Origin of the sequence: Thiothrix caldifontis, assembly GCF_900107695.1 — a bacterium.
Classification (GTDB): domain Bacteria; phylum Pseudomonadota; class Gammaproteobacteria; order Thiotrichales; family Thiotrichaceae; genus Thiothrix; species Thiothrix caldifontis.
This window is the reverse complement of sequence record NZ_FNQP01000012.1, coordinates 83,831-137,154: the sequence shown is the minus strand read 5'-3', so window position 1 is coordinate 137,154 and position 53,324 is coordinate 83,831. Positions and strand designations below refer to the sequence as shown.

General features: G+C 49.7%; 50 protein-coding genes, 1 tRNA gene and 1 pseudogene. 21 read left to right on the top strand and 31 right to left on the bottom strand.

Annotated elements, in window-relative coordinates; all coding sequences use genetic code 11:
• Positions 1-53: 53 nt before the first annotated feature.
• Together BLV87_RS19390 and BLV87_RS11670 are read right to left on the bottom strand one after the other, a co-directional pair.
• Positions 54-212 carry a hypothetical protein gene (locus BLV87_RS19390; RefSeq protein WP_175517813.1) on the bottom strand — a complete coding sequence of 53 codons (159 nt, stop codon included), beginning with the start codon at positions 210-212 and terminating at the stop codon, positions 54-56.
• 101 nt (positions 213-313) lie between these two features.
• Positions 314-643 (bottom strand): glycerophosphodiester phosphodiesterase family protein, encoded by a 330-nt coding sequence (locus tag BLV87_RS11670; protein ID WP_139282176.1) that lies wholly within the window; start codon positions 641-643, stop codon positions 314-316.
• A 161-nt stretch (positions 644-804) separates the two neighbouring features.
• On the opposite strand from BLV87_RS11670, the gene BLV87_RS11665 reads away from it, so the two are divergent.
• From BLV87_RS11665 to BLV87_RS11635, 7 genes are all read left to right on the top strand, one after another.
• Positions 805-1,617 (top strand): TIM barrel protein, encoded by an 813-nt coding sequence (locus BLV87_RS11665; RefSeq protein ID WP_175517918.1) that lies wholly within the window; start codon positions 805-807, stop codon positions 1,615-1,617.
• Between the two features lie 121 nt (positions 1,618-1,738).
• Positions 1,739-2,044, top strand: coding sequence for an isoamylase early set domain-containing protein (locus BLV87_RS11660; protein ID WP_245707009.1), 306 nt, complete (start codon positions 1,739-1,741; stop codon positions 2,042-2,044).
• 89 nt (positions 2,045-2,133) lie between these two features.
• Positions 2,134-3,987 (top strand): NAD nucleotidase, encoded by a 1,854-nt coding sequence (nadN, locus tag BLV87_RS11655; RefSeq protein WP_093068877.1) that lies wholly within the window; start codon positions 2,134-2,136, stop codon positions 3,985-3,987.
• A 260-nt stretch (positions 3,988-4,247) separates the two neighbouring features.
• Entirely contained in the window at positions 4,248-4,919 is a 672-nt protein-coding gene (gene gph / locus BLV87_RS11650; protein ID WP_093068875.1) for a phosphoglycolate phosphatase, read from the top strand.
• Entirely contained in the window at positions 4,919-6,229 is a 1,311-nt protein-coding gene (locus BLV87_RS11645) for a DNA recombination protein RmuC (RefSeq protein ID WP_093068874.1), read from the top strand. The genes gph and BLV87_RS11645 overlap by 1 nt, the downstream gene beginning before the upstream one ends.
• Positions 6,213-7,142 carry a hypothetical protein gene (locus BLV87_RS11640; protein WP_093068872.1) on the top strand — a complete coding sequence of 310 codons (930 nt, stop codon included), beginning with the start codon at positions 6,213-6,215 and terminating at the stop codon, positions 7,140-7,142. Before BLV87_RS11645 ends, BLV87_RS11640 begins: the two co-directional genes overlap by 17 nt.
• A gap of 3 nt (positions 7,143-7,145) precedes the next feature.
• A complete protein-coding gene (locus BLV87_RS11635; RefSeq protein ID WP_093068871.1) occupies positions 7,146-8,051 on the top strand; it encodes a hypothetical protein in 906 nt (301 codons plus the stop codon).
• Here the strand turns inward: BLV87_RS11635 and rlmB are convergent, their stop codons facing one another.
• A complete protein-coding gene (gene rlmB / locus BLV87_RS11630) occupies positions 8,052-8,795 on the bottom strand; it encodes a 23S rRNA (guanosine(2251)-2'-O)-methyltransferase RlmB (protein ID WP_093068869.1) in 744 nt (247 codons plus the stop codon).
• Positions 8,795-11,134: a ribonuclease R gene (gene rnr / locus BLV87_RS11625; RefSeq protein WP_093068886.1), complete on the bottom strand. Its 2,340-nt coding sequence runs from the start codon at positions 11,132-11,134 to the stop codon at positions 8,795-8,797. Before rnr ends, rlmB begins: the two co-directional genes overlap by 1 nt.
• A gap of 141 nt (positions 11,135-11,275) precedes the next feature.
• On the opposite strand from rnr, the gene BLV87_RS11620 reads away from it, so the two are divergent.
• Positions 11,276-11,362, top strand: a tRNA-Leu gene (locus tag BLV87_RS11620).
• Between the two features lie 50 nt (positions 11,363-11,412).
• Here BLV87_RS11620 and BLV87_RS11615 read toward each other — a convergent pair.
• From BLV87_RS11615 to BLV87_RS11600, 4 genes are read right to left on the bottom strand one after another with little or no spacing between them, the layout of a single operon-like run.
• Positions 11,413-12,102, bottom strand: coding sequence for a Dph6-related ATP pyrophosphatase (locus BLV87_RS11615; RefSeq protein ID WP_093068868.1), 690 nt, complete (start codon positions 12,100-12,102; stop codon positions 11,413-11,415).
• Positions 12,102-13,229, bottom strand: a complete 1,128-nt coding sequence (locus BLV87_RS11610; RefSeq protein WP_093068866.1) for an NAD(P)/FAD-dependent oxidoreductase — start codon at positions 13,227-13,229, stop codon at positions 12,102-12,104. Before BLV87_RS11610 ends, BLV87_RS11615 begins: the two co-directional genes overlap by 1 nt.
• Before the next feature lie 2 nt (positions 13,230-13,231).
• Entirely contained in the window at positions 13,232-14,617 is a 1,386-nt protein-coding gene (gene cysS / locus BLV87_RS11605; protein WP_093068864.1) for a cysteine--tRNA ligase, read from the bottom strand.
• 18 nt (positions 14,618-14,635) lie between these two features.
• Entirely contained in the window at positions 14,636-15,055 is a 420-nt protein-coding gene (locus BLV87_RS11600) for an OsmC family protein (protein WP_093068863.1), read from the bottom strand.
• Between the two features lie 359 nt (positions 15,056-15,414).
• Between BLV87_RS11600 and BLV87_RS20070 the strand changes: the two are divergent.
• Positions 15,415-15,495, top strand: a pseudogene (locus BLV87_RS20070) (hypothetical protein); the annotation flags it as partial.
• Between the two features lie 9 nt (positions 15,496-15,504).
• Here the strand turns inward: BLV87_RS20070 and BLV87_RS11595 are convergent.
• From BLV87_RS11595 to BLV87_RS11555, 9 genes are all read right to left on the bottom strand, one after another.
• The gene (locus tag BLV87_RS11595) at positions 15,505-15,864 is read right to left on the bottom strand and encodes a septal ring lytic transglycosylase RlpA family protein (protein WP_093068861.1); all 360 of its coding nucleotides are present in this window, start codon (positions 15,862-15,864) and stop codon (positions 15,505-15,507) included.
• A gap of 96 nt (positions 15,865-15,960) precedes the next feature.
• Positions 15,961-17,040 carry a 4Fe-4S binding protein gene (locus BLV87_RS11590; RefSeq protein ID WP_093068860.1) on the bottom strand — a complete coding sequence of 360 codons (1,080 nt, stop codon included), beginning with the start codon at positions 17,038-17,040 and terminating at the stop codon, positions 15,961-15,963.
• 3 nt (positions 17,041-17,043) lie between these two features.
• Complete coding sequence (locus BLV87_RS11585) at positions 17,044-17,712, bottom strand: TorD/DmsD family molecular chaperone (protein WP_093068858.1); 669 nt, start codon at positions 17,710-17,712, stop codon at positions 17,044-17,046.
• Positions 17,712-18,425, bottom strand: a complete 714-nt coding sequence (locus tag BLV87_RS11580) for a 4Fe-4S dicluster domain-containing protein (RefSeq protein WP_093068857.1) — start codon at positions 18,423-18,425, stop codon at positions 17,712-17,714. The genes BLV87_RS11585 and BLV87_RS11580 overlap by 1 nt, the downstream gene beginning before the upstream one ends.
• 20 nt (positions 18,426-18,445) lie before the next feature.
• Entirely contained in the window at positions 18,446-20,215 is a 1,770-nt protein-coding gene (locus BLV87_RS19990) for a molybdopterin-containing oxidoreductase family protein (RefSeq protein WP_281241321.1), read from the bottom strand.
• 5 nt (positions 20,216-20,220) lie between these two features.
• Positions 20,221-21,006 carry a molybdopterin-dependent oxidoreductase gene (locus tag BLV87_RS19985; RefSeq protein WP_281241320.1) on the bottom strand — a complete coding sequence of 262 codons (786 nt, stop codon included), beginning with the start codon at positions 21,004-21,006 and terminating at the stop codon, positions 20,221-20,223.
• Positions 21,003-21,941: a hypothetical protein gene (locus BLV87_RS11570; protein ID WP_093068855.1), complete on the bottom strand. Its 939-nt coding sequence runs from the start codon at positions 21,939-21,941 to the stop codon at positions 21,003-21,005. Before BLV87_RS11570 ends, BLV87_RS19985 begins: the two co-directional genes overlap by 4 nt.
• An 81-nt stretch (positions 21,942-22,022) precedes the next feature.
• Positions 22,023-22,898 carry a hypothetical protein gene (locus tag BLV87_RS19385; protein WP_175517917.1) on the bottom strand — a complete coding sequence of 292 codons (876 nt, stop codon included), beginning with the start codon at positions 22,896-22,898 and terminating at the stop codon, positions 22,023-22,025.
• 46 nt (positions 22,899-22,944) lie between these two features.
• On the bottom strand, positions 22,945-23,229 hold the full coding sequence (locus tag BLV87_RS11555) for a hypothetical protein (protein ID WP_093068854.1): 285 nt from the start codon (positions 23,227-23,229) through the stop codon (positions 22,945-22,947).
• A gap of 263 nt (positions 23,230-23,492) precedes the next feature.
• Between BLV87_RS11555 and BLV87_RS11550 the strand changes: the two genes are divergently transcribed.
• The 8 genes from BLV87_RS11550 (at position 23,493) to BLV87_RS11515 (ending at position 31,881) form a co-directional block, all read left to right on the top strand.
• The gene (locus BLV87_RS11550; protein WP_093068852.1) at positions 23,493-25,391 is read left to right on the top strand and encodes an ATP-binding protein; all 1,899 of its coding nucleotides are present in this window, start codon (positions 23,493-23,495) and stop codon (positions 25,389-25,391) included.
• Positions 25,388-26,749, top strand: a complete 1,362-nt coding sequence (locus tag BLV87_RS11545) for a sigma-54-dependent transcriptional regulator (RefSeq protein ID WP_093068851.1) — start codon at positions 25,388-25,390, stop codon at positions 26,747-26,749. The genes BLV87_RS11550 and BLV87_RS11545 overlap by 4 nt, the downstream gene beginning before the upstream one ends.
• 58 nt (positions 26,750-26,807) lie before the next feature.
• Positions 26,808-28,214 carry a cobyrinic acid a,c-diamide synthase CobB gene (locus BLV87_RS11540; RefSeq protein WP_093068849.1) on the top strand — a complete coding sequence of 469 codons (1,407 nt, stop codon included), beginning with the start codon at positions 26,808-26,810 and terminating at the stop codon, positions 28,212-28,214.
• Positions 28,211-28,522 (top strand): HesB/IscA family protein, encoded by a 312-nt coding sequence (locus BLV87_RS11535; protein WP_093068848.1) that lies wholly within the window; start codon positions 28,211-28,213, stop codon positions 28,520-28,522. The genes BLV87_RS11540 and BLV87_RS11535 overlap by 4 nt, the downstream gene beginning before the upstream one ends.
• 4 nt (positions 28,523-28,526) lie before the next feature.
• Positions 28,527-30,206: a GAF domain-containing sensor histidine kinase gene (locus BLV87_RS11530; protein WP_093068846.1), complete on the top strand. Its 1,680-nt coding sequence runs from the start codon at positions 28,527-28,529 to the stop codon at positions 30,204-30,206.
• A 35-nt stretch (positions 30,207-30,241) separates the two neighbouring features.
• Positions 30,242-30,916: a response regulator gene (locus BLV87_RS11525; RefSeq protein ID WP_093068845.1), complete on the top strand. Its 675-nt coding sequence runs from the start codon at positions 30,242-30,244 to the stop codon at positions 30,914-30,916.
• Between the two features lie 17 nt (positions 30,917-30,933).
• Positions 30,934-31,410, top strand: a complete 477-nt coding sequence (locus tag BLV87_RS11520) for a rhodanese-like domain-containing protein (protein ID WP_093068843.1) — start codon at positions 30,934-30,936, stop codon at positions 31,408-31,410.
• A gap of 144 nt (positions 31,411-31,554) precedes the next feature.
• Positions 31,555-31,881 (top strand): hypothetical protein, encoded by a 327-nt coding sequence (locus BLV87_RS11515; RefSeq protein WP_093068842.1) that lies wholly within the window; start codon positions 31,555-31,557, stop codon positions 31,879-31,881.
• A gap of 15 nt (positions 31,882-31,896) precedes the next feature.
• On the opposite strand, the gene BLV87_RS11510 is transcribed toward BLV87_RS11515, so the two are convergent.
• Both BLV87_RS11510 and BLV87_RS11505 read right to left on the bottom strand, forming a co-directional pair.
• Positions 31,897-33,456 (bottom strand): protein adenylyltransferase SelO, encoded by a 1,560-nt coding sequence (locus BLV87_RS11510; RefSeq protein WP_093068840.1) that lies wholly within the window; start codon positions 33,454-33,456, stop codon positions 31,897-31,899.
• A gap of 165 nt (positions 33,457-33,621) precedes the next feature.
• A complete protein-coding gene (locus BLV87_RS11505; RefSeq protein ID WP_093068838.1) occupies positions 33,622-34,707 on the bottom strand; it encodes a substrate-binding domain-containing protein in 1,086 nt (361 codons plus the stop codon).
• 177 nt (positions 34,708-34,884) lie between these two features.
• On the opposite strand from BLV87_RS11505, the gene BLV87_RS11500 reads away from it, so the two are divergent.
• Together BLV87_RS11500 and BLV87_RS11495 are read left to right on the top strand one after the other, a co-directional pair.
• Positions 34,885-35,622 (top strand): lysophospholipid acyltransferase family protein, encoded by a 738-nt coding sequence (locus BLV87_RS11500; RefSeq protein WP_093068836.1) that lies wholly within the window; start codon positions 34,885-34,887, stop codon positions 35,620-35,622.
• 32 nt (positions 35,623-35,654) lie between these two features.
• Entirely contained in the window at positions 35,655-36,422 is a 768-nt protein-coding gene (locus tag BLV87_RS11495; RefSeq protein ID WP_093068835.1) for a fumarylacetoacetate hydrolase family protein, read from the top strand.
• Between the two features lie 11 nt (positions 36,423-36,433).
• Here the strand turns inward: BLV87_RS11495 and BLV87_RS11490 are convergent, their stop codons facing one another.
• The gene (locus BLV87_RS11490) at positions 36,434-36,967 is read right to left on the bottom strand and encodes a TIGR00645 family protein (protein ID WP_093068885.1); all 534 of its coding nucleotides are present in this window, start codon (positions 36,965-36,967) and stop codon (positions 36,434-36,436) included.
• A 98-nt stretch (positions 36,968-37,065) separates the two neighbouring features.
• Between BLV87_RS11490 and prmB the strand changes: the two genes are divergently transcribed.
• Positions 37,066-38,010, top strand: a complete 945-nt coding sequence (gene prmB, locus BLV87_RS11485) for a 50S ribosomal protein L3 N(5)-glutamine methyltransferase (RefSeq protein WP_245707008.1) — start codon at positions 37,066-37,068, stop codon at positions 38,008-38,010.
• On the opposite strand, the gene BLV87_RS11480 is transcribed toward prmB, so the two are convergent.
• From BLV87_RS11480 to BLV87_RS11465, 4 genes are all read right to left on the bottom strand, one after another.
• Complete coding sequence (locus BLV87_RS11480) at positions 38,004-38,489, bottom strand: hypothetical protein (RefSeq protein ID WP_093068831.1); 486 nt, start codon at positions 38,487-38,489, stop codon at positions 38,004-38,006. The genes prmB and BLV87_RS11480 overlap by 7 nt on opposite strands.
• Positions 38,490-38,642: 153 nt before the next feature.
• On the bottom strand, positions 38,643-40,532 hold the full coding sequence (gene htpG, locus BLV87_RS11475) for a molecular chaperone HtpG (RefSeq protein WP_093068830.1): 1,890 nt from the start codon (positions 40,530-40,532) through the stop codon (positions 38,643-38,645).
• A gap of 63 nt (positions 40,533-40,595) precedes the next feature.
• Positions 40,596-41,480 (bottom strand): prolyl hydroxylase family protein, encoded by an 885-nt coding sequence (locus BLV87_RS11470; RefSeq protein WP_139282175.1) that lies wholly within the window; start codon positions 41,478-41,480, stop codon positions 40,596-40,598.
• A gap of 59 nt (positions 41,481-41,539) precedes the next feature.
• The gene (locus BLV87_RS11465; RefSeq protein WP_093068827.1) at positions 41,540-43,027 is read right to left on the bottom strand and encodes a hypothetical protein; all 1,488 of its coding nucleotides are present in this window, start codon (positions 43,025-43,027) and stop codon (positions 41,540-41,542) included.
• A 197-nt stretch (positions 43,028-43,224) separates the two neighbouring features.
• On the opposite strand from BLV87_RS11465, the gene BLV87_RS19090 reads away from it, so the two are divergent.
• Complete coding sequence (locus BLV87_RS19090) at positions 43,225-43,902, top strand: hypothetical protein (RefSeq protein ID WP_139282174.1); 678 nt, start codon at positions 43,225-43,227, stop codon at positions 43,900-43,902.
• 75 nt (positions 43,903-43,977) lie between these two features.
• Here the strand turns inward: BLV87_RS19090 and BLV87_RS11455 are convergent, their stop codons facing one another.
• From BLV87_RS11455 to BLV87_RS11425, 7 genes are all read right to left on the bottom strand, one after another.
• Positions 43,978-45,228, bottom strand: coding sequence for an O-antigen ligase family protein (locus BLV87_RS11455; RefSeq protein WP_245707011.1), 1,251 nt, complete (start codon positions 45,226-45,228; stop codon positions 43,978-43,980).
• Between the two features lie 124 nt (positions 45,229-45,352).
• The gene (locus BLV87_RS11450) at positions 45,353-46,459 is read right to left on the bottom strand and encodes a tetratricopeptide repeat protein (RefSeq protein WP_139282173.1); all 1,107 of its coding nucleotides are present in this window, start codon (positions 46,457-46,459) and stop codon (positions 45,353-45,355) included.
• 164 nt (positions 46,460-46,623) lie between these two features.
• Positions 46,624-48,945, bottom strand: a complete 2,322-nt coding sequence (locus BLV87_RS11445; protein WP_093068820.1) for a GumC family protein — start codon at positions 48,943-48,945, stop codon at positions 46,624-46,626.
• 26 nt (positions 48,946-48,971) lie between these two features.
• Entirely contained in the window at positions 48,972-49,673 is a 702-nt protein-coding gene (locus BLV87_RS11440; RefSeq protein WP_093068819.1) for a polysaccharide biosynthesis/export family protein, read from the bottom strand.
• 93 nt (positions 49,674-49,766) lie between these two features.
• The gene (locus BLV87_RS11435) at positions 49,767-50,582 is read right to left on the bottom strand and encodes a tyrosine-protein phosphatase (protein WP_281241319.1); all 816 of its coding nucleotides are present in this window, start codon (positions 50,580-50,582) and stop codon (positions 49,767-49,769) included.
• A 44-nt stretch (positions 50,583-50,626) separates the two neighbouring features.
• Positions 50,627-52,564, bottom strand: coding sequence for a polysaccharide biosynthesis protein (locus tag BLV87_RS11430; RefSeq protein ID WP_093068816.1), 1,938 nt, complete (start codon positions 52,562-52,564; stop codon positions 50,627-50,629).
• Positions 52,565-52,645: 81 nt separating this feature from the next.
• Positions 52,646-53,324, bottom strand: a 679-nt coding sequence (locus tag BLV87_RS11425) for a DUF1501 domain-containing protein (RefSeq protein WP_175517915.1), incomplete at its 5' end; no start/stop codon positions are given.

Below are 53,324 nucleotides of genomic sequence, written 5' to 3'. Positions count from 1 at the left end.
CGGTTTCCAGAAGTGCCAACGTATGGCGAATTTTGTGTGAAATCTACGTCAAATTACTGATTATCCTCATCCAACACTGGATCATGCTCACCGGATTGTGGGAAATACCCCAGCGCAGCCTCACCAAAGGTGTTCAAGCCATTCAGGAACAGGCTTCCCATCTTGCCGCCTGCATCGCTGAGCGACGCAGCTTGATAAAATGCCTCAAGCAACTGGCAAAACTCTTCGCTTCTTCAACCGCTTGCCGACAAAACAAACGGAGGAAAAAACCTAATAATTGGATGAGATTACAGCAAGTTAGGGAATGGAGGGCTTAAAGTTGATGCGTATAGACGTCGCATTCGATAATGCCAGCACCCATGCGGGCAGCCGCTTCGTAAGATTCTTTGGTGTGTTCAGGAAATTGCAGCGCTGCGCCGCGATGACCGATGGAAAAATCGGTTTTGCGGAAGGGTTGATTGCCGCAATGTTGCAATTCATCTTTCAGTTGACCGGCATCCATGTCCTCAACCAGATAATAAGGGCGCGGGCCGACTTGAATATTGTCAGCAGGGTTGAGGTCAGTGGCGTGAGCGAATGGCGTGGCGGTAATGAGAGCGAGTAGCGTGGTACTCAAATGAAAACGCATCAGTTCAGTGTGCATAGTAAGCCTCCTTGGCAAACGGGTTAGCACGTTCAGCCTAGCAGAGCCTTGTGTACAGAGGATGATTAAGCCTTGACAAAAATGTGACAGTTTGGCGGATTCACACCACTGCAACACAAAACCGGTAACATTCGCGCTGACCTTTAAACAGGAGTATTGCTGTGCAAACCTTTGGCTATAAAGTCGTCGAGAAAAACCGTGAAGAAATCGAGCCGGTTGTCAATGCTGCGCTTACTCAGCGACGCCCACTGGAAGTTGGCTTGTATTTTGGTAATCAAGCGGCGTGGGATTTTATTCGCAGCAGCTTGCAGCAAGCGCCAAAGCGCATCCCGGTCAATACGCATCTGGATCATCAACGCCTCAGCTTATTCACGATTGCGGGTGTGGAAGAGCAATTGCACCAGCAGCTTACCTTGGCGCAGGAAATCGGCTCCAGTTATTCGATTACGCACCTGCACAATACGCCAACCAGCCAGCGTCCGGCACATCGCAAAGCGTTGGCAGAGCATTTAACACGCCAATTACAGGTTTTGGAAGCGGTATGCGCCGAATACCAGCACCCCATTTACATTGAAAACACCTACCATAATCTGGAATTTTACCGCTGGTTTTTTGAATTGGTCGAGCGGCTGGAATTGCTGCATATCCACCACTGCTTCGACATCGGACACGCCAAAATCTGGTCACAGGAAAAACTGCCACAGTGGGTGTTGTGGTTGCGCGAACTCAGCGACAAAGGTTTCCACATTCACTTTCACCTGCACGCGAATAACGGGTTGGCGGATCAGCACCTTTCCTTCATAGAAACTGAGGTGTCAGGCATGAACCGTGCCGACAGTTACACCTTGAAGTGGGATTACTTTGAGGCCATCGCAGAATTGCGTGATTACTTCCCGACTAGCCGCAAAGTGTTTGAAGTCAAGCCGTGGTATGCGTTGGACAATATGGCACTGGTGATGGAGCGGTTGGGGTAGCAATCAGTTGGCATAAAAATTGCTTAACATTTTTGTGAGAGAATGCCCATTGGTAGTTTTGAAAACGAGAGAAAGTCGAGAGGTTTTATGTTCACGCTTTCTTGAGCAAAGAGATTAAATTATGTTGAAAAAGCAATACTTGAAAACCCGTCCTGCCTGCAAAGTCACGTTCCGCATTAGTAAACACGCCGCAAAGTCTGCCCGTGAAATTGCGTTGGTGGGGGATTTTAATGACTGGAATGTACAGGCAACCCCCATGACCGCTCTGAAAAACGGTGAATTCACCACCGTGCTGGAACTGGATACTGGGAAATCGGAATACCAGTTTCGTTATTTGTATGATGGTAGCTATTGGGAAAATGACTGGGAAGCGGATGGCTATGTGACTAACGGTGTAGCGGGTGAAAACGGGATTGTACGTATTTGAGGCATAAGAGTTATTTATAAGCCTGCATCATCAAGTTGTCATCAAAATCCGGTATACGGAGACGACCAAGTAATAATCTGGAGTCTCTGATGAAACTAAAGTATTCTTTTCTCGTAAGCACGTGTATTTCTGTGTTAGGTCTGGTGAGCGGCTGTAATAATAATGAGACAGTTGCTATTAGCACAGATGTTCCAGCAACTAGTCTGCGCATTTTGCACATCAACGACCACCACTCACACTTGCAGCCTAACAGTGCCACCCTGACGCTGGCGGGTAAAGCCACAGCGGTCAAGACCGGTGGTTTCCCACGTGTGGTAAATAAAATCAACGAATTGGCAGCCAGCGGCGGCAATGTATTGAAACTGCACGCGGGTGATGCGATTACTGGCGATTTGTATTACACCCTGTTTAAGGGCAAGGCAGATGCTGAGCAGATGAATCAGGTTTGTTTTGATGCATTCACTTTAGGGAATCACGAATTTGATGCTGGGGATGCTGGATTGAAAAACTTCCTCGATTTCCTCAACAGCAGTGCAGCGTGTAAAACCGAGGTGTTGTCTGCGAATGTGCAGCCTAAAGTTGGTACTTCACCACTGACGTTGAATTCTGCCACCGATTACATCAAGCCTTACACCATCAAAGAAATCAACGGGCAGAAATTTGGCATTATCGGCCTCACCATTGCAGGCAAAACCAAAAACTCTTCCAGCCCGGATGAAACCACCACGTTTGCAAATGAAGCGACTACCGCACAAAAATACATCGACGAATTGGCGGGCAAAGGCGTTAACAAAATTATTTTGCTGACGCATCAAGGTTACGGTAATGACCAAACCATCGCCAAGCAGCTCAAAGGCGTTGACGTGATTGTGGGCGGCGATTCGCATACTTTGCTTGGGGATGGTTTCAAAGCCTTCGGTCTGACACCAGCAGGTGCTTACCCGACCAAAACCACTGATGCGAACGGCAAGCAGGTGTGCATTGCCCAAGCCTCGCAATACAGCGACATCGTGGGCGAGTTGAGCATTGAGTTTAACGCCAGTGGTGAAGTAAGCGCGTGTTCAGGTACACCACACCTGTTGTTAAGTGACACTTTCCAAGTGAATAAAGTGGAACTGACGGGTGCAGAGCGCGAAGCAGCATTAAAAGCGGTAGCTGATGCACCGGAACTGTCTATTGTTACTTCGGATGCAACTGCTCAAGCCAACCTCGATAGTTATTCCAAACAAGTCGATGTGTTAAAGCAAACCAAGATCGGGGTAGCCGCTGAAACGCTGTGTCACGAACGTATTCCTAACCAAGGTTTAAGCAAGACCGCAGGCTGTACCGTTGCTACCCAATCGCATGGCAGTGACATTGCCAATATTGTTTCCAAAGCCTTTTTGGAAATGAGCCTGACATCTGACATTTGTTTGCAGAATGGTGGTGGTGTGCGTATTGATGTCCCCGCAGGCGACATTACCCTTGGCACGGCTTACACCTTGCTGCCGTTTGCGAATACTCTAACCGAGATGGATATGACCGGAAAAGAGATTATTGACTCGTTGGAAGACGGCATTGATTTCGCGCTGAATCCGCAAGGTTCGACAGGTTCATACCCGTATGCAGCCGGTTTACGTTGGGATGCTGACTTGTCTAAAGCTAAGGGCGCGCGGGTCACGAATGTACAAGTGAATCCGCGTGTGACGGGGGCGTGGGTGGCGATTGACCCGGCGAAAACCTACAAGGTCGTGACCAATAGCTTCCTTGCAACGGGTGGTGATGGCTATACCACATTTAAAAACTTGGCAGCCGATAAAAAGCTGAATACGTATCTGGATTACGCGCAATCGTTCGCGGATTACGTGACCCGCGAAACAGCCGCAGGGCGGAATGTGGTGAAGTTGCCCGTAGAAGAATACAGCACCCAGCAGTTCATCGACAAAGACGGTATTCTGCGTTAAATGACAGTATCAGTCAGTTGAGTGGTGAGTGGCTGGAATCCTATGCTATGGAGTCCAGCCACATCCATTCATTAAGACATCCAACCCCTTGGGTCTTGCCGCTTTCCACCTCACTCGCTGAAACAGCCGTGGAAAATAGCGCCCCATGCGCCAATAGTGCGATAATCACTACCCTGTTTCAGGTGTAGCATAAACATCTCTTAAAAATAATGTCTTGCTGATCTTGTTTTACGTAACTGCTGATTGTATGGATGCATCTCATGCCGACAAGTTCTTTTTTTCCCATAAAATGTGTACTGTTTGATCTGGATGGTACGTTGCTGGATACTGCCCCCGATTTGCTGGCTGCTTTGAATGCCGTTTTGGTTGCAGAAGGGCGTGAACCTTTTACCTTAGCGCAAGCGCGTCACACGGTTTCTCACGGCAGTATTGGCATGTTGGAGCTGGCGTTTGGAACGGAACAAAGTACTGACGATTTGCAACGTCGTCGTGCGATTTTTCTCGATTATTATCAAGCGAATATCAGCCGCCATTCACGTTTGTTTGATGCGATACCCACCGTGTTGGAAACCTTGGAAGCAGATGGAACGCCATGGGGAATTGTCACCAATAAGCCTGAATACCTGACATTTCCGTTATTGGTGGCGTTAGATTTGCACACGCGTCCCGCTTGCATCATTGGCGGCGATACCTTGCCGGTGGCTAAGCCGCACCCCGAACCCTTGTTGTTGGCGGCGCAACGTTGCGGTATTCCTCCCGCACAATGCCTGTATGTGGGTGATGCGGAACGGGACATCGTGGCGGGGCGTAATGCCGGTATGCAAACCTTAATTGCAGAGTGGGGATATTTGAATGCGAATAATGAGCATCATGCTTGGCCTGCGGATGGCAGCCTTATGCACCCTTCTGAATTGCTGGCGTGGTTAACTTGATGGAGAGTGCTCCGTTTCAATTGGGCGCATTCATTGATGACAATATTGTGGTGGTCACAGCGCTCATTATGTTTGCGTTAGGGGCATTGCTTGCCCATTTTATTTACAGCGCACCGTTGCGGCAGGCGCAGCGTGAATTGGAACGCCTACAACTTTTGCGGCAAACCGAAGAGCAAATCAATGAGGAACGCTTGCGGATGTTGGATGATGCGCAAGATCGCTTGCATCATACCTTTGCTTCCTTGTCGCAGCGGGCGTTGCGCGACAATAATACCCAGTTTTTGCAATTGGCGCACGAAACGCTGGGACGGTTTCAGGTGGAATCGCGCACCGATTTGGAACAACGCCAGTTGTCGATTCAGCATTTGGTTGACCCGATTCGGGATGCATTGGCAAAAACCGAGGCACAAATTCAGCAGATTGAAAAAGACAGGCACGCGAGTTTCGGGGTTCTCAGTCAACAGATTCGTGGCATGATGCACGATCAAACCGCCTTACGCGATGAAACCGGGCGCTTGGCCTCGGCATTGCGTACCCCCGGTATCCGTGGGCAATGGGGCGAATTGAGTTTGCGTCGGCTTGCAGAACTTTCCGGGATGATTGAACACTGCGATTTCGTCGAGCAAACCCAGCGCAGTAATGCGGAACGCACCATTCGCCCGGATATGGTGATCCGAATGCCCGATGCCCGCGAAATGATTGTGGACGCGAAAGCGCCGATGGATGCCTATCTTGATGCAGTGAATGCGGATAACGAAGATAGCCGTAAACGGCATTTGCAACGCCATGCCCGCCATGTACGTGATCATGTCAAAGTGCTGGCGGGCAAACGTTACTGGGAGCAGTTTGAACAATCGCCGGATTTCGTGGTGTTGTTCATTCCCGGTGAGCAATTTCTCGGTGCGGCTTTGGAGCAGGATAAAACGCTGTTGCACGATTCCCTCAACGACAAAGTGATCCTCGCCACACCCAGTACCTTGGTGGCGTTATTGCGAGCCGTAGCATTTGGGTGGAAACAAACGGTATTGGCCGAAAACGCCAGCAAGGTGCGTGATTTGGGTGAAGAATTACACAAACGTCTTACGGTTTTCCTTGACCATCTGGAGCGTTTGGGGCGTAATCTCGGCAGCAGTGTGGACACTTACAACAAGGCGCTAGGTTCGCTGGAACGCAGTGTGTTGCCGGGGGTGCGCAAACTGTCGGAGTTGGGGATTTCATCGGGGCGGAACATTACCGAACCCGTGCCGGTCGAAGCCATACCACGCCGTCCCTATGTCAAGGATACTGAAACTGATGCTGAAACCGATTAAAACGCGCTATTACCTGACCCTGTTACAGATGCTTGTCGTCTTGTTCCTTCTAGGGGTGGTGGTGTTGCTGAACAAAGCGCAAGTAGCACAATTTTTTTACTCGACGCAAGCCGGACAATTGGGTTTGGTGTTGAATGGCATTATTTTGCTGATTTTTCTCGTCGGTTTGGTACGCATGATTTTTATGTTCCTCAGTTTTACCCGTGAGCAAGATATGCTGCAACGTTTTCTTAAACGGGTGGATGAGAATGTGCCGAATCCTGCTTATGGTTTGCCTGAATCTGCTCTGATTGTGGATCGTTATTATGCGGTGCAAACCATTGCCCGCCAGAACGCGGGTGTGAATCAAGCCGCATTGGCCTCCACGTTAGCAGCAGGAATGTCGACTCAATTCACTTTAGTAAGATTCGTGCATAACATTCTGATTTTAGCCGGTGTGTTTGGTACGGTGGTATCGTTGTCCATTGCTTTGATGGGGGCAGCGGGTTTATTGGATTCTCCTGAAAATATGCAGCAAATGGGCACGATTATTGGAGGTATGTCCAACGCGCTGAGTACCACGATTACAGCGATTGTCTGTTATGTATTCTTTGCGTATTTCCACTTGCGTCTGCAAGATGCGCGTACCCAGTTATTAGCGAATGTTGAAAATGTCACAACGCTCTATATTTTGCCGCGCTTTAAGCATGTGGAAAATAGCTTGATGCATGATGTGGCGGTATTGGCCGCTGAATTGCGTAAGGCAGCTGAGGCGATTCATGTGATTCAAGATCGCTTCTTGCACGCAGGTGAGCGCCTGCAATTGGCAGCGGATGATTTGCAAGTTGCGGTGAGTCAGAGTGGCGACAATATTCGGGTGATTCGCGACTCGATCCGTGAAGGTTTTCGCCTTGACGACAAACCGAAGGGGTAGGGCATGAGTGACGGGCATTTTTCCTTCGCTTCTCTCATTAGTTCGCGGGATGAATACGAGGAAAGTTTTTGGCCATCCTTCACTGACATTATGATGGTCATTACCATGATTTTTCTGATTGTGACGGTAGCGGTGGTGCTGACGAATACGCGCTTATTGGACAATTTGCGTAACAGCGTTTTAGCTGAGCAGGCGGCACAATTTGAAGCCCAGCAATCCGCGCTCGAAGCTCAGCGTGCCGCTCAGGAAGCACAACGTGCGGCGTTTGAGGCTCAGAAAGCTACCCAGCAAGCCGAATTCCAGCTTCAGGCTAATGCCACCTTGGAAGAGCAACTGGAGTATTTGCAACAACGTTCTTCCAGTTTGGAAATGGAATTATTGCGCAGTCGTGCGGAAGCCGAAGCGGCTCGCAGTGCTAGCACCGATAAAGAGGCGGAGCTGACGCGCTTGCAAACCCTCAGCCGTGAACAGGCGGATACCTTAGGTTTACGCGAAAAAGCGATCATTGAATTGCAAACCAATTTAGATGAGAAAAGTTCACAAGTGATTGGTTTACAGACGAAAGTCGATGAAAGTGAGAAGAAGTTGCTGAGCCTGCAAGGTGAATTTACTGAACTCGATCAAAAATACCAGAAACTGCTCAAGCCCGCCCGTTCCGCCAAAGGCAAACAGGTGGTGGAGGTGGTGTACAGCAAAAACGGTTACAGTATCCGCAAACCGGGGGAAACGGCGGCGCGTAGCGTCAACCGTTCCGTCTTGGATGGCGAGTTAAGTGCATTGAAAACGCAGCATGGCACGGACTTGTACGTGAAAGTTATTATTCCCGACAATAGCGGCTTGTCGTACAACGAGGCTTGGCGCTTTACCAGCGAAATGCTGAAAAAATACGACTACTATTCTGAACCATGATCAAGACGTTTGCCGCTGCCGCAAGGCTTCGTACAAGCACACACCCGTCGCGACTGACACGTTCAAGCTGGAGACTTGTCCAGACATCGGGATCGAAATCAGGTAGTCGCACGATTCTTCGGTCAAACGGCGGATACCAGCGCCTTCCGCACCCATAACCAGTGCCATCGGCCCTTTCAAATCGGCTTGATACAAGGTTTGCTTGGCTTTGTCGCTTGTACCCGTCAACCAAATTCCGCGACTTTTCAGTGTTTCCAGCGTGCGGGCAAGGTTGGTTACGGGGATAAACGGGATAATTTCTGCCGCACCAGAGGCAACTTTACGCACGGTCGGCGTAATGCTGGCAGCATTATCCTTCGGTGCAATGACTGCGTGCACGCCAGCTCCTTCGGCGGTACGTAAACACGCGCCCAGATTATGCGGGTCAGTCACACCATCCAATACCAGCAGAAACGGTGGTTCACTCATGCCATCAAGCAGGTCGTAGAAGTCGTTTTCTGTCCACGCTTTGAGTTTGTAATACTCGGCAACAATGCCTTGGTGGCGGTTATTGCCTGCCATCTTGTCGAGTTTATCGGCATCGGTGAGGAGAATGCGCATTCCGCTTTCTTCCGCTATCTTTTCTAATTTTTTCAGGCGGTCGTTGCGGCTGCGTTTGTCCAGCCAGATTTGTCCGAGGTTTTCGGTATCGTTGCGCAAGGCACTTTCAACGGCATGTACGCCGCAAATAATGGATTTTGACATTAGACGTTTGGTTTCTTCTTACGGGGTTTTTTGCTTGCCGGTTTTTTCTTACTGGCAGGTTTTTGGCTGGCTGTGGGATCGGTTTTAGAGGCGTGTTCCACTTTGCCTTTGCTGGTAGCAGGCTTGCGGCTTTTGCCGTTGGGCTTTTTGGTACGGTCGGCTGTAGCTTCGCCATCCACTTTGGCTAGTACGAAATCAATTTTGCGTTCATCTAAGTCTACTCGTGCCACGGTGACATGGATGGTGTCGCCCAAGCGGTAGATGCGCCCAGAGTTTTCACCGGTCAAACGATGATGGGCGGGGTCGAAATGGTAATAATCGCTGGTCAAAGCGGTGATATGAACCAGCCCTTCTACGTAGATGTCGCTGAGTTCCACAAACAGCCCAAACCCGGTAACGCCTGTAATGATACCGCTGAAGCTTTCACCAATGTGTTCCTGCATGTATTCGCATTTAAGCCATGCGGTTACATCACGGGTAGCGTCATCGGCACGTCGTTCCGTCATGGAGCAGTGTTCACCTAGCGCTACCATTTCTTTGTGCGTGTATTGGTAATCTTTCACTTTTCCACCACGCACTAAGTGACGGATGGCGCGGTGTACCAACAAGTCAGGGTAGCGGCGAATGGGGGAAGTGAAATGCGCGTAATGCGTTTGTGCTAAGCCGAAATGCCCATCGGATTCAGGGCTGTAAACCGCTTGCGACATGGATCGCAACAGCACGGTTTGAATCATGTGCTTGTCGGGGCGTCCTTCTAAACTATTGAGCAATTTGGTGTAATCGTTTGGCGTGGGGTTTTCACCGCCATCAAGCGTTAAGGCTAGGCTCGCGAGGAATTGGTGTAAATCGGCCAGTTTTTCTGGCGTAGGGCCTTTATGGGCACGGTGCAATGCGGGGATTTTGTACTTGCTTAAGTACGTAGCGGCGCACACATTGGCGAGAATCATGCATTCTTCAATCAGCTTGTGGGCATCGTTGCGTTCGGTGGGGATAATCGCTTCGATTTTGCGTTCGGCATCGAAGACGATGCGGGTTTCAGCGGTTTCAAAGTCGATTGCACCACGACGGTCACGCGCTTTGCGGAGGACTTTATAGAGCGAATACAAGTCATCAAGGTGTTCGCACAGTTCAGGTGTGTGCTTGCGGCGAGCTTCCATATCGCGGTCAACCACGATTTTTGCCATCTCTGTGTAAGTGAGGCGGGCGGCGGAATGCATGACGCCTTCGACAAATTGGTAACTGATCAGTTTGCCGCGTGCGCCGATTTGAATGTCGCAAATCATGCACAGACGGTCTACGTGTGGGTTGAGAGAACATAGACCGTTGGACAGAATTTCAGGCAACATTGGGATAACTTTGCCGGGAAAATACACGGATGTGCCGCGTTCTGTGGCTTCTTGACCAATCGCTGAATCGGCTTTGACGTAGTGGGAGACATCGGCAATGGCGACCAGTAAGCGCCAGCCGTTGCCATCACGTTCGCAATACACTGCGTCATCGAAATCTTTGGCATCTTCGCCGTCTATGGTAACGAAGGGGGTATCACGTAAGTCTTCACGGTTGAGTTTGTCGGCTTCGGCGACTTCGTAGCCAAATTGATCGGCTTCTTCACGAATTTCGGCTGACCAGTCGTGAGGAAGCTGATGGCTGCGGATCGCAACGTCAATTTCCATGCCGGGAGCCATGTGATCGCCAAGTACTTCGACAATTTTGCCGCTGGGCTGGGCACGTTTGGAGGGTTGTTCGACAATTGCCGCAACCACGATTTGACCGGGTTGGGCGTTACCAGCAGCTTCCGCTGGGATGAGAATGTCTTGGCTAATCCGCGAGTTGTCAGGGGTGACAAAACCGATATTGCCTTCAATAAAATAACGCCCGACGACTTGGGTTGTGCCACGTTCCAGCACTTCGACGACTGCACCTTCGCGGCGGCCTTTGGGATCAAGGCCACGCACACTGCATAGAGCACGGTCACCGTGCATTAAACCATGCATTTGCTTGGCGTGTAGGAAAAGGTCGGGTGTGCCATCATCCGGTTTCAGAAAACCAAAACCATCGGGATGACCAATGACGCGCCCGGCAATCAGGTCGGTGCGTTCGATGGGGACATACTGGCGGCGGCGGTTATAGAGTAATTGCCCGTCACGCTCCATGGCACGTAGGCGTTTTTTCAGCGCGTCAGTGTCACGCTCGTCATATAAATGCAAGGCGTCTGCAAGGGTCACAAAGTCCAGCGGCTGCCCGCGTTCTGTCAACACAGAGAGAATGACTTCACGGCTAGGGATGGGGTTTTCGTATTTCTCGGCTTCGCGCTGGCTATGGGGATCGTTAAACTTCAAAAAATCGTCCTTTTGTGGTTTGTGCTGTTGTCTGCGAGCATTGTACCAAAAAAATGTAATAAAAACGCGGTTTGGTGTTTGACAAGATGCTGTGAGCGCTATATATTTCGCGTCTCGCAAGGCATTACTGCTTTGTGAATTGCCGAGATGGCGGAATTGGTAGACGCGCTAGTTTCAGGTATTAGTGGGGGTAACCCCGTGGAGGTTCGAGTCCTCTTCCCGGCACCAAAATTTAAAGGCTAGTCAGAAATGACTGGCCTTTTGCGTTTTTATACGTATCAGCCCAATGGAATAATATCCGCATAAGCAAACCCATTGCGCTCAATAACCGTACCGACATTTACCGGAATGTGTTTTTTGAACATGGGGCCAGCCACTACCACAGTATGAATTTCACCGTTTTCCCCACACGGATGACAGTCATCAGGGAAGCTGGCAATCACGTCTTTAGACCAACGTTTGCCAGCAATATGTGCCGGAAGCTTATTCAGGTCAACGCTGCTAATGTGCGCGTGTAACCCTGCAGAAAGCATGGCTTCGACCAAATACCGCGTACACATACCCCACAGTGGGAACAGCGGGCTAATGCCGCTGCCTTGCAGTTGCCGTTCGCGGTATTGGCGGATTTCATTCACAAACAGATCACCAAAGGCCATGCATTCCACCTGATGATGAGCCGCAGTAGCGATGTATTCCTGCATGATGGCATCGTATTGATCATTGCTGCATTCATCGGGCAAGAACACTAACTCAATCGGCAACCCCGCTGCTTCTGCTTGACGATGCAACATTTCGATACGGGTATCGTGCATGGAAGCACGGTTGTGTTTCTGCTCAATCAGCGTAAACAAGCCAACCAGTTCAATGCTAGGGTCTTGTTGCAACACATGTAACGCCCACGCACTATCTTTACCGCTGCTCCAACTGAGCAGGGTTTTCTTTTTGCTACGAAGTTGTTGGTTGGGCATTAACGGTACTGCCGCAGATACCACCACTCAAAGCCGCGTTTCATCCAGTGAAATACGCGACAAGACGGTAATACCAGTGAACGTTTTTCAGTTCGTGCGACCAAGGTGCCTTTATTGACTGAATCGACGATACAGACGAGTTCTACCTTGAATGTTGCATTGGTGGAGCCACCATTTAACTCACCTAGCAGGTTTTTAGCCGCAGCTTCTGCCTGCAAATCCGCCATGTGTGCTTGTTTGGGCATCCAGTCGGGGCCTGGGAAACTGCCGGAATCACCCGCTACGTAAACCTTGTCCCAACCGTCTACTTTGCAATGTTGGTTGGCTTGGAGCAAGCCGCCAGCAGAACGGGGCAGGGTGGTGTTGTCGAACCACAGATTGCCCGTCATGCCCGGCATGAACAGGATCAGGTCAGCGTTGAATTCGCCACCTTCGGTCGTCACTTTCTCAGCGGTAAAGCTTTTCATCTTGTGACCAAGGTGCGTTTCGATTTCGCGTTTACCCATTTCAGAGAGTAAGCCGGACATGGCTTTGGGGCCAAGGCGATTGCCGGGCTGCGGGGCAGGGCTGAAGAATACCAAGTGGAATTTGTCGCGGCGGTTTTGCTGGCGCAGCAAGGTATCAATACCAAACAGAAACTCGAACATGGGGCCGCCCCGCATGGCACTTGGTTCATTCGGGTTGCCTGCGAAACCCACGGCGATGGTGCCACCCTGCATTTCTTTCAAGCGGTCGCGGATTTTCTCCGCTGCGCTGATGCCTTCGCAGGGGGTAATGGCATGTTCGATACCGGGCAGTTTTTTGATGAAGCGTCCGCCAGATGCGATGATCAGGCCATCATTAGCGACATCCCCCTGATCGGTTTCAACAATTCGCCCGCCATCGCGTAGCCCTGTAACATTGCCTTGGTGGAATTTGACGTCCATGCGCTTGAAGAAGTTAGCCAGCGGTACGGTCAAATCTTCGCGGGTACGCAAACCATTGGGAATCCAGATAATTCCCGGCAAATAGTGCAATTCCGCACGCGGTGCAATCACGGTGATTGCTACTGACTTATCGTGCTGGCGTAATGCGCGTACCGCACTCAGGGCAGCAAAACCTGCCCCAATAATCGTAATGTTTTTCATGTTTATACTCGTTTCCAGGTTGTGCCGTTCGCACCGTCTTCCAGAATAATGCCTTGTGCTTTGAGTGCGTCACGGATGCGGTCGGATTCTGCCCATTGTTTGGCTTTGCGGGCATCTAGGCGTTGTTGAATCAGGGTTTCAATCGCCACATCATCCAAACCACCCGCATCTGCTGAGCCTTTGAACCAGCTTTCGGGGTCATCTTGCAATAAACCGAGCACATTACCAAGGCGTTGCAACAATGCCCCAAGAGCTGCTGCCGCCGCATCACTTTGAGTTTTACGGATACGGTTAATGTCACTGGCGAGTTCAAATAGTACAGCAATGGCTTCTGGTGTGTTGAAATCGTCATCCATGGCGGCAATGAAACGGTTTTCATAATAGGTGTAAGCCGCAGGCCCTGATTCCGGCAAACCACGGATAGCGGTGTACAGGCGTGACAACGATGCCCGCGCTGCATCCAACTGATCAGTGCCGTAATTTAACTGGCTGCGGTAATGACTGTTTAAGATGAAAAAACGCACTTCAGCGGCTTTGTAGTCTTTCAAGACTTCACGGATCGTGAAGAAATTGTTCAGCGACTTCGACATCTTCTCATCGTTGACGCGAATGAAGCCGTTGTGCATCCAGTAATTGACGTGCTTATGCCCCGTGCAACCTTCGCTTTGGGCGATTTCGTTCTCATGGTGCGGGAACTGCAAATCACTGCCGCCACCGTGGATGTCAAAATGATCCCCCAGCAGCTTTTGCGACATGGCGGAGCATTCGATGTGCCAGCCGGGGCGTCCTTGTCCCCAAGGCGCATCCCATGCCGGTTCGCCCGGTTTTACTGCTTTCCACAAGACAAAATCCAGCGGGTCATCTTTGATTTCATCGACAGCAACCCGTTCGCCAGCCCGTAACTCGTCCAGCTTGCGCCCGGAGAGTTTGCCGTAGCCTGCGAATTTGGAGACATCGTAATACACGTCGCCGTTTTTGCCTTGGTATGCCATGCCTTTGTCGAGCAAGACCTGAATCATGTCCAGCATTTCCTGGACGTTACCGGTAGCGCGGGGTTCGGCATCAGGGCGTAAGACGTTGAGTGCATCTTCGTCTGCGTGCATGGCATCGATGAAACGTTGGGTCAGCACGTCCATCGGCTCGCCGTTTTCAGCCGCACGTTTGATGATCTTATCGTCAATGTCAGTGATATTACGGACGTATTCCACTGCGTACCCACTGGTTTTGAGGTAACGGTATACCGTGTCAAAGACCACCATGACCCGTGCATGACCCAAATGACAGTAATCGTAAACCGTCATCCCGCACACGTACATGCGTACTTGTCTGGGTTCGATGGGTTTGAAGACTTCTTTCTGGCGGGTCAGGCTGTTGTAAATGTGTAACATGAGGCTTCTTCAACAGGGTTAATCAATCAGTTTACTGAGAATAGTAGCACCGTGGCTCAAGGTTTTGTGAACGGGGCAACGGTCGGCAATGTCTAACAAACGTTCGCGCTGGTCAGCGGTAAGTTCACCGAGAATTTGGATGTCGCGCTCAAACGCACTTTGTTTATTGGCATCGCGGCTGTGGCGCAAGGTGACAATGACGTTTTCGACGGGCCATTTCTTGCGCTCAGCATACATGCGGATGGTCATGGCAGTGCATGAGCCTAATGCAGCTTTTAGGTATTGATATGGCGCAGCCCCTAAGTCATCACCACCCAGCGGTACGGGTTCGTCGGCAACCATTTGGTGCTTGCCCGCGTTAATGTCGCAGGTGTAGGTATCCGCTTTATCACGCAAACTGACAATAACGGTATGAGGATCTTTGGGTTGTGCTTCCATGTGTTTCCTTTTTGTGAAGGTCGATGCGCAGCGTTTGGGTGTCAACTGGATAAGGTCCAGACGTTTCTGCAACCGGTAGCAACGGATCGACGTCTGCCTCATCCAGCCGACTTTTGCATCTTCGGATTTTATCCCGTTTATGAAAAATTGCCATGTCTCGAATAGGGCATATTCCAGTGCTGCATTAGTCTGGGCGGAATGTTAGCGGAAAGGTGGGTTGCCTGCCAGCCTATGAGCGGTTGCACAGGTCGTATTTACCTAGTTTATGGGTTTCAGCCTTGCCTAAATCCTGCTATTAATCCAGCAGGGATTTTGAACAGGGGAATTGACGGATTATGTCTCAGCCAATCTAGGTTTTTATCAGTTATAGCCATGATGATGACGCGCATCGTGAGTTTGTGCTGTGTTTGGCAAACCGTTTGCGTACCGAGCAGGGCTTTGATTGTGTGTTAGTCAAGCACCACTTCCAGTCGCACCTCCGCCGTACCCGGCAGAATCAGCCCAAGCTGTTCCGCTGCTGCCAACGACACATCAACAACCCGCCCCGCTTTGTAAGGCCCCCTGTCATTCACCCGCACAATGACAGAACGCCCGTTTTGCAGGTTGGTTACGCGCAGCAACGTGCCGAAAGGCAAATTGGGGTGGGCGGCGGTCATGGCATACATATTGTACAGTTCACCGCTGGCAGTCGGGCGACCATGGTATTGCTGAGCGTAGTAAGAAGCCTTACCTGCCATTCCCGTGCCAAGCGTTTGGCAAGCGACCAGAAAGCAGCAGGATAGTAGCGGCAAGATGTTGGATTTAGTCATGGTGTACCCTCGTTTCCGAAACAATTACGCAGTAAAGTGCCAAGAAAAATGAACACTTTTAGCCAGAATCATTCACTATTATGAACGATTACGTAATCAATACACCTGAAACAACTGCCGATAATGGTTCGTATGGGAACAAATCCTGCAATACTGCCGCAACGCATTGCCATCCACCGGGTAATGAAAACGGCTGCCACATGCCTTACACGTTGCCTGCACCAGCAGAATTTCCCCGCTGCCCACGCAGTCCTCCATCTGCCTAACCTTCACCGCATCCCGTTCACAAACATCCGCACAAATCCCACACCCCGTGCAACGTTCCGCCTGAATCCGATAAGCCAGCGCCCGCCCATCCTCGTGCTTTTCCAGTTGCAGTGCCTGATGTGGGCAAAGCTGCACGCACGCATCACAGCCGTTGCAACTAGCGACATCCAGCTTTGGCACAAACGGGAATAACGCCTGCTGTCCTACAGTCACCGCCGGAAGTTGTATCGCCCACGGCAACGGAACCGCCGTTTTCGGGCTAGAAGCTTCCACCCGCTCCATGCCTTTCTCCACCATAAAAGTCACAGCTTGCTGAAAGAACCGGCGTCGGGTAAGCACACTCTCTTGCTCTCCTCTTTGCAAAAGGGGGGCAGGGGGGGATTTTCCTTCCGCGTGCCGCATAGTAGCCACACCCCGGCTCGCCAGCAGCTTGTTCAACTGCGTCAGCCGTTCCCGAAAAAGATCCCTACCCCCATAACGCGGGCAGGTTTCACATTTGCCGCGAGAGGACAACACCTGTTGATAACCCGCCCGGTAATGCTCCAGCAATAGGCTGGAAGTGACTGCATGGAGACAGGGAACCACGCCATCGCCATTGATTCCTTCCTCGGAAAATTCACAAGCAAACAGCAATGTTTTCCTGCCTTCCAGCAGCCACAAGGCGGGCAGCAAGGTTTGCCCTAACGCCGCCTCGGTACAAGCCGCGACACACAAGCCGCAACCATCACAACGTGCGGTATCAATCTTCAAGCTGGTATCGTCCAGCAACCAAGCCTCATGCGGGCAAGCCTGCACGCAACGCGTACAACTTGCCACTTCGCAACGGCTATGGACACAGCGTTCAGCAATCACCTCCGGGATAGTCCACGCCCGCTTTAATTGTTGTAGCCAACCCAATGACAAACTCATGGCTTACCAGCTTGGCGCAACGCCGGGGTAAAACTTCACCGGCTGAGGGAGAGATTCTGCCAGTTGTTGCGCCTGTAACTGCACTTCGACTTCCTCATGGCTCAGGCGCGGCACACCGAGTGTTTCCGCCAGCAGGTCACGGGTATGTTCCACATACATAGCTGTTTCCACTGCCAACTCCGCATAAAGCGCAGTGGCACAACGTTGCGCTACCCGGTGTGCAAACGGTAGCAACCAGCGCAAAAGGTGTTCATCCAGAAAACGGGCAGCTTCTGCCAATAGTTGCAGATTATTGTCCACCGTCGCCTTTTCCAGTAGGAAAGCCACGAACAGCAACTGGTTCACTAGATGGTCATCCGCCATGCGCCGCCAGTTGGGGACAGCCAAACCGTACCGCGCATACCATTCGCGTACCTCGAACATCGGTTGCTGACACACCAGTTCCTCATCATCCAGCCACACCGATTCCTGCGGAGAACTGTGGAATTTGCCGTGGAGGTAGATGTCAGCGAAGTCGCAAGCGAGTTCATCCAACAAGTTTTCTGGTATCTCAGGGGGAAACTCATTGGTGGCGGGAAACTCCATTGCCCGTAATGCTTGTATCCGTTCCCGCGTCAATTCCGTGGCGTGCAAATCTGCCAGCAGCCGCAAGTCATGGGCTATATCCTGCATTACTTCGGCTCCTTGGGTTCATCCACCCGCCCGTTGCTATGGGCGATAAACACGATCGAAGGGTTCGTCAATTCCGGGTCTGCCATGCTTTTGACCTGACGTACCAGCTTGTCCTTTTCGTGTGGAGCCATTGCCTTGGTGGGGTAAGTTGCTTCGCGCAGCTTGTCGATGGGGCCAATATCGAGCACCCGCATCATGCACGCCATCACGCAATACGGTTTGCGCCCTGCATCAATCTCGTCCACACACATATTGCATTTGGAGACGATGTTCTGTTCGGGGATGAATTGCGGCGCACCATACGGGCAAGCGGCTTCACAACGGCGGCAGCCAATGCACAGGCTGGAATCAATATCGACGATGCCATCTTTTTTGCGCTTGTAGATTGCCCCCGTCGGGCAGGTCGGCAAGCACGCGGGTTCGGCGCAATGGTTGCACGACATATTGACCTTGTAGGCATACACCGCCGGGTAAGTGCCGCCTTCCACGTACATCACGCGGCGGAAACGTGGCCCCGGAGCCAAGCCGTTTTTATCCTTACAAGCGATTTCGCAAGCGCGGCAACCGATGCAATCGACGTTATTGTGGATGAAACCGAATTGCTGGGCAGGTACAACAGGGGTGTAAACCTCTTTTTTGTGCCGCACGATAGCTTCCTTGATCGTGGCCTTGTCCTGTAATACCGGATTCTTGGGTACTGGCTCGTTTGCCATAGGGGATTCTCCTCGAAAGATTACAGGTCACGCCGGAACACATGGCTGCGGGCAGTTGCCAGCCTGTCCCAACCGGGTTTGTGCGCAAGGTCGGTTTTCTGGATGCTTGCCAGCACCGTGTTATAGGCAAACGAACCGGCGGGGCTGGGTTCGTCCAGCGTCAGCATGTCGGGGTTGCCGGAACGGTCGATACCGTTTTCATCCAGATCCAGCCACGCGCCTTCGTAGATCACCAGCACACCGGGCATACAACGTTCGGTCACATACGCGGGAACCACTACCTTGCCGCGATCATTGAACACTTCCACGGTATCGCCGGTTTTGATACCGAGCTTTTTCGCATCAGCAGCGTTGATAGTCACTTCCTGTTCATAGGTTTCGCGTAACCAGCCGATATTGTTGAAAATCGAATGGGTGCGGTGGCGCGGGTGCGGCGAAATTAAATGGAACGGGTGTTTGGCGGTCTTTTCCTTGTCGCCCAAGTACTCAAACGGCTCAATCCATTTGGGGATGGCAGGAATTTCATAGCCGTAAGCCGTTTTTGTCCAGTCGTCATACTGCGCCAATTGCCCCGAAAAGATTTCGATCTTGCCGGATGCGGTAGGCCAAGGTACGCCTTTTTCCACGTTATCCTGAAACGCGACGTGCGGGCGATCCAGCTTGAATTTGTAGATGCCGTATTTCTGGAATTCTGCCCACGACATATCAACGTGTTGATGCGCCATGACTTTGTGTTCCCACCATTCTTGCAGGTAGGCGTTATCCACTGCATCGTTGTAGAGGAAATAATCGCGATTGGCTTTGGGATTATAACGCTTGCCAAACTGATCACCGCCCAGCCGGTAAGCCAGTTCGGTGTAGATTTGCAGGTCAGTTTTACTTTCACCTAGTGGTTCAATCACTTTGGGGCGGTGAATATAGTAATGCCCCTTGTACCATGGCAGTGCCACGTCATGGCGTTCAAAATGGGTGGCGATAGGGAACAGCACATCCGCATACAAGCCGGACGGGGTAATGGTGGAGTCATTGCACACCACCAAGTCCAGCTTGTTGATTGCCTGAATTTCTTTATTGATATTGGTGAGCTGGTTAAACCAGTCCGAGCCTTGCCAGAAAATGCCGCGAATATTGGGAATGACCCCATCACCCGCTTTGCCACCCGGCCATAAGCCAATCTCTTCGCGCTTTACATTGGGGTAGTTCAATACGCAATGCGCCCAGCGGTCAGATTTGATGGATTCGTAAAATACATTGGCGAATTCGTCGTAAGGGTAGGCGACACCTTCGGCGTGCCATGCCTTGCCGATGCCTTCCGCACAACCGCCCAAAATGCCGATATTGCCGGTCATGGACTGCAATGCGGCTGCCATGCGGTTGTATTGTTCACCGTAAGCATTGCGCCCCGGAGCCCAGGACGCTTTGAGCGCGGCAGGTTTGGTGGTGGCGTACAATTGCGCCAATTTCTTAATGTCGTCTGCGGAAACCCCGCAGATTTCTGCTGCCCACTCCGGTGATTTCGGGGTGTTGTCGTATTTGCCGAGGATGTAATCTTTGAAGTTTTCCTTGTCCTTCGCCCAGTCGGGCATTGTGCCAGCGTCCATGCCTTGCACAAACTTATTGATGAAGTTTTGGTCTTGCAGGTTGCTGGTAAAAATGTAGTGCGCCATGCCCGCCATCATCGCCGCATCGGTATTGGGGCGGATCGGAATCCACCACGCATCATACGCAGACGCTGAATCGGTGTATTGCGGGTCAACCAGCACGAACTTGCAGCCGTTCTGCTTCGCCATGCGCATTAGTAGAAGGTGTTGCCGCCGTGGAAGGTATACGCCGGGTTCCAGCCCCACATAATGATCAGTTTGGAATGCGCAAACGTGTCATCTTCGTTGCCGTCTTCAATCGTGCCGAAGGTGGTTTTCGAGCTGAATTTCGTGCCTTCATACGATGGCACTGACCACGAACTGGTGCGGCAGCCGTACATGCCAAGGAAACGCCCCAGCAAGCCTTCAATCTGGTCGGATTTGTGCAATACGCCGTAGGATGCGCCCGCGTAACTTTGGTCAAGCAGGGCGGTGGGGCCGTATTTGTTTTTCAGCTCTTCCATTTTGCCCGCGACATGATCGAGTGCCGCATCCCATGAGGCGCGTTTGAATTTGCCTTCGCCGCGCTTGCCGGTGCTGATCATCGGGTAGAGCAGGCGTTCCTGCGAATACAGGCGCGAACGGTAGGAACGCCCGCGCAAACACGCGCGCATTTGCGGCTCTTCAAAGGTATCCTTGCCGAATTCTCCGCCTTTTTGGTAACGCCCATCGTCGGTGGAAAGGCGCACGATTACGTCACCTTTTTTATGTGCCACCAGCATGTGGCGCGAGCCGCAATTGTGGGCGCAACTGGTGACGACCGTGGTCAGGTCGTTATCACGCGGGTAAGGTTCATAGGCAAATGCTTGGGCTTCCTTGGGTTTGAGCGTCAGGCCACCGGCTGCAATGGCGGCAGAACCGACTGCGGTGGTTTTGAGGAAGCTGCGCCGATCCATCTTCAGGGCGGATTTCAGCTTGTCTTGCCAGCTTGGTTCACTCATGGCTTGCTCCCTTCAATCAAGAAACGTAGGTCGGATTCGGTGGGGCGATCTTTCGCCCAGTCAGGGACGGTTGCGCCTGCTCCCGCCCATGCGTGGCGTGGGTAGGGGAAACTGGTGCGATACCATGCGCGTCCGCCGTGGCAGCCGTAGCAAGAATCGCTGTTGGCAACACCTTCCTGTTCAATCCCTGCGGCATTGAGGAAATTGACCTTGTGGCGGGTGGTGCGGATCGCTGCGTGGCACAGCAAACAGTTGTTCTGGAACGCTGCGCCGCTTTCATGCCAAGGCCCCGGCAAGCCCATGTTCTGGTAGGGGAATTGCCCGTGGCACATCAAACAGGTATTCGGGTCAACCATTTTGCGCATGGTTAAATCGGTTGGGCTGTCAGCCGCTGTGTTGGATACTTCATCGCGGGGGTTATTGCCTTGATGGCAGGTGGTGCAGCTCATCGTGGCGACTTTTTTGATGAAAGGTGCAGTCAGGTGACGTTGGTGGAAGGTCATTTGCTCGCCGTCGTAGGTATCGAGGGTTTGATACCACGCGAGGGTGCTAACTTTTTTTAAACCTGCGGGGGATGCGTCACGGGTGTTGGTATCCAACACTTCCTGATGGCATTTCAGGCAATCGGCATCCGTGGCTTTGTCGATGGCAGGTTTGAAATGGATGGGGTCGTAGTGGGCGCGTCCATAGTCGGTGACCGTTACCGAAGGTGTGGCAGCTTGTTGTGCTGGTGCTGCCTGTGCTTCATTGGCTGGTGCAGCAGTAGCTGCTATTTTTGGGGGGACTGTGGTGCTTGCGGCGATTTTGCCTGAATCGGTCGGCGGCGCAAGCGCTGCGTTGTTAGTGCTGGAGGTGAGATAGGATGTGAGTGCCCAGACAACCACGCCAATGAGGGCTATCGCGCCAATCCACCATTTGTCTTTGCCTGAATTCATGAATGACTCCTTTGGCCGTTCCCTGCTGCAAAAGCCCCCTCCCCGCGAGGGAATGGGGAGGGGTAACAGGGTGTTACAGGTTTATTTTGCTGGAGGTGTCCAAGTTTGCCCCTGCATCCCTGACATGCCGTCCATACCTTGCATCCCAGACATGCCACCCATGCCGCTCATCCCTGACATGCCGTTCATGCCCGACATACCATCCATACCTTGCATCCCAGACATGCCGCTCATGCCTTGCTGCCGTCCAGCCATGCCTGACATGCCGTTCATCCCGGACATACCACCCATACCGGACATTCCCTGCATTCCCGACATACCGCCCATGCCAGTTTGGGTAGGCACCCAAACCCATTTGCCGCCTTGACCTGCCATGCCAGTCATCCCTGACATGCCATTCATGCCACCCATGCCGGACATTCCCTGCATCCCCGACATGCCATTCATGCCGCCCATGCCGGACATTCCCTGCATCCCCGACATGCCACTCATGCCTTGCTGCCGTCCAGCCATCCCCGACATGCCGCTCATGCCATCCATGCCATCCATGCCATCCATGCCATCCATGCCATCCATGCCTTGCATCCCTGACATGCCGCCCATGCCTGTTTGGTCAGGAACCCAAACCCAAGTGCCTTGTTGGCCTGCCATGCCTGACATGCCGCTCATACCATCCATGCCTTGCATCCCTGACATACCACCCATGCCCTGCATCCCTGACATGCCGCTCATACCATCCATGCCCTGCATCCCTGACATGCCACTCATACCTTGCTGAGGACCAGCCATGCCTGACATGCCGCTCATGCCACCCATGCCCTGCATCCCCGACATGCCACTCATACCTTGCATCCCCGACATGCCGCCCATGCCTTGCTGTTGTTCGGCAAGTACTACAGGGGAAAGCAGCATCACACCGACCAACATAGCCAAGGTTTTTTTAACAAACTGTTTCATTTGAAGTCTCCATCGAAAGGTTAACTAACGGTTACGTTTCAGAACTTTACTTGTCGGTATGCCAGCCGCGCAGATCGTAAGGCGGAGTCATGCCAGCATGGGTGAAGGGGCTAAACCAGTTGCCCTGATTTTCCAGAAAGTGCAGTGAAGCGGGGTAAGGTTGTGCCACGCCAGTTAACGCGGTTGCGTACCAAGCCGCATCTTTCTGAACCTCAGTAATGGCGGGAGCAGTGGCGGGACGTTCCGCCGGGTTTGTGCCTGCGATATAGGTAATCTCGTCCGCCTGTGCGGTAGTAGCCAGCAGTGCGAACAGGAAATGGTGCATTCGCATATCGAGTTCTCTCCTCTCTCATATCCTTCATCCACTCGCTATACAGCAGGAACTGTGCCAGATGCTGGAAATAAAACATAACTATTTAATAAATAAAGATTTATTTGTTGTTTTTCTGGTTGGTTTTAGATCTTGTAGACCATGAATTCATGACAGGATGTCATAATGTGAATGACATCCTGTCACGCCAGAAGTTGATCGAGACATTTTGTCATAATGTGCGCTACACTCGTTATTGCCAATAAGGGAGTTATGTCGTGCCTATGCCTACGCAACACCTGAGCCGCCGCTTTATCATCTTCCTGTTTGGGGTATTGGGGTTGGTGTCGGTGTGTTTTTTGCTGATGTTTTACTATTTCTACAGTGCGCAGATTGCGGATGAACGTACCCAAGCCTCGCATTCGGTCAGCCTGTTGCTGAAATCGTCGCTGGAACGCGCCATGTTGCGCCGCGACTTGCCAGGATTGCGCGACATTATCAGCGATTTGGGCAAGCAGGAGGGGGTGAAGGAAGTGATGATCCTCAATCCGGCGGGTGAGGTGCGCTTTGCGTCGCAGCAAGAACGGCTGGGGCAAACGGAAGCACCGATCATCCAGCAATTTTGCCCGGACTGTACCCCCGCAAGCCTGCCGCTCGAACCCGTCACCCGTTTCTTTACCCCAAACAATGGCGGTGAACTATTGCGTACTTTCCACCCGGTCAAGAATAAGCCGGAATGTATGCAATGCCACGGTAGTAGCACATCCCACCCCGTCAACGGCATTCTGGTGGTGGATTACGATGCTGCACCGATCCGCGAGAAAGGTTGGGTAAATATCCTGATGTTGACCGGTGCAGGGGCAGTTGCAGTGCTGTTCAGCGCGGGTGCGGCATGGTGGTTTATGCGGCGTTATGTGCTGCAACCGATCAGCAGCCTTGATACCGCCAGCCATGCCTTGTCGCAAGGCAACCTCGCCGCCCGTGTTCTAGTGCGTGGCAAGGATGAAATGGCAAACCTCGCCAACACTTTCAACCACATGGCGGAACGTTTGCAACACAGCCATCAGGTATTGCAAAGCCGCGAACAGTTCTTGCAAGGTTTGATTGATGCAGTGCCGGACGGAGTGCGGGTGATCGACCCGTATTTCCAGATTGTGCTGGCAAACCGTGCCTATGCAGAACAATGCGGTGTTGCCTGCCCGGAAACCTTGCGCCAGCAATACTGCTACAAGGTCACTTACCAGCGTGATACCCCTTGCCCGCCATCGTTACGTAGCTGCCCGCTGGCAACCCTGAGTGCCGAACAACCAACCCTGAAATTCATGGAAACCTTGCATCGGGAGGATGGTTCATTGCTATCCACCGAAGTCTACGCAGCACGTTTGCCGGTGACAGCCGGGGCAGACCTTGCGTCAGAATGTCTGGTGGTTGAATCGGTACGCGATCTGGACAAAGCGGTGCAATATTCGCATGAACAAAAACTTGCCTCATTGGGCGAGTTGGCAGCAGGCGTTGCCCACGAAATCCATAACCCGCTGGCATCGGTACGCATTGCCCTGCAAGCCAGTGACCAGATACTGGATACCTCGCAGGAAAATGTCACAGAACTGAAAGATTACCTGCATCTGGTGGATGAACAAGTGGAACAGTGCCTTGATGTGACCCGCCGCCTGATGAAACTGGGCACGCTTGCCAGCGGACATCCCGAACTGGTGGAGGTGAACGGTGTGATTCGCGAAACCCTGTCGCTATTGCGTTTCGAGCGTGAACAACAGGGGATTGGCGAATCATTGCAACTGGATGCCAGCAATCCGCGCATCCTCGCGGCGGATAACGATGTGCGTATGATTATCCTGAATCTGGCGCAAAATGCCTTCCACGCCATGCCAGAGGGCGGCGAATTGCGTGTCATCACCCGCAAACAGGGTGCTACGGTTGAAATTCGGGTGGAAGACACAGGCACCGGTATTCCCGACGCGATTCTGGCGCATATTTTTGACCCGTTTTTCAGCCGTCGCCATGATGAGCGTGGTTCGGGGTTGGGGCTGACCATTACCCGCACGCTGGTCAAACAACATGGCGGGCAAATACAGGTGGCGGAACATGCGGCGGGCAAGACGGCATTTGTGCTGCATTTCCCCGATGCGGATGATGTGCAAAATGTGGCTCAGGAGGCAGTATGATTCCCTTGGTATTGGTGATTGACGACGACGTAACCCTGAATCGTTTGATGGTGGGGCAGCTCAACCGCATGGGGCACGCGGCAACCGGGGTGCATTCATGGGCGGCGGCGCAGGCGTATTTGCAACAGCATGACCCGCATCTGGTGCTGCTGGATTGCCAGTTACCGGATGCGCGGGGGCGCGATATTTTGCCGCAATTGGTCGGGGATTGCCCGGTGATCATTATTACCGCTTATGGCAGCGTCAAGGAGGCGGTCGGGGCGATGCAGGCAGGCGCGGCTGAATACTTGCTCAAGCCGGTGAATCTGGACGAGTTGCAACTGGTGATCCACAAAGTGCTGGACGCGCACAGCATGAAACAGGAATTTCTCTACCTCAAAGAGCAGGTGCAAAAGCGTAAATCTTTCATGATTGGGCAAAGTCCCGCCTTGAAAGAAGTGGAAAATATGATAGACGCGGTTGCCCCCAGCATGATGACAGTGCTGATCCAAGGTGAAAGTGGGGTGGGCAAAGAATTGGTTGCCCGCGAAATCCACGAACGCAGCCAAGTTGCCAGCCGCAGTTTCGTCGCTTTGGATTGCTGCACCATGCAGGAAAACCTGTTTGAGTCGGAACTGTTCGGGCATGAAAAAGGCGCGTTTACCGGTGCTGACCGCCAGAAAAAAGGGCTGATCGAAAGTGCCGAAGGTGGCACGTTGTTTCTGGATGAAATCGGCGAAATTACCCCGGCGATTCAAGCCAAGTTGTTACGGATATTGGAAACCGGGCGTTTCCGGCGGCTGGGTGGTACTCGTGACCTGAGTGCGAATGTGCGGGTAGTGGCCGCCACCAACCGCGATTTACTGGCAATGTCGCAGGAAGGCACGTTCCGCGCTGACCTGTTTTATCGCTTGAATGGTTTTACCATTTACGTGCCACCGTTGCGTCAACGCCGTGACGATATTCCGGCATTGGTGAAACATTTTATCAATAACCACGACTTTTCCCGGCGGGTTAACAAGCACCTGAGCGAGGAGGCGTTGGCAAAACTGGTGGCGTACCCGTGGCCGGGGAATATTCGTGAACTCAAGAATATGGTGGAACGGGCGATTATCTTGTCGGGTGATACAGCGCGAATTTTACCGGGGCATATTATGCTGAGTGATGGTGTGGTATCCACCACCGCCGCTAAGCCTGCCAGCAAAGGCGTGAGTTTGGACTTTGAACAGATACCGACGCTGGATGATCTGGAAAAACATTACCTACACTTGTTGCTGGATAAATTCAACGGGCATCGCGGTAAGGTGGCGCGGACGCTGGGGATTAGTGAGCGCAATGTATATCGCCTACTAAAAAAGTATGAATTTATGGAAGTTTGAGTCATCCGAGTCAATATTAACATTTAATAATATACTTGAACTGCGTTAGAATAAGTGCATGGCAAGAATCTTCATCTCCGCGACCCACAAATCCTCCGGCAAGACCACGCTTTCGATTGGTCTGTGTGCTGCTTTGCACGCTCAAGGCTTGCGGGTGCAACCGTTCAAGAAAGGCCCGGATTACATTGATCCGCTGTGGCTTGGTGCTGCCAGCCAGCGCCCTTGCTACAACCTCGATTTCAATACCATGACACCGGATGAGATTATCCAGACGGTGCAACAGTATTCGCTGGATGCTGATATTGCGCTGATCGAGGCGAATAAGGGCTTGTATGACGGCATGGCGCTGGATGGTTCTGATAGTAATGCTGCCGTTGCCAAACTGACCCGTTCGCCCGTTATTCTGGTGGTGGATTCGCGGGGGATGACCCGTGGGGTAGCGCCGCTGTTGCTGGGTTATCAGGCATTTGATCGGGAGGTGGATATTGCCGGAATTATCTTCAACCGTGTGGGTGGGGCGCGTCATGCCAGCAAGCTGCGTGAGTCCGTTGAGCATTACACCGACATTAAGGTGTTGGGGGCGGTGCAGAATAACCCGGAAATGGAGATTGAGGAACGTCATCTGGGGTTGATGCCGAGCAATGAGAGCGGTGAGGCGGAGGCGCAGATTGCGCGGATTCGGGATCTGGTGGCGGAACAGGTGGATTTGGGGATGTTGTTGGGGATTGCGGGAAGGGCGGAAGAGGGCGTATGCAATACGCCCCTACGTTCAGATGGTAGGGGCGTATTGCATACGCCCTCTTCCTCTTCGGGGTTTCTGCGCATCGGCATCTGCCAAGACCCCGCTTTCGGTTTCTACTACCCCGGCGACCTCGAAGCCCTGCAACAAGCAGGTGCAACCCTCGTTCCCGTCAACACCCTGCAAGACACAGCCTTGCCCGACATTGACGGCTTGTTCATCGGCGGTGGTTTCCCCGAAACCCACATGCAGCAACTCGCGGCGAATGCATCCATGCGTGAATCCATCCGCACCGCTATCGACAACGGCTTGCCCACCTACGCCGAATGCGGCGGCTTGATGTACCTGTCCCGCAGTCTCATCTGGAACGGGCAGCAGGTGGATATGGTGGGTGTGATTCCCGGCGATGCGGTGATGCACCCCAAGCCACAGGGCAGGGGTTACGTGAAATTACAGGAAACCGCTGACATGCCGTGGCCGGGTGGCGACCCGTTGCACACTATCAATGCCCACGAGTTCCACTATTCGCGCCTTGAGAATTTGACCGCGACGGGTAAATTCGCCTACCGTATGCAGCGCGGTACTGGCATCGACGGTCAACACGATGGCTGGGTCTACCGCAATTTGTTAGCCTCTTACACGCACATGCGCGACACCTCGCAATTTCGCTGGGCGCAGCGTTTTGTTGAATTTATCCGCCAGACTCAAAGGAACACTACTGCATGATCACAGTTACTCCCGCCGCCGCTACCCAGGTTCGTACTGCTTCGGTACAAGGCAATGCCATTGGCTTGCCGTTACGCATTGCTATCCAGACAAAGCCGGATGGCGGATTTCATTACCTGATGGGTTTTGATGACCAGGAAAAAGCAGGTGACCAAAAAATGGAATCCGAAGGTGTGACATTAGTGGTGGATGATGCCTCCCAACCTTTAGTCGCAGGCATGACGCTGGACTACGTGGAAATTGACGGTAAACTGGAGTTTGTCTTTATTAACCCGAATGACCCTAACTACCGTCCACCACAGGCATAATTTCATGCAAGAAAGCGTCGTCAAACTCCCCATTCCCACCACACTGCATCAGCAGGTAGAGGTTGACGATGCTGCTGCTACGGCTTCGCGCGACAGTTATTGGGCGAGTCAGGAGGGCCGCCCGGTGATTGATTTGCCTTGGCAGGCGCAGGTGAGCCTGATGGTGCTATTTTTCACGTTTACGGTAATTGGCGCAGTCTATTTTTGGGCAACCAGTAGTAAAGCGGAGTATCAGTGGATTGCCCCGGTGATGACCGGTTTGTGGCTTATTGCGGGTGCTGGGGTTTTATCGTTGCTGTTTTGGGTGTGGCGGGAGTTTTCTAAATTTGGCGCGGAATTATCCCGTTGGGCGATTCGCTTACGTAAGGGTGATTTTAGTGCGAGGATGCCGATTTCAGGAAAAAGTTGCCCGTCGCGTAAAATTCGGGAGCAAATCAACGCGATTACTGAAGATTATCAGGCGCTGTCACGGGTGCAGCAAAAACGCATGAGTCGGCAGGAAAAATACCTTGCCCAGAAAAAGCGTCACCTTAGCGTTCTCTACGAAGTCGCAAGCTGCGTTAATCGTGCCGATAGTTTGGAAGATTTACTCAAGCGTTTTTTGTATACCCTGACCGATGTGGTGCACGCAGAAGCGGCCACAGTGCGTTTGCTGGATCGTGAAGGCAATATGCGTTTAGTGTCTAGTATTGGTTTGAATGCCGCTGCGTTAAAGTCTGAAGAAACTTTGCCATTACCCAGTTGCTTATGTGGTAAAGCTGCCAGTGAACGTGAAATTAAAGTGCGTGGCGATGTTTCACAATGCAATGTGATTTTAGGCAAGCCCTTATGTGCGGGTAAACAAGATTTGGAAATGCTGGCGATTCCGCTGCAATACCGCGATAAAATTTTGGGTGTTTATAATCTATTCATTCGTCAAGGGCGTTATGACAAACTGGAAGACGATGAATTATTGCTGAGCATCGGTCAGCATTTGGGTATGGCGATTGAGAAAGCCAATAGCGATGAAGACATGCGCACCCTGTCTATTATGGAAGAGCGCACTCGTATGGCACACGAGTTGCATGACTCATTGGCACAAACCCTTGCCAGTTTGCGTTTCAAAGTCCGGTTGTTGGATGACTCTTTCAATCGGGGGGCGGAAGCCGATATGTGGCATGAGTTGGAGGTGTTGGAAAACACGATTGACGAAGCCTACGCGGAACTACGCAGTCTGATCACGGATTTCCGTGCGCCGATTGATGGTAAAGGTATTTTACGTGCCGTTGAGCGCCTGACGGAGCGTTTCCGCCAAGAAACTGGCATGGAAGTCTTTTTCTATCACAATTGGGCGCTAAAAGATTTGTCCCGTGAAGCGGAAATTGAAGTGATTCGGATTGTGCAAGAAGCACTTACCAATATTCGTAAGCATAGCCAAGCATCCACCGTGCGTCTGCTCTTGCACAGTAGCGAAGAAGGAAAATGCAGTATTTTGGTGGAAGATGATGGTATTGGTTTGCCTGATCCTTTGCCTGAACCGAACCCAACCACTGGCGAACATATCGGTTTACGCATTATGCAGGAGCGAGCCGAAAAGATCGGTGGTGAGATACAGTTTGAAAGTGAGCCGGGTGAGGGTACACTGATACAATTGAACTTCGATGCACCGCCAACCAAAAAGCTCTCTGACTTATTTGGCGTGTAACCCGCTCTGATGACCACAGTAACAAGCGACCCCACATGAACGAAAAAGTATTGTTGATTGATGACCACACCCTGTTTCGTGCAGGTTTGGAAGATTTGCTGACACGGCGGGGTATCCGTGTGGTAGCTGCGGTCGGCAGCGGTGATGAGGGGCTGGCGGCTGCGCTGAGCCTCGAACCCGATATTGTATTGCTGGATATGCGGATGCCACAAATGGATGGCCTCAGCGTATTACGCCAGTTACGCAAGAACACCCCTAATTTGCGAGTGGTCATGTTGACGACTAGCAGTAATGAAAATGACCTTGTAGAAGCGTTACGCAGCGGGGCACGCGGTTATTTGCTCAAAGATATTGAGCCAGATGAACTGGTCGTGGCCTTGCGTGAAATCGTGGCGGGTAAAACGGTGGTTGCGCCCGAACTTGCCCCCGTATTGGCTAGAGTAGTGCAAGGCGGGGATGCACGTGCTAATGAAGATAAAATTGCTAACCCGTTTTCCGAGCTGACACCACGTGAATACGAAATCCTGACGTTGCTAGCAGAAGGTCAGAGCAACAAAGTTATTGCCCGCAACTTGGGTATATCGGATGGCACTGTCAAACTGCATGTGAAAGCTATTTTACGTAAATTGAATGTGAGTTCGCGCATCACGGCGGCTGTGATGGCAGTGGAACATGGTATCCGTGTGGAAGCGGCTAACGCTGAGAATTAAATCTGCCTGAGACTATTATGAAGACAGAAAAAACCTTTGCAGCGTTGGTCGCTGATGCACTGCTGCATATTCAAGAAGTCATGCCGTGGGATGTTGAGGAAATGCAGGTGAGCAATCCTGATCTGCTCATTGTCGATATTCGTGAAGCGGATGAATACGCGGCTGCTCATATCAAAAACGCCTTGCATGTACCGCGTGGTATTTTGGAAGCATCCTGCGATTGGGGGTATTCCGACACGATTCCTGAATTAGTACAAGCTCGTGATAAGCCGGTCGTATTGGTATGCCGTTCAGGGAATCGTACTGCATTGGCGGCATTAACGTTACGTTTGATGGGCTATCAGCAGGTGTATTCCATGAAAACAGGGGTACGTGGCTGGAATGATTATGAGCTACCGTTGTTCAATAACGCGGGTGAGCAAGTGGATATTGATTGGGCAGAAGCGGAATTAAATCCACCGGTACGCCCCGATCAGTTGGAGTCTAAACCATAGGTCGTGTACCCAAATACATTTTTTGTATGTATTGCGCAATATATCAATAAAATCAACCAACGTATTGTCTCTTTACTGCTACACTTGCGTTACTTTGTGTGAAAAACGCCCGATGTGTCGGGTAAAGTAAGGAGATCAAGCGTGATGAAACAAACATCCTCTCAAACATTGGCAGGTATGCTGGTGTTGTTGGTAAGTTTAACCGTATCGGGTTGTGCAAACTTTTCTGAAACGATGGTGGGTGCAGTATCTGGTATCAATCCATTTAAGCAACAAACAGAGGCAGAAGCACCTGATGCGGCACCTATTAATGAAGGTGTGCCTTTAGCCGAGCCTAAATCCAGCATTCGGGTGGAAACCAAGCCACCCGAACCCAAAGGGCAACAAGAGGTTGAAGTTAACGTGGGTAACAATAAGCAATGCACAACCTTCTGTGCTTTGCCATTACGTAAACCTCCGGCGTCTGAGTAGCAAACGACTTTCCTGTTATGAGCTACAAGACAACATAGAACACCCTGCCTTATGCCGCGCCCATTCAGGGCGTTTTTCGGCAAATGTTGCGTATTGCGCTTGCTCGTCGTAGGGATGACGCAAGACTGTTAACAATTCCGTGATGAGACTATTATCCCCGCTGGCTGCTTGGTCAATCGCTTGCTGTGCGAGGTAGTTGCGTAGCACGAAACGTGGATTAACCGCATTCATGCGCTGCTGACGTTCACCTGTTGGCAAATTATCCTGTTGTAAACGTCGGCAATAATGCTGTAACCAGTTATCCCACTCGGCATGATTGCGTTGCAATAGGTCGTCACGGTAGAAAGCGGGGTAGAGTGGTGTGAGTGTCGGTTGTTGCACGTCTAGCATCGCAAGGTTGCGGAAGAACAGCGTCATGTCCACTTCCGTTTTGTGCAACAGCTCAAACGCGCTATTGATCCATGGTGCATCTTCATCGGAAAGTTCCCGAATTCCGAATTTCGCCGCTAGCATCGTACCGAAAGTTTCGCTGTAAGTATCGGCATATACTTGCGAACCGGCATCCAACACACTGACATCGCTGATCACCGGTTTCAGCGCATCTTTTAAACGTGCCAGATTCCAATGACCGATGTAAGGTTGTTGCCCGTAGCTGTAACGTTTGCCCTGCGCATCGGTGGTGTTAGGTGTCCACATGGGGTCGTAATCTTCCAGCCAGCCGTAGGGGCCGTAATCAATCGTTAAGCCGAGAATCGACATATTGTCGGTATTCATCACACCATGCACGAAGCCGACGCGCATCCAGTGCGCAATCATCACCGCTGTGCGGCGGCAGATTTCTAAGAACCATTGCCCACGTTTTTCCTGCGTATCGCCGTGCAGTTCGGGGTAATCGCGGGCGATGGTGAAATCCACCAATTGTTCCAGTAAACCAATATCACCGCGTGAGGTGGGCAACTCAAAATTGCCAAAGCGGATGAAGGAAGGGGCGACACGACACACGATTGCACCGGGTTCGACTTGTGGGTTGCCATCGTAAAACATATCGCGTACCACGCCATCGCCGGTTGCGACCAGGCTCAGGGCACGCGTAGTAGGAATGCCGAGGTGATGCATGGCTTCACTGCACAGGAATTCGCGCACGGAGGATCGCAACACGGCACGTCCGTCAGCGCGGCGTGAATAGGGAGTGGAACCTGCGCCTTTGAGTTGCAATTCCCAACGTTCGCCCGCGTTGTTGATGGTTTCGCCGAGGCTCATGGCACGTCCGTCGCCTAATTGTCCTGCCCAGCCGCCGAACTGATGCCCGCCGTAGCAGGCGGCGTAGGGTTGCATTCCTGTCATGAGCTGGTTGCCGCCGAATACTTGCGCGAAATCGGGGTGTTGCATGTCGGCATCTGTCCAACCTAATAGCGTGGCGACTTCGGATGAGTACGCCAGCAATTGCGGATTGGCTACCGGCGTGGGTTGCACGCTTGACCACAGTGCATCATACACTTGACGTGGCATATTAATTCCGTCGGTATCGCCGGGGAGTTCGCGTACAAAACGGTTATCAAAAATTAGGGGACGCATGGGGAATCCTGTTGGTGGAGTGTCCGCAAGCAAACCAGATGATGGGGAGCATGTCGAGAAGCCGTAATGAGCGGGGTGGATTCCGTTGTACCATGAAAAAAGGGAGTGCGTTAGCACTCCCTTAAATTCCGTTGTTGGAAATATTATCTTCGGAGGAGGATATTATTATTTCAATGCATCAGCAGCCAACGGCTTCATTTCTGCCGCGTTTGCTGCAACTTCTTTGCGCAGTGCATCTGGCATTGGGATCAAGCCTTTGTCTGCCAAATAACCGTCATTACCCCATGCTTCTTCGCTAGTGAATTCAGCAACGAATTCTTTGATGCCTTTCACTTGGTCAACGTGCGCGTTTTTCACGTACATGAACAATGGGCGAGAAACAGGGTAGCTGCCGTCAGAAATGGTTTCAAACGTAGGGGCAACACCACCTACTTTAGAGCCTTTCACTTTATCATTGTTTTGTTCCAAGAAGCTGAAGCCGAAGATGCCTAATGCATTCGGGTTAGCCCCCAGTTTCTGTACGATCAGATTGTCATTTTCACCAGCTTCGATGTAAACACCGTCTTCACGCATGGTGGTACAAACAGCTTTGTGTTCTTGTTCCTTGGCTTTAGCTTCGTCAGCCTTGCCGTCTTCCTTCAGTTTTTTGGATTCTGCATGAATAGCATCCAGTGCTTCGATGCCTTTGCAGCCACCTTCCATGACCATTTCAGAGAAAGCGTCACGGGTACCGGAGGTTGGTGGTGGGCCTAAGACTTCGATTTTTGCATCTGGCAGTGCAGGGTTGATTTCTTTCCAAGTTTTGTAAGGGTTGGCAACCATTTCGCCCTTGTCGTTCGGTACAGTTTTAGCCAAAGCCATGAACATGTCTTTCAAGCTCAGATCGTAGTCAGCCGCACTTTTGGCATTAGCGATAGCGATGCCATCGAAGCCAACTTGTATTTCAGTGACTTTATCCACGCCATTTTTGATGCAATCTTCCAACTCACTTTTTTTCATGCGGCGAGAAGCGTTGGTTACGTCTGGGGTTTCGATGCCAGCACCTGAACAGAACAGTTTGAAACCGCCGCCAGTACCTGTGGATTCAACTTTTGGTGCTGCATTGCCAGTTTTCTTGGCAAACGTTTCTGCAACATTGGTAGAGAAAGGATAAACAGTGGAAGAACCCACGATTTCGATGTTGTCACGCGCTTGTGCAGCGGTAGCAGACAGTGCCAGAGCAGCAGCAATCGCCAGAGCAAGTTTCTTCATTTGAAAGTCTCCAAAGTTTTAAATCAATTGTCTTCAATCAGTGTCAGTGTTGAACTGCTGCGAACTATAGGCGCGGAATATGACAGCTTTGTGACAAACACAAAAAAATACGGTTATGCTCTTTCGCCAGAGAATGTAACCCAATAACCTCAGGGCATCGGAAACTAGGAAAATAAAATGCAGCGATTACGCAGAATAGTACGGTTGATTCGGTTAGCGACACACACAGGTGTCGGTGTGTTACTGACAGTGTTATTTGCCGGGGTGTGGCAAGCTACTTTCTATCCGCGTTTGGTGCGCTGGTGGCTAGGCAAAGCAGGGCGGATTATTGGGGTTCAACTCAATGTGGTAGGTAAGCCTGCGGATGAGGCAGTGTTGATGGTGGCTAACCATATTTCGTGGTTGGATATTGCGTTGTTGGGTGGGGTGGCTAATCCACGTTTTTTGTCAAAGCAAGAAGTACGTCACTGGCCGGTGATCGGTTGGTTGGCGGCGAAATCCGGCACGTTATTCATTACACGCGGTAAAGCGGGCGCGGCAGCACAAGCGGCTACGACGATTTTGCAAGCGTTACAGGCAGGGGATTCGGTATTGCTGTTTCCAGAGGGAACGACGACGACGGGGAATGATGTGCGCACCTTTCATGCGCGTTTGTTTGCACCTGCATTTGAGGCAGGTATTGCGGTGCAACCGGTGGCGTTACGTTATCCGGGGCGCGATGGTTTGACACATCCCGCCGTGCCGTATGTTGATCAACAATCATTGTGGGATAACCTAAAAGCTTTGCTGGCAGAACCGGATATTCAAGCCGACATACATTTCCTGCCGTTAATGACAACCACGGGTACTGACCGTAAATCGCTAGCGGCGGCTTGCGAGCAACAAATCCGTGCTTTTTGTGCGATGCAGCAGTAAGCTTTAGGCATTGTTTTAATAGGAGCAAACTGATGGCACAGTGGGTACGTTTTTTTACCGAGGGTGAAACCCGTTTTGGGACATTGGCACACGGCATTATTACGGAATATTGCGGTGATATGTTCGCCGAACATTCGCTGAGCGGGCGTGAGTTTGCCTTGGCGGCGGTAAAGCTGTTACGCCCCTGTGAACCTTCCAAGCTGATTGGTTTGTGGAATAATTTTCAGGAACGGGCTGTGGTCGAAAATCTGCATAAGCCTGCGCATCCGCTGTATTTCCTTAAAGCCGCCAACAGTTTTGCGGGGCAGGGTGAGGTTATCCCACGCCCAAGTACTTACAACGGCATGGTGGTGTTTGAAGGGGAATTGGGTATTGTCATCGGTAAACGTTGTAAAGGTGTTTCGCTGGAGCAAGCGCCTGACTACGTTTTCGGTTATACCTGTGTGAATGATGTCACCGCACGTGATTTGCTGAAACAAGACCCGGTGTTTGTACACTGGACGCGGGCGAAAAGTTTCGATCAATTTGGGGTGTTTGGTCCGAGCATTGCCACAGGGCTTGATGCGTCTGAGTTGCGAGTTAGGGTTGAGTTGAATGGAGAGGAGAAGCAAAACTATCCGGTGGCGGATATGTTCTTTTCACCGCATGACATTGTGAGTCAGATTTCGCACGATATGACGTTGGAGGCGGGTGACATTATTGCTTGCGGCACATCAGTGGGCGTGTGCGGAATGAATGATGGGGATACTGTGGTGGTCAGCATCGCGGGTATCGGCGAGCTGACCAACCGTTTCGGTTAAGCGTTAAGTGCTTAGTGAGAATTGGTGGGTGGTTTGGCACTGTGGCTTAAGCGATCCGTGAGGGCATACAACACACCGGATACCACAAAGGTTAGATGAATGCCAACCATCCACGCCATTTCTTCGGTGGAAGGGGCATGGGGTGAACCCAATGCCATGAAAGATTTGAGCAGATCGATCCCTGAAATAGCGACGATAGAGCCGATGAGTTTGAGTTTTAAATCGCTGAAACCGATATGCCCCATCCAGTCGGGGCGATCCGCGTGACCGTGGAGATCTTCCATTTTAGACACAAAGGTTTCATAGCCGCTAAAAATGATAATAATCAGTAGGTTCATGATTAGGGAAATGTCGACCAGTGAGAGGACGCCAATGATAATGTCGTCATCGGTAGCCGTCATAATGCCTGCGGCTAACCCCCAGAGGATTTTCACCGCTTTGAACAGTAATACGACTAGAGCCGCTACTAAGGCTAAATAAACGGGAGCGAGTAACCAGCGGCTTGTGAAGAGGAAATGCTCAAATAAACTTTCAATGTATTTCATGGTGATGTTTGCTTTTTTGCTAGGTTGAGAATGGGCGCAATCATAGGGGGTGTGTCGGGCAGTGGCAATAAACATGGTAGCATTCCGCAAAATACGGGATGATAGACACCTTTTGTACTGATACGATGATGGAGATTATGGATTTCGACCACGCTGAACTGTTGACCATTAAGGATTATATTCGCTGGGGCGCAAGCCGCTTTGCTGAGGCTGAACTGAGTTTTTCTCACGGTATGTCCTCACCGTTTGATGAAGCCGCTTATTTGGTGTTACATACGCTGCATTTACCAGTGGATACTCCCGATCTGTATTTTGATAGCCGTTTGACCGGCAGTGAATGTGCAGCCGTTGCTGACATCGTGCAACAACGGGTAGAAACCCGTAAACCAGCGGCGTATCTGACTAATGAAGGCTGGTTTTTAGGCTTACCGTTTTACGTGGATGAAAATGTTTTGATTCCGCGTTCACCGATTGCGGAATACATTGAAAAGCAATTTTCCCCGTGGATCGAACCACCACAAGTACATAGAATTTTGGATCTTTGCACCGGCAGTGGTTGCATTGGTATTGCTTGTGCTTATGCGTTTCCCCATGCACGGGTCGATTTGAGCGATATTTCTGAGGCGGCTTTGGAGGTTGCTCAGGTGAATATTGAGCGCCATAACCTTGCAGGGCAAGTGGAGGCTATTCAGTCTGATTTATTTGAGCATTTGCAAGGCCGTCAGTACGACATTATTGTCAGCAATCCCCCGTATGTGGATGCAGAGGATATGGCTGCATTGACCCCGGAGTTTTTACATGAGCCTGCTGCATTAGCACTCGCTTCTGGGGAGGATGGTTTGGCACATACACGCCGTATTTTGCGTGATGCAGCCACGCATCTTACGGAAAACGGTATTCTGATCGTGGAAGTGGGCAACAGCCAATACGCGTTGCAAGCGGCCTACCCAGAAGTATTATTTCATTGGTTAGAGTTCGAGCGCGGCGGTGATGGCGTATTCCTGCTCACCGCCGATCAAGTACGGGAGTTAGCCAGTCACTGATACGAATAATAGGAGGTATTGTTACCGCCTGTATACGGGTATGTGGTGCTGCCGCTGTTATTGCTGGTGTAGCATTGGGTTTTTTGCGCTTCTGGCAAACTGTTGAGTGGTGTGAAACCCTGTGCGAGAGCCGCGTTCATGGAGTTGCTGGTTACGGTGAAAATATTGATTTTGCCATCAGCACCACCGCAGAATGCGGGGTACATGCGCCCATCCATGCCGCAACTGCTGGCGGTAACAATTGCGCCACCAGCTTGGAGTTGACGCTGCATTTCCGCCAGTGGTATGCCGCCACCTTCACACTGGCGCGAGCCTTGGTATTTGTACACATCCACATAAGTAACGGGTGTGGGCGTCGCGGGTGGATACGTGGTTGTACCCCATGGATTCCACGGATTGACGTAAGCACCGTTGGGCACGCAAGCACTCAATAACACACTGGTAAGCAGCATAATACTGCTAGAACGGATGCCGGACATAACAAATTCCTCAAGTGATCTTTATTACTTAAGTTTGACTAGCAATCGTTTATTTCAGTTCCCGCTCGATAAAATTGAGGGGAGTATGGGCATGTTTTGGCACAAAAAAGCCCCATAGTTGGGGCTTTTTTGCTGGTAGTAGGGGGTGTTTGTTTAACCGATAGCCAACATCAGCTTGTTCAGGCGATTGACGAAGCCCGCAGGGTCTTCCAGTTGACCGCCTTCCGCCAGAATCGCCTGATCCAACAAGATACTGGACCATTCGCCAAAGCGCTCATCATCGGTTTCCGCTTCCATACGTTTTAGCAAGGGATGCGTCGGATTGATTTCCAAAGCAGGTTTGGTATCTGGCATTTCATGACCGGCCTGTTTCATTAGTTGCTGCATGTACAACGCCATGTCGTGCTCATTCAGTACAATGCAAGACGGTGAGGTGGTTAAGCGGTGTGAAACGCGCACTTCGCCAACTTTTTCGCCCAATGCCGTTTTGATGTGCTCGACCATGTTTTTGGCTTCGGCTTCAACTTTGGCTTGTTCCTGTTTGTCTTCCTCGGTTTCGAGTTTGGACAGGTCAAGCTGGCCTTTAGCAACGGATTGCAGCGATTTGCCTTCAAACTCCATCAAATGCTGTACCAGCCATTCGTCTACGCGATCAGACAGTAACAGCACTTCGATGCCTTTTTTGCGGAACACTTCCAGATGTGGGCTGTTTTTCGCGGCAGTGTGGCTATCGGCAGTGATGTAGTAGATTTTGTCCTGACCTTCTTTCATGCGGGCGATGTAGTCAGGCAAGGACACGGTTTGTTCCGCACTGTCATCCAGTGTGGAGGAGAAGCGCAGCAATTTGGCGATTTGTTCGCGGTTGCTGAAGTCTTCGCCGGGGCCTTCTTTGAGGACTTTGCCGAACTCTTTCCAGAATTTCGCGTATTTTTCCGGTTCGTTGGCAATCATGTTTTCCAGCAAACCAATGACTTTTTTCACCGAGGCATTTTTCATGTTCTCGATGATTTTATTGCCTTGCAGGATTTCACGTGACACGTTCAGCGGCAGGTCGTTGGAATCCAGCACACCGCGCACAAAACGCAAATAGCGTGGCATCAGCTTGAATTCTTTGTCTTCCATGATGAAAACGCGCTGTACGTAGAGCTTCAAGCCGTGCGTGTTGTCGCGGTCGAACAGGTCGAATGGGGCTTTGGAAGGCAGGTACAGCAAGGACGTGTATTCGTATTTGCCTTCGACGCGGTTGTGTGACCATGCCAGCGCGTCTTCCCAGTCGTGCGAAACGTGTTTGTAGAATTCCTGGTATTCTTCATCCTTTACTTCGGATTTGGCACGTGTCCACAGTGCGTTGGCTTTGTTAACGGTTTCCCATTCATCCTTGATTTCACCCGCTTCGGTTTTACGCATGTTCACCGGCAGCGGGATGTGGTCGGAATATTGGCGGATGATATTGCGCAAACGCCAGCCGTCTGCCAGCAGCTTTTCGTCTTCTTTGAGGTGCAGGACGATTTCTGTACCACGAGTGGCTTTCTCGACCTGCTCCAGTGAGTAGCCGGATTGTGCATCGGATTCCCAGCGCACGCCTTCAGAAGCGGCATCCCCAGCGCGGCGCGTGGTCAGCGTTACTTTGTCGGCAACGATGAAAGAGGCGTAAAAACCTACCCCGAACTGCCCGATCATGTGCGAGTCTTTTTTCTCGTCGCCAGTCAGTTTGCTCAGGAATTCTTTGGTACCGGATTTGGCAATCGTGCCGATATTGGTCACAACTTCATCGCGGTTCATACCGATGCCGTTGTCGCGCACAGTGATTGTGCCTGCTTGTGCGTCGAATTCGACTTCCACGCGCAATTCGCTGTCGTTCTCGTAGAGGCTGTCGTTGCCAATCGCTTCAAAACGCAGCTTGTCGCAGGCATCCGAACCGTTAGATACCAACTCGCGCAGGAAAATTTCCTTGTTGGAGTACAGCGAGTGAATCATCAGGTGTAACAGTTGATTCACTTCGGTTTGAAATTGCAGGTTTTCTTTATTGCTTGTTGCCGTCATAGGGGATTAGTCCTCACATCTTGTGTATTTGATATGCACAAGATGGGGGGCTTGTTGATGATTTCAAGAGGGAGACATCTGTTCACAAAATACATCACCCTGACCTTTATCACGGAACCATTTGGTGATGATCGTTTTTTCACCTTCCTCGACAGGCATTCCATGATGTAGTGTTTGACGATTAGGTAGTCCATCTGGATAGAGGTTGTTCCAGATGACAGCCTGCCCTTGTTTTGGATAAAAAGTATGATCCATATACACAAAGTGCGTACCGCCACCTTTGGGAGTATTATTTAAATAAACCATGAACGTCCATGTGCGTTGTCCTTTTTCGTCTGCAAATTCAGCATATGCGGGTGTGTTGGGCGTGAAATAATCGTGGTGTGCTTTTAGTTCTTTGCCTACTTCGTAGTGTTGAGCTTGAATTGCTTCAGAATAAGATAGGCATATACCCAGAGTACGCGCTATTCTTTCATCAATATAGTCGATAAAAGGGTCTTCGTTATACCGCAGGTGACACGTCATACTTGTGCGAAATGCAGGGTCTCCATTGTAATGAGAAACCAAGGAAGGAGATAGATTTTGTTTAGTGATAGCAATGACTTGTTCGCATTCACTAGGGCTTAAGAAGTTATCAATGGTGTAGATTTGTAAGGCATCAGTGTCGACACGTTGTGCTCCTAAAGCTAAACCACGTACCTCCATAACTTTTGATAATGTTTGATAGTCAAAGTTTGTGTTTGTCTTTATGGGTTGTGTTTCTATACCGGCTGGGTACACATCCCCCATCATTTGTTGAATAGTGCTAGGGTTAAAACCATTGGTACGCATAATTCTGTAGATATTTTCTACATCACATTGACGTGCAAGGTTAGTATCCAACCAGCTTTTCCACTCTTGATCCATTGCCAACATTGTTGCCCCCTTCTTTAAGCTATCAATAATCAAGCTTATATCGTAAGTCTATAATGACTTATTTTCTATGGTATAGATCAAGATATTTACTATCAGTCAGGCATAACAATGAACACATTATCGCCTTGGGGGGTTAAGTGGGTGGGTTTGACTTGCCTGTTGGATGGAGCAACGGGTTTTGCCGAACCTACAACGAAAGTGTTCTCGTTAACAGGAATGACAATTCTAGTGGTTGATTGTCTTGTAGAAACGCCAACATTGGGTTTTGGTGTTGAGGCTGTTATCGATGAGCTTGGTAGTGGTCTTGTTGATATTGCGGGGGCTTTTTGTTTTTTTGGCAATATCGGTTTCTCCTCTGCTGTTTGTTGTTGAATAGCAATGGTTATGCTTGTGTTAGACTGCTGTTCCTCTGGCTTTTTGATATCACGCTTAGGTTCGACGATCGGATTGTCTGTATCTGGTATTTTTTTGGAGGGCTGTTTCACTATTTGTTGTGTGATTGACTGGGGGACTTCATTAGCTGCTGATATTGCGTTTGAGGTAGGGGATGAAGGTTGTAAGGTTTCCTCGTTAGCTTCGTGATGGGAGGGGGCTTGAACAGATGTTATAGGTGTGATTTCTGCTTTAGTTGATTGATTATTATCTATAGATATTCCTGTTGTGAGCAAGAGAGCGGATAGTGATGCAGTAATGATAACGGGGTAAACAAGGCGCGTAGCGGATTTGTCAACAACATCGTTGACTGTAGTAGGAGGGATGGTAGTAAAAGCATGAACTAGCTCATACGGTGATGTTTGGCGCTGATGGCGTTCCCATGACATAGCCTTCTGAAGGCTTCGCTGAGTTTCATGATTTAAGTTTTTAATAGGTGTTGGTGTTGTTTTTTGATCATAGGCTTCTAGCGTACTTAAAGTTTTGAAGGGCGGGGTTCCATTAAGCATATGGTAGGCAATACAAGCAATAGAAAATGTATCATCTTGGGGAAGCGGGGGGGAGCCGTGTGTGACCTGTGGACTGCAATAAGATGATTTTAAGAGGGTGCTGTGACTTTTTTGGGTGTTAATTTCTGATAAAAATCGTAGAGCAATGACGATTGGAGTATTTAAAAACTTATAAGAAGCACCTGAATACATAATAGCGTTAGGTTCAATAAAGCCATAGCCACCTTTAGGTGTGAGATATTTCGCTGTGTGTAGCAAATTAAGAAGCAAAGACTGAACTCTTTCTGTGGAGGATAAATTATCCAATAGATAAAAATGTTTGAGTTCGTCACTAAGTAGCTCCCCACATGGTTCGTCTAATATAATCCAGTAAATGCCGTGGCACTCATGGAAACCAGCAATATTGAGAGAAATGTTCTTCTGACTAAGTTTAGTGATGATACTTGGCATAACCTTGTGAAAGTTGGGATGTGCGACAATAGCAGGCTCGACTGCAAACATCATCACTTGACGAGGTTCATCATCTTCACCTGTACTGATGAAGTCATGGGCACAGAAAATTTTACCCAATGATGTTGTTGATAGCAGCTCGCCCAACTCATAACGGTCTGCTATCAGAACAGTGTGTTTAGTTTGCATAATCAACAGTTTTCCAACTTATGGTCATCATATTAATATTGGTATCAATGTTACGGTCATATACAAGATTAAGTATCGTTAAATACTTTTGTTTATAAGATACTCGGTCTATAATAATACTGCTTTATTATGGTAGTGATCTACTGCATAGTAAATGGTATCTTATCTCTGATTAATACAATGGAAGGAGGCTTCCAATGAACGTCATCAAACAACTTTCAGTCTCTGCTATGGTTGCAGTAGCCTTGGCAGGCGGTGTGTCCACCTCAGCTTTCGCTGATTTATCCAATCAAGAATTGTCTAGTGCACAAAGCTCTGTATTTGCTGCGGCTCAAGCCGCAGCAAAAACGGCGGCTGCATCTGGGTTAACGGGTGAAGCTGCTGGTGCTGCTATTGCTCAGGCAGCAAATACAGTCGCTGCTACTATTCCCGGTTTGACAGGTAGTCAATTAGCGTCAGTTGTTGCGTCAGCGACACTACAAGCAGCATCTGCCGCCGGTGTTTCTGGTGTTACTGCTGCAATTGCTGCCGCACAAGCGGCAACGGTTACTGGTGTGGTTGCGGGTACTGCTATTTCTGTGATTCCAACTGCAGTAGCAGCGGGTGGGAGTTTTAATGTAATGGCAGCAGCAGGTGCAGGTTTGGCAGCGGCTGTTGCTGCTGCCAGTACGGGTGGTAGTAGCAAAAGCACCAGCCCGACTGGTACTGGCACGACGGGTGTTAGTGGTTCTACTGGTACAGGTGGTTCTACTGGTACAGGTGGTTCTACTGGTACAGGTGGTTCTACTGGTACAGGTGGTTCTACTGGTACAACTCCTGATCCAACTCCTACTCCTAATCCAACCCCAACTCCGACACCTGTTAGTCGCGGTTAAATCACTGTCGTTATGACGCAAAAAGCCCTCAGAAATGAGGGCTTTTTGTTATTAAGCATATAAAATCAAATATTTTTAAGCTTTGTGATATTGATGCAAGAAAATTCCACCTAGAAATGCAAAAAAAATGCTATTGGCAGGAGTATGAAAATTAAAATCTGTTAAACCGTGTGCAGCTAGTAACAATAGGCTTACGCCCGCTGCGATTTGTATAAAGTAGAAACGTCCCCAAGCATGGCGAGAATGCCGCTGTTTGACGAGTTGAATCCAACCTACCGCATATAAAATGATAAACAAGAGGATGATAATGCCTCCCAGAATGCCTGTTTCTAACAGTAGTTCCAAATAATCATTATGCGCATGATTGACAAACGCTGGCATTTCAGGCGGTTGGAATGCTCTGAAAATTGACTGGAATGTACCTAGGCCACTGCCTAAAGGAAAAAAGTGTTGGGTCGCTTCCCATGTTTGATTGAAAATTTCCCATCTTAGGTCTTCTAGTGGGTCTACGGCAAAGCGGTTAAGAACAGGTATCAGCCCGATATTACTGGCAATACCTAATGAGATAACCGTCACCATTGTACCAAAGCCTAAGGCACGCTTACCGCCAATGTGTCTGGCAAATAGGATGGAACATAACAATAGTGCTAGCATAATGAGCACTACACCACTCCGAGAACGTGCAAAAATACCGCCGAGTATTAATACCAAGCTAATCGTAAAAAAAATGAGGGCTTGATTAATGAGTGTTTGGTGTTGTTCATCTTCATCAGCTCTATTATGCCGAAAATTGTAAGCGGTTAAACCTAAGGCAACGGGAATTGCCATTTCCATTAGCCCTGAAAAATGATCGCGGTTCGGGTAAGTGCCAAGGGCGTTATTACCGCCGCCTATATCCCACCAAAAAGCCCATTCAGCCCCACTACCATACTGAATTAAACCTAAGGATGCTTGAAAAGTTGCGACTCCTAAAAACACATAGACTAAACGTATAACATATTGTTTGGGTAAGAGTAGGGTACTGATAAACATAGCGATTACTGGCAGCAGAGCCAGCAGTGCAGTAAGGGTACGTGCAGGAATTAAGGATATTGGTAAGTAATTTACAGCAACCCCTGCTTCAGCGAGTACAGATAGGCTTTCTGCATAAAGCTCTCTTCCCGGTAATTGATGCCAAAGCGTACTGGGTAGCGGTATCAAGTGTATCAAGGGTAACAGGATGCCACTGATAATGAATACCCAGGTTAAGGTTGGTACTTTCTTCTTTTCAATGGGATACCATAATGCTACAACAAGTAAAACAATTCCTAGAATTTCCAGTGTCATCAAGGCAGGTGACATCCTGCTGCTACGCATTAACGGTGCAAAGCACAACATTGCGATACTGAGTGTGAACAGCAGTTGAGTCTGGATTGATACAGTATTTATGGTAGATGCTCTAGGCATAGTTTTAGTTATCATGGTTAGCAAGAGGGGTAATTTGGATGTCGTCAAACCAGATATCACCCTTAAAAACTTGATCATGGGGGTAAGGGCTTGCTGCTTCTAAACGTAATACTTGCGTTTCACAATTGACTGATGGCACTTCCACTGGAGCTGTGAATATTGACCAATTATTACTTTCCTGTAGTACCGGAGATTCTGCTACGACTCGATCATCTTCAGAACAACGCACCCGCCATTGCAGCCCTTTGGTTGTACGGAAATGATCAGTACGAAAACGTAAGCTTAATTCATAAGTAGCAGGTTTTAATAATAGACGTTGCCAGACATGTTGAAACTTAATGTGTTTGGAAGGATTGAAATTAATTTTTAAGGCTCGATGCCCATCCATGCCAAATGTCAGGTCTGGTTGAATTTTTAGTTGCTTATGCCGTGTAAAAAACCAATCGAAACCGGTGTTATGCCATTCCCCTTCAAAACCACCATCGTAAATCAAGCCTTTGTAAGCAGCGGCTTCCTGAGGCAAACTGGTTTGCCAAACAGCGTAAGCGTCCGTCCAGCGTTTGTCTTTCACTAAGCGGTTAATGTATTGCGTCATTTCACCTTCACCAAGCGGGAGGGAAGAGCCTAAGCGTAGCGTATAGAGGTGTTTCAATAATACCGCTGAGGTTTGTGGGTCGGTAGCTAAGTAATTAAAAAATGCACCCCACCATTTCGGGGGATTGTTTGCAAATGGTTCAATTAATGTTGCAGTGGAAGGATTACCAGCCATGGCACGTAAATGCGGAAACAAACCGGAATGAAGTGATGCATCACGCATCAAAAGCATATTCCATACTTTTACGATTTCTGCATGTTTGCCGGTCTTAGCCCAGAATAAGGCAAGGAGTAAATAGGTTTCATCGTGTGCGGTCGCAAGTTTTGCTGCTAGGTTTGCTAACTGTTCCGCTTGTGTTTGATTACCTTGTTGGAGGCGAATATCAGCGAGTTTAGCCATGGCTCGACCACTGCTAAGGTTATTAGCTAACGCTTTCAATGTATAGGTTTGATCTAAATCGAGATTACCTGATTCTTGGGCTTGTTCAGCTAACTGAAACCAGTCATCCGAGTCCAATTGTGTCCAACCGTTTGGGTCAATATCAATAATCAGCCGTCGGGTGTCGATGAAATCATCTGGCCCAACATGACCACTGCGATAACTGATGCTGAGATATAGGGCTAGTACTGCAAAGAGTACTAAGCCCGACTGTCTGAAAAGTGTCGTCACACTAAGATACCTTAAGACTTACTTGCCAATGCTTTCTTATCGCCATAAGTGTAATAGTAATCATAGTTATAATAAGCGCCACTGGTGTTACCTTTTGCTTTGGTCATTACAACCCCAATAACATTATTACGTGCTTGTCGTAAGCGTTGGAATGCTGCTTGAACAGGGCGTTTGCGTGATTGGTTCCAAGCAGCTACTAATAATGTGGCATGGGTACGATTACCAATAACTAAGGCATCAGCCAACCCTAACACAGGTGGTGAGTCTATGATAATAATATCGAATGTGCATTCAGGCGCATCGGCAAAAGCGACTAACTCGCCCAAGCGTTCACTGGATAGCAGTTCAACCGGATTAGGTGTTAGTGGGCCAGACGGTATAATATAAACTTCAGGAATAAAACTGGCTTGAGTAATGTCGTGTAAATTTTCCTGACCAATTAAGTAATGCGATAAACCTTTGGAGTTATCCAGTTTAAAATGTTTGTGTAAGGTTGGTTTACGCAAATCAGCATCAATGAGCAGTACGCGTTTGCCCGCTTGAGCGAACGCGGTGGCGAGATTGATTGCGGTACTACTTTTACCCTCACTAGCATCACAACTGGTAACATTCATGACTCGCGGTGCACCAGCACGTGTCGCGAACATTAAGTTGGTGCGCAATGAACGGAACGCTTCTGCAACTGCTGAAGTGGGTTTTTCGACAGTCATTAAGGCATAATTATTTTGTTTACCATCTTTTCCTGCGGTTGGCGCGACGCCTAATACCGGAAGTGATAAGACTTTTTCTAAGTCTTCAGTGCTCTTAATGCGGTCATCAAGGAATTCCAGCATAAAAGCAACGACTGCCCCAAGGAATAATCCCAACACAGCGCCAAGTGCTAGATTCAAGCGTGTATTGGGTTTATGTACAGCATAGGGGACTAACGCAGAGTCTACGATTGAAATATTGTTGGTGTTAGCTAAACCAGCAACGTTCACTTCTTTTACCCGTTGCAATAGCCCTTCATACAATTGACGGTTGGTTTCCACCTCGCGTTGCAAGGTATTATAGCCGATACTTTTGTCTTGGCTACTCAATAATTCCAGTTTGTATTTTTCTACTTCAGCTTTTAATTGTGCTTCTTTCTGTTTAGCTGCCATATAGTCAGACTGAAGTGCACTTTGTGCGGTACTCTTCTCTAACGAAGATTCACGTTGAATTTCTTGATCCAACTCACTGATCTGCTGTTGTAGTTGCTGCATCAGTGGATAGTCAGGTTTATAAATTTGTAACTTTTCTTGGTAGTCTGCTTGAAGTTTCGCTTTACTAGTCTTTAATTGTTGGATAACCGAGCTACTTTGTACCCGGTTTAAGCTTTTACTCGCCTGTGCTTGTTTGAATTCACTTTCAGTTGCAATACGCTCTTTTTCAGCCTCTGTTAGTGCTGCACTTAGCCCTTGCAACTTCTGAGAAACCAAACTGGTTTTGTCATCAGTATTAAAGATGGATTTTTCTTTAGCGTATTGAACCAGTTTACTCTCGGATTCTTCCAATTTACTTTTGGTTTGTGCTAGCTGCTCTTCTAGGAATTTTTTTGCATAATCGGTAGAACCTGCACGGCGCTCTAAATTCATGTCAATGTAGTTGTCGGCTAATGCATTTGCAACCAATGCCGCCATTTCTGGGTCTGGGTCATCATAATGCACTGTGACAATCTTGGAGTTTTTGACAGGAGCAACCGTAACATTGTTCAGAAAAATACTGGAAAGTGGGCGTTCACCTAACTTAGACGCCATAGTGGGTGTACTTGAATCTAGGCTGTCAGGGTTGTCGCCAGTAGTGTTGCCTGAAAAGTTGAACCAGCTTTTCACGGTAGTCAGCGTGTCAGCGTAAAAAGGTTTTTCCAGTTCTTCTCCTTTTAGCCTAGATTCTAGCTTCATTCTGTCAATGACGCGATCTGCTAAGCTACGACTTTTTAACAGCTCATATTGTGTCTGGTAAAAATCTTTACTGTCAGTAGGGCCTTGAGAACCTGCCTCAACGTCGTAATCTAGCACCCGTTTTTCTTCGGTATTGATTTCCAGCGTTACGCCTGCGCGATAAATGGGTGTCATACTCAATGTGACCAATAGGCTGATCATGGTAACCAGTACGAAGATTAGAGCAATTGTACCCTTGCGGCGCTTGATAACCGACCATAACTCCCGTAAATCAATCTCGTCATCATCACTATCGTCATTACGGTTGGGAGCATCATAATGAGTAGGAACCAAGGCACGTTGCTGCACAGGAACTAGCCCTCGATTGGGGTTTAGCTCTTCAGGATCGTGATGGATATCTCGGTGTGTCATACTATTAATCCAGTTATCTTGTTGTCTTATCGGAGTATGTTGTTAATGGCAGAGAATGGGCTTAACAATGCTGCCGTTTCACGTAGCCAATAACGACTATCAGAGCGGTGTACAATGACGCGATCATCACCACGTAAATAAGGGTCACGGATTTTACCGTTACGAATGGCATCAAGATCTAGGTTGTAAGCTTTCGTTTGGTCGCCTATACGACGAAATAACACAATTTTCTTGGAATCTGCTAAGCTCGATAAACCTTCGCTCAACGCAATGGCTTGTACTAAAGTGACGGAACCAGTGATAGGGTAAACCCCTGGTTTTTTTACTTCACCTTCAATAGTGACGCGCTGGTTAGTGAAGCTTTCCATGAACACAGTGACCTGTGGGTTTTGCAGGTAGCGTTGACCCAATAATACCTTGAGTTTATTTTCAACTTCCGTTGGTGTCGACCCAGCAACCGTTAAACTGCCAGCCAATGGCAAGGAGATTTGCCCATTAGTGTCAACGCGCACTTTGCCGGAAAGTTCTTCTGCTTGAAATACTTTAATATCAAGCATATCACCAGCGGCAATACTAGCCTGTTCTAGCGATGTGCCATAATCCAGCTCTGCTAAATTTGCGAACACACCACCGATAACAGCATCACCCGCAACATCACCAGCAGAACTACCCCCTGTGCTGCTACAGGCTGATAGCCCTATAGCACATAGCAGCGAAGTGGTTGCCATGAAAATCTTGATTCCACGACGATGTGAGTTCATAAGCACCCTTTAAACCTTTTGTGTTATGCCGTAAGGCTTGATAGTAAATTGATCTAGTTATTAAGCAAACAGACGATTGAACCAGCTTTTCTTTCCATGTCCCCCTGCCAGTGGTAACGGTATTTTTTCGAATAGCCCCGCCGGTAATGGCAAGGCATCAGGTTCAGCATTGTCGAGAATCATTTGCGGGCGACCGTTTACCATGCGCATGACTTCGGTTTCATCACCAAGGATGCGGATAGCTTCTGCTACCCCCGCCGACATTGTAGGCGGGCGATGTTCAATACTGTGCGCATCCGAAGCAATGATGTGTACGACATTATCCAGCAACAGACGTTCAGCCCGTTTTTTTGCCGAAGGCCCAAAGTTACCTGTAATTGCCCCTGCGGTGATCTGTAACCAAGCACCTATCCGTGCAGCTTGAATAAAGTCTTGGTAGTGTTCATCTAACCAACGTAAACGTTCTGGATGCGTGATCACCGGCACATAGCCCGCATTCAAAAAATTTTCTATTTGTTCTAGAAAATAGGGTACTGGCACATGATGCGATGGTTCTAACAAAAAGTAACGGGAACCATGCAGTGTGGGAATTCTGCCTTGTTTTAAACCTTCCATCACTTCTGGAACCATGTGAACGTCAGCTCCCATCACTAATGTTAAGGGAATACCTTGCAGATCCAACTCGGCTTGTAACATCTGCATCACAGGTGCAATAGTCGCTGTGGAATTGGCATACACACCAGGGTAAATATGCGGTGTGCAGGCCAAGTGCGTCGTGCCATCCGCTACAGCAAGACGTGCCATTGCTAATGAGGTTTCCATATTTTGGGAACCATCACACAATGCAGGTAATATGTGGCTGTGTAAATCTATCATTTAAATAGTATAAAAGATTTATTAGTAGAGTAGTGTGAGACTTGTCACATATCCTTGCAGAGACTCATTTTCTTAACAGGTAATTTGACCACAACCGATGACGTGGTTGCGATCTTATTCACATAACCCTGTACCTTTTGACTAAGAATTTGATAAATAGTGGGTAAATTACGCTGCTCGCAAGCGTAGCGTAGTTCATCGAGTGTGGCTTCCAGTTCCAACCAAGGTAGGCAGCTTTCATTGGCTTTGAAGATGCGTGGATGCGCGGTTTTTTCCGCATCGCTATCAATGAGTAGTTCCTCGTAAAGTTTTTCACCCGGGCGTAAGCCCGTCACTTCAATGCGGATGTTACCTTGGGGATTCGTTTCATCCTGCACCTGTAAGCCGGATAAATGGATCATGCGTTTGGCAAGATCGAGGATTTTGACAGGTTCCCCCATATCCAGTAAGAAGACTTCCCCACCTTTAGCCATCGCACCCGCTTGGATAACCAGTTGTGCAGCTTCCGGAATCGTCATAAAAAAGCGAATAATGTCAGGGTGCGTAACCGTGATGGGGCCACCCTCTTGTATCTGGCGACGGAATAGCGGTACAACGGAGCCTGATGAACCAAGCACATTACCAAAACGCACCATGCAGAATACTGTTTTACTGGAAACTTGGCTGAACCCTTGCAATACCAATTCGCACAAACGTTTACTGGCGCCCATGACATTGGTTGGGCGTACTGCCTTATCCGTAGAAATCAGGACAAAACGTTCTACCCCTACATTCAAAGCAGCTTGAGCGGTATAAAATGTTCCAAAGGTGTTATTGCGAATACCTTCAATCGGGTTGCATTCCACCATCGGTACATGTTTGTAAGCGGCTGCATGGTAGAGCGTTTGGATATGGTTAGCGCGTAAGGTTTCTTCGACACGCAGCCTGTCTTGAACTGAACCAAGCGTGGGGATGAGTGGGATAGTTAGTTTCTCATGTGCCATAAACTCTTGTAGTTCGCGCTCAATTTGATAAAGCGCGAGTTCAGAGGACTCAAACAATACCAAACAACTAGGCGATAGCCGAATAATTTGGCGGCATAACTCCGAGCCGATGGAGCCACCAGCACCCGTGATCATGATATTCTTATGACGAATATTCGCACTGAGAAGTCTGTCATCGGGTGTCACAGGTACACGTCCCAATAATTCTTCAATGTCAATTTCACGTAAGCTGTCAATATCGCTCTTTCCTGAGACTAATTCGGTCAGGCTAGGGATGGTGCGCACATGCACAGGTAAATATTCAAGTTGGTTGATGATCTCACGGCGGCGTGTATTACTCGCCGATGGCATTGCCAATAGCACCTGCTTAATATGATATTTCTCGATTAGAATCGGTAATATCAGCGGGCTATAGACCTTCATGCCTGAAATGTTGGCCTGATGCAGGTTTGAGTCATCATCCACGTATAATACGGGGGCATACTCAGGGCTACGTGTCAGCATACTGGCGAGTTGTCTGCCAGATTCTCCCGCTCCATAGATGGCGACTGGAATTTTGCCTTGTTGTCGATCTTGCACAAAGCGATAGTAGCGGCGAATAAAATAACGGCTGCCACCAATAATAATGAAAGCGGTTCCTGCATAGATCACATAAACAGAGCGTGGGATACCATCCGCTTCCAATAAGGCAGCCACCCCCAGCAACAATACTGTTGAGAGTAAAACGCCCACAAACGTTATTTGAATCGCCTGCCCACCGATGTAGCGAACAACGGCGCGGTATAACCCAAGCTTGATAAAGATGGGGATGCTAATTAAGGGGGCGAGCATCAGCAACCATACACCGTCTTTCATATCCGGTGTCCAAGTGCCGAGACGCATGGCAAACGCTGCCCATACCGCAAAGGGTAGCAGTAGACTATCCGCAGCCAGCATGAGCAAGCGTTTTTGCCAGCGATGCAGACTAAAAAGGTGGGTAAAAAGATTATGAGTTTTCATCGTTCTTGTAACTCCTGAAAGCGCCAGTTTTTATGTCTACGCACCAGCAGTCTGTTGGTGTTGTAGATATTCCACGTAATATCAAAGAAGGCGGAATGTTACGTAACATTGTGGAGTATAAAGAACAGATTGTCGGTGATGATGATCACATTCAGAAAATTTAATGGTTAATGTGTAATTATTTTTATGACCGTTGGAAAATAAAGCCCATGTTTTTTTTGTATCGGAAGACAGACCCCACCATTGCTGAGCAATCGTGTAATAGATGTCGCGGAAATCAGTAGTAAAAACAGGATCACCCCTATCATCTAATTGATCTAAGGCTTGATAGGAGCCATACAGACCACCGTTGACTGCCCCGCCTAGGATCAACTGAGGAGCTGCTGTACCGTGATCTGTGCCGCCGCTGGCATTTTCCTGCAAGCGCCGTCCGAACTCGGAATAAGTCATGATCAGGGTATTATCCCATTGATTGCTGGCTTTCAAATTATCAACCAAAATCGTGAGACTCTCTGCCAATGTCTTGAGCAGATTGGCATGACGGGGCAGTTGGTTGGCATGGGTGTCAAACCCAGTCAGCGATACTTTATAGGTGGGTATGTTGAGTCCAGCACTCATCAAGCCATAAACCGATTCCAGATTTTTGCCGAAGCGGTGGGTTGGGAAGGCGATTGTTGGTGCAGGTGCGGTGTTAATTTTGCTGAGAAAGCGCTGGGCGAGTGTATCGACGCTGTTTTGCACTTCCAATACGTGCTGTAAA

What these genes read in the sequence shown, in the direction of transcription:
- BLV87_RS11505 (WP_093068838.1), bottom strand. Translation starts at nt 34,707, where the DNA reads ATGAAGAAACTTGCTCTGGCGATTGCTGCTGCTCTGGCACTGTCTGCT.
- BLV87_RS11660 (WP_245707009.1), top strand. Translation starts at nt 1,739, where the DNA reads ATGTTGAAAAAGCAATACTTGAAAACCCGTCCTGCCTGCAAAGTCACG.
- BLV87_RS11580 (WP_093068857.1), bottom strand. Translation starts at nt 18,425, where the DNA reads ATGGCAAACGAGCCAGTACCCAAGAATCCGGTATTACAGGACAAGGCC.
- BLV87_RS11535 (WP_093068848.1), top strand. Translation starts at nt 28,211, where the DNA reads ATGATCACAGTTACTCCCGCCGCCGCTACCCAGGTTCGTACTGCTTCG.
- BLV87_RS11500 (WP_093068836.1), top strand. Translation starts at nt 34,885, where the DNA reads ATGCAGCGATTACGCAGAATAGTACGGTTGATTCGGTTAGCGACACAC.
- BLV87_RS11430 (WP_093068816.1), bottom strand. Translation starts at nt 52,564, where the DNA reads ATGAAAACTCATAATCTTTTTACCCACCTTTTTAGTCTGCATCGCTGG.
- nadN (WP_093068877.1), top strand. Translation starts at nt 2,134, where the DNA reads ATGAAACTAAAGTATTCTTTTCTCGTAAGCACGTGTATTTCTGTGTTA.
- BLV87_RS11525 (WP_093068845.1), top strand. Translation starts at nt 30,242, where the DNA reads ATGAACGAAAAAGTATTGTTGATTGATGACCACACCCTGTTTCGTGCA.
- BLV87_RS11600 (WP_093068863.1), bottom strand. Translation starts at nt 15,055, where the DNA reads ATGGAAGCACAACCCAAAGATCCTCATACCGTTATTGTCAGTTTGCGT.
- BLV87_RS11515 (WP_093068842.1), top strand. Translation starts at nt 31,555, where the DNA reads ATGAAACAAACATCCTCTCAAACATTGGCAGGTATGCTGGTGTTGTTG.
- BLV87_RS11520 (WP_093068843.1), top strand. Translation starts at nt 30,934, where the DNA reads ATGAAGACAGAAAAAACCTTTGCAGCGTTGGTCGCTGATGCACTGCTG.
- BLV87_RS11435 (WP_281241319.1), bottom strand. Translation starts at nt 50,582, where the DNA reads ATGATAGATTTACACAGCCACATATTACCTGCATTGTGTGATGGTTCC.
- cysS (WP_093068864.1), bottom strand. Translation starts at nt 14,617, where the DNA reads ATGTTACACATTTACAACAGCCTGACCCGCCAGAAAGAAGTCTTCAAA.
- BLV87_RS11510 (WP_093068840.1), bottom strand. Translation starts at nt 33,456, where the DNA reads ATGCGTCCCCTAATTTTTGATAACCGTTTTGTACGCGAACTCCCCGGC.
- BLV87_RS11670 (WP_139282176.1), bottom strand. Translation starts at nt 643, where the DNA reads ATGCACACTGAACTGATGCGTTTTCATTTGAGTACCACGCTACTCGCT.
- gph (WP_093068875.1), top strand. Translation starts at nt 4,248, where the DNA reads ATGCCGACAAGTTCTTTTTTTCCCATAAAATGTGTACTGTTTGATCTG.
- BLV87_RS11555 (WP_093068854.1), bottom strand. Translation starts at nt 23,229, where the DNA reads ATGCGAATGCACCATTTCCTGTTCGCACTGCTGGCTACTACCGCACAG.
- prmB (WP_245707008.1), top strand. Translation starts at nt 37,066, where the DNA reads ATGATAGACACCTTTTGTACTGATACGATGATGGAGATTATGGATTTC.
- BLV87_RS11570 (WP_093068855.1), bottom strand. Translation starts at nt 21,941, where the DNA reads ATGAATTCAGGCAAAGACAAATGGTGGATTGGCGCGATAGCCCTCATT.
- BLV87_RS11480 (WP_093068831.1), bottom strand. Translation starts at nt 38,489, where the DNA reads ATGTCCGGCATCCGTTCTAGCAGTATTATGCTGCTTACCAGTGTGTTA.
- BLV87_RS11640 (WP_093068872.1), top strand. Translation starts at nt 6,213, where the DNA reads ATGCTGAAACCGATTAAAACGCGCTATTACCTGACCCTGTTACAGATG.
- BLV87_RS11490 (WP_093068885.1), bottom strand. Translation starts at nt 36,967, where the DNA reads ATGAAATACATTGAAAGTTTATTTGAGCATTTCCTCTTCACAAGCCGC.
- BLV87_RS11540 (WP_093068849.1), top strand. Translation starts at nt 26,808, where the DNA reads ATGGCAAGAATCTTCATCTCCGCGACCCACAAATCCTCCGGCAAGACC.
- BLV87_RS19990 (WP_281241321.1), bottom strand. Translation starts at nt 20,215, where the DNA reads ATGGCGAAGCAGAACGGCTGCAAGTTCGTGCTGGTTGACCCGCAATAC.
- BLV87_RS11530 (WP_093068846.1), top strand. Translation starts at nt 28,527, where the DNA reads ATGCAAGAAAGCGTCGTCAAACTCCCCATTCCCACCACACTGCATCAG.
- BLV87_RS11585 (WP_093068858.1), bottom strand. Translation starts at nt 17,712, where the DNA reads ATGCAGGATATAGCCCATGACTTGCGGCTGCTGGCAGATTTGCACGCC.
- BLV87_RS11610 (WP_093068866.1), bottom strand. Translation starts at nt 13,229, where the DNA reads ATGAAAAACATTACGATTATTGGGGCAGGTTTTGCTGCCCTGAGTGCG.
- BLV87_RS19985 (WP_281241320.1), bottom strand. Translation starts at nt 21,006, where the DNA reads ATGAGTGAACCAAGCTGGCAAGACAAGCTGAAATCCGCCCTGAAGATG.
- BLV87_RS11635 (WP_093068871.1), top strand. Translation starts at nt 7,146, where the DNA reads ATGAGTGACGGGCATTTTTCCTTCGCTTCTCTCATTAGTTCGCGGGAT.
- BLV87_RS11455 (WP_245707011.1), bottom strand. Translation starts at nt 45,228, where the DNA reads ATGACACTGGAAATTCTAGGAATTGTTTTACTTGTTGTAGCATTATGG.
- BLV87_RS11645 (WP_093068874.1), top strand. Translation starts at nt 4,919, where the DNA reads ATGGAGAGTGCTCCGTTTCAATTGGGCGCATTCATTGATGACAATATT.
- BLV87_RS11590 (WP_093068860.1), bottom strand. Translation starts at nt 17,040, where the DNA reads ATGAGTTTGTCATTGGGTTGGCTACAACAATTAAAGCGGGCGTGGACT.
- BLV87_RS11550 (WP_093068852.1), top strand. Translation starts at nt 23,493, where the DNA reads ATGCCTACGCAACACCTGAGCCGCCGCTTTATCATCTTCCTGTTTGGG.
- BLV87_RS11495 (WP_093068835.1), top strand. Translation starts at nt 35,655, where the DNA reads ATGGCACAGTGGGTACGTTTTTTTACCGAGGGTGAAACCCGTTTTGGG.
- BLV87_RS11615 (WP_093068868.1), bottom strand. Translation starts at nt 12,102, where the DNA reads ATGCCCAACCAACAACTTCGTAGCAAAAAGAAAACCCTGCTCAGTTGG.
- BLV87_RS19385 (WP_175517917.1), bottom strand. Translation starts at nt 22,898, where the DNA reads ATGAAACAGTTTGTTAAAAAAACCTTGGCTATGTTGGTCGGTGTGATG.
- BLV87_RS11595 (WP_093068861.1), bottom strand. Translation starts at nt 15,864, where the DNA reads ATGACTAAATCCAACATCTTGCCGCTACTATCCTGCTGCTTTCTGGTC.
- BLV87_RS11465 (WP_093068827.1), bottom strand. Translation starts at nt 43,027, where the DNA reads ATGCAAACTAAACACACTGTTCTGATAGCAGACCGTTATGAGTTGGGC.
- BLV87_RS11445 (WP_093068820.1), bottom strand. Translation starts at nt 48,945, where the DNA reads ATGACACACCGAGATATCCATCACGATCCTGAAGAGCTAAACCCCAAT.
- rlmB (WP_093068869.1), bottom strand. Translation starts at nt 8,795, where the DNA reads ATGTCAAAATCCATTATTTGCGGCGTACATGCCGTTGAAAGTGCCTTG.
- BLV87_RS11545 (WP_093068851.1), top strand. Translation starts at nt 25,388, where the DNA reads ATGATTCCCTTGGTATTGGTGATTGACGACGACGTAACCCTGAATCGT.
- BLV87_RS19090 (WP_139282174.1), top strand. Translation starts at nt 43,225, where the DNA reads ATGAACGTCATCAAACAACTTTCAGTCTCTGCTATGGTTGCAGTAGCC.
- BLV87_RS11440 (WP_093068819.1), bottom strand. Translation starts at nt 49,673, where the DNA reads ATGGCAACCACTTCGCTGCTATGTGCTATAGGGCTATCAGCCTGTAGC.
- htpG (WP_093068830.1), bottom strand. Translation starts at nt 40,532, where the DNA reads ATGACGGCAACAAGCAATAAAGAAAACCTGCAATTTCAAACCGAAGTG.